Genomic DNA, 57,671 nt, shown 5'->3' with positions numbered 1-57,671 from the left:
GTGTCGAACTGCTCCGCCGACGGCACCTCGCCCGCGAGGTGGGCGTTGACCAGCCCGGTGACGTCGCTGACGAAGTTGAGCTGCGGGCCGATCTGCTGGTCGTCGCCGACGACCACGGCGCGTTCGGCGAGGGTCAGTACTGGCAGGGCGAAGAGATCGGCTTGTGATGCTTCGTCGACGATGACGACGTCGAACTTGGCGCCGCCAGTGAACTGCTCGATCGCCCGGTCCAACGGCATAACCCAGACTGGGACCGCGTCGATGGCGTCGGTCATCGCCTGTTGTGCGTACGCCTGCCATTTCGCGGCGTTCTTACCGGTGCCTTTGCCGTACTTGCGGAGCGCGGTGGCCCAGTCGGCGAGTGCGGCCCGGCGCCGGTCGTCGAGTGCCCGCGACACCTCCAGCCAGGCACGCCGCACGACTAGGTCGTTGGTGAGGCGGCGAATACGGTCGCGAGTCTGCGCGACGCGCCTGCCGAGGCCGTCGGTGTCGACGCTGCCGACGACGTTGTCGAACCACGTCTGGGCCTGCCGCCACTGCCAGCGCAGGACGCAGTCGGCGCCGCTGCCGCTCAGGGCCGGCGCACTGCCGTCGTCGATGGCCGCGGCCCACGCGGGTGCGGCTACCGCGATCGTGGTGTGGAGGCGTCGGTAGGTTTCGGCGTCCGGATACAGCGCGGCGAGTCGCCGAGCCTCGGCGAGGGTGCTGTCCCAGACGGTCAGGTTGGCCGACTGCCAGTCCAGGTCGAGCAACCGCCACAGCTCGCTGGCGTTTACCGTGGCCATGCCCTGCTGCAGGGCGGCCGAGACGGTCCGTGCCTGTTCGACCAGGCGGTCGTGCTCGAAGATGGCCTGGCATTGATCGAGCCGGGTGCAGATCGTGTCAAGGGCCTGGGCGTCGGCGTTCGATGCGGATCGGGGGAGCAGGACGCTGATCACCCGGTACAGCGCCGGCCAGTGCTGCCAGTCCCATTCCAGTGAGTTGTTGGCATCGGCGATGAAGCGCCCCGCCCAGAGCTCGGGCTCCGCTGGGCCGGTCGGCAGCTGGAAGCCGAGTCGTTGTGCCCATTCAGCCCAGCGGGCGCCGAGATCTTGCCGCAGCCGGATGCGGTTGACGAACGCGACGACGACGTCAACGTCCTCGGTGCTGCGCAAAGGCTCACCGTCGACGCGGCAGTCGGCGGAGAGTTTCGCGAGACTGCTGGCGAAGAGCTTGCTGACGCCCTTGCCGCTGTTGTACCGCTGACGTAGCTCCGCCAGTTCGGTGAGCAGTGCTCTCGGCTGGCCCATTTTGATGGCCGCGACCTCGACGCGGTGCCCACCGATGGTTCGCGACATCGCGGAGATCTGGCCGAGCAACTGCTCCGTGGCGGTGACGTGATCGCGCCAGGTCATGTTCAAATGTGGGTCCGCAATCAGGCGCCCGAGCCGGCCCGTCCAGGAACCTTCGCGGCCGTATAGATAGGTGACTGCTTCACGGAGCTTGCTCAACAGTTCGGCGAGTCGGTGCTCGCCGAGCTGGCGGACGGCGTGGACATCGACGGCGTTGCGGGCCAGGTCGTCGACTGCAGCGGCCGTCGCACTGGTCCGGCTTCGCATCTGCTGGATGGTTGCCGCAGTTGGCAGATCGGCGACCAGTGGGAGGTGCCGAAGCGCCTGCTGACGGTCTGCGCGTGAGATTCGGTGGGCCAGATCGAGCACGACACCGAACTCGTCTGCGGTCAGCGGCGCCTGGTCCCCATCGTGCAGCTCGTCCGGGATGTCGCCGTACCGATCCTCGCGGGCCAGCAGCCACGCTCCGACCTCAGCCGGCGACAGCGCAACGTTGTCGATTTTGAACGTCACGCTGTCACTTTCCGCAATTGTCCGCAGATTGCCGAGAGCGTGACCCAGATCTGCTTCGGCCTTCTCCAATTGGGCGGTGATCGAGTCGACGGTGCGTTGCTCCATACGATGGTCGAGCGTTGCGGCACGATCGGACAGCTCGCGGGCGGCGAGTTGGAGTTGGATGAGCTGATCCGTGGACCGGCCCAGGACGGCCAGGCACAAGGGCTGCACTTCGGCCGGCAGCCCGTCGCGCAGCACCCGCAGCGGGTCTTCTTTCTGAGCAACCACCAGCACCCGCTTGCCGTGCGCAATGAGGTGACAGATCAGGTTGCGGATGGTGTGTGTCTTGCCGGTGCCCGGCGGTCCCTGGACGGCGACGTTGCGATGCTGCGCGAGGCGACGCGCGATCGACTCTTGGGCTTCGTTGGTCGGCAGAGGCATGAGCAGCCGCTGGCCGACCTGACGCCACCGCTCGGGCTGGTCGCCTGGCATCTGCAGGTGGGTCGGCTCGTGAGCGAGGATCGCCGCGAGGGCACCGATTGAGGCCGTGTCACCGGCCTCCAGTCGACCGCGCAGCTCCTCCAGGAATCTGCGGATCATCCGTTGTTTCGGCCGGACGAACAACACACTGGTATCTTGGATGTTCGGCCCGTCTGGGGCAGGCGCGTGCGCCGCTCTGATCGCCGGCTCCATGCCGAGCCTGCGCATCGCCCGCTCAAACAGCTCGATGCGCTCATACTCTTCCCACACGTTGACCGCGACCTGACCGCCGTGCTGGCCGAGCTCGAGCAACTGACGCAGGTAGTGTTCGGGCAGGCCCGACAGCGCGTCGGTCTGCAGGCGGGCGCTACCCTGCGGAGCGACCGTGATCAGGGAACGATCTGGGTCGTAATCCACCATTACCGGTGTAGTGACGAGGGGGTACCGCACCGTTTCGCCGTCGATGGTCATCGCCACGATGCCGTGACCCCAGACCAGTTCGTTCGTGGCTGAGTTCATATCCAAGGTGTGCTTGAGCTCGAACAGTCGGTCGTGGAGCTGCCGCACCTGCTTGACGATGCGGACCTCAGCGGCCCACGGACGCCATGCTTCGTCCCGCCACTGCCGGAACCGAGCCTGCACAGCAGCGTCGGTGCCACTGCGCAGTGCGGGCTCCTGGTCCGCTGACAGTGCCTCCTGCAGCAGCGGGGCGAACTCGCGCGGCACCGAGACCGGTTTTGGCAGTGGAGGAAGGGCGACACGCAGCCAGGTTGCATCGTCGCCGGCGACGCCGACCTCGCACGCGGGGTGGATCGGCAACTGGTGCTGCCAGAACGCGTCGGATGTCGGTACCGTCCGGGACGGCTTCTCCATTCGCGCGCGGACCGCCATGAGGTAGTCGGCCAGCGCGAGCGCTCGGTCGCGGATGGTCCCCGGTGCGTCGTCGTTGCTCATGCCGCGCTCACTCGGTGTCGCTCCAGGTGGGACATGACTGCTTGGTTGGCTTCCCAGCCGTCGGGGAACTTGACGATCTCGTTCAGGTACATGCGGCCGGTGGAGGGGTGGGCGTCCAGGAGTTCGGAGATGCCGGACCGAGCGACCACGATGCAGGCGTGGCGGTGGCGGGAAGTTAGGACGCAGAGGCGGCCGGATTCGAGGTGGAAGGCGGTGGCGTCGCGGCGGCCGGAGAGCGGGTGCCAGACCACGGTCACGTCGTACTCACGTCCTTGCAGGCGGTTGGCGGTGTCCACGGTGATGCCGGAGTCCGAGGGAAGGAACTGACGGACCGCTGCGGCCTGGTCCCGGTGGGCGGTGCCGATGGCGATTCGGCCCGCCGTGACCTGGGCGCCGTCCAAAGACTTCTCCGACACGGCGACCGCGCCCCGTTCGAGCAGCCGCATGGCCGTGCCTGCGCAGGCCCGGGCGACCTCTTCGTCCGTGCGCATGCTGTGGCGGGCCGGCAGCTCATGCAGGGCCCAGCCCGTCGAGACCGCCATCGCCAGAGTCGAGTCCAGGGGAGACGACCCGAAGGCGTGCGTGGCGAAGGTCAGCGAGCGGTCGCCCGGCCCAGTGCCCGACGTGAAGCCCGTGAAAGGGTAGAACGCCTCGGAGACGACCGGGGCGGCGGTTGAGGGCAGGCGCCAGGAAACGGGCAGCCGGTGGACGTTGATGTCGTTGTGGCGTAGGAGGACGGCCACCGCGCTGAGCTGGGGGTCCCAGGACAGGCCGGCCCAGCGTTCGGTTTCCACCGTTGAGAAGGGGTCGAGTTGGCCGGGGTCGCCGACGAACAGGGTGCGGTCGAAGCGGCCCGCGATGCGGAGCAGGGCGTCGGAGCGCATCTGGTACGCCTCGTCGATGATTGCCCAGGGCCAGGAGCCGGACGTGAGGGTGGCCCACTTCGCGGCGGTGCCGACGACGACCTGGCAGCCGCCCAGGCCGGCGATGGCGTTGTCGACGGTGACGTTGCGGTGCGCGCCGATCCGGGCCGTCGCCACGTAGTTCTGCGCGGACAGGCGGCCGATCTGCACGGATGGTGCGGCGGTGGCGAGGTTGGCGATCAGGTCGTCGACCTGCTCGTTCGTCTGCGCGACGATCGCTAGGGGCTCGCCGGACTCGGCGATGTGCCGGGCCGCCCGGACGACGAGGGTCGACTTGCCGGCGCCGGGAGGGGAGTCGACCACGACGCCGGGGCCGGGGCCGAACTGCAGGTCCTCGATGACCGAAGGGAACACGTCTGTGGTCACGACCAGTCCTCCACGGCGTCTTCCTCGGTCGGGGCCGGCGGCGCCGGCGGGCCGCCGTGCGTCCACGGGGTCTCGTCGACGTCCGGCCACTGACCGGACGGCTGGAAAGCGTCCGACACCGTGCTGTAGGTGACCACCTCGTCGAGGGCCGGGATGCTCCCCGGCGGTGCGGTCAGCGACCGGCCCATGCCGCCGCTGAGCTCCAGCTCCACGTCCAGGAAACCGTCTTCGAGGCGTGTCAGGGCGAGGATCTGGCCGGTCTGCGAAGGGCGGGCCGGCGACGAGACCTCTCGACCGGCGTGAAGACGGAGCGGGTCGCGGGTGCGGACGGTGATGTGTGGGCGGAGCTTGCGGCGCGGGCCGCTGGCGTCGACCCGGTCCGGTGCGGCGGCCACGACGGTACCGGTGAAGGCCTCGCCGGCGAGACGGAACTCCGCCATGACGAGCGGGTCGTCCAGGGCCCGCTGCGCGTCATACGACGCCTGCGCGCGCTCCAGCCGGCTGAGCCGCCGTGCCGCGGCCACCGCACTGTCGCGCCGTGCCTGCGGTAGAGGGTTCTCGCCGTTGAGGTAGTTGACGTAGTTCGTGTACGCGTCGCGGTCGTCGGCCCACCGCTCCACGACGTGCTCTCCGGGAGTCAGACCAGCGAGGAGGTCCGCGCTTCGCCACATGAGGTCCCAGGTCGGCGCCAGTTGGCTGCGCAGGTTGTTCTCCAGCAGCGCGAGGGCACGCGGGTTGCCGGCGGAGCGTGCGTACCGCTCGATGGCGGGCGCCAGCCGCTCGGCGTCGAAGGTCGGGTCGGTGGTCGGACCGGCCGGCGGGAACAGCAACGGGTCCTCGGCGGCGAGCGCGGCCTCGAACGGCGATTGCCCCAAAGGTGGATCGATCCACGACAGCAGCGCTGCCAGGTTCGCGTCCTCGACAGTGCTCTGACCGGTCGCCCAGTGCGCCCCGAGCGCCGAGGTCATCGGCACCAGTAGCGACGACCCCGGGTGCTCGGCCCGCTCGGCGAAGAACGTCAGCCACCGTCCGAGCAGCGGCACGACGGGCGCGACCGCGTACTCGCCGTACGTGCGACGCAGCCGCGTCGAGCGACCGAAGAGCCGCATGAAGCCGACGCCGCCAGGATTCGGCACGAGGATCTGCGGCGCATCGCTGAAGCGGAACCGGGAAACCTTCCCCGACACCTCCTCTTGGTGCCGGGCGAACCTGTCGACGTAGGACAGCAGCAGCCGGCCGAGCGAGGCGCCGAAGGCGAACCGCTGGTCACGGTTGCGCGGCTGCGGCACGATCAGCAGCTGCGGCGAGGAACGGTCGTCGCCGAGCATCGCGGCGAGCGGCGCGTTGGCCTCGCCGGCGAGCGTCAGCGGGATGAAGACCAGCGGCCGGTCGCTGATGTGCGTGTGCCGGACCGTGGTGATCCGCTGCGCGGTCTCCTGCTGGACCGCGAGCGCCCTGGCGAGCGAGGTCAGCGACGTCATGCCGGGAGCCCGAAGCACTCGTTGCGCAGCCGCATCGCCGCCTGTAGCACGCCTGCGGCCTCGACCTGCTCCGGCGACGGCGTGAGCCTGCCGCTGGCCAGGCCGAGCGCCATGTGGATCGAGTCGACGCTGCCGAGCTCCTCGCTCACCGAGCGGCCCAGCGCGTACGTGGTGCCGCGCGCCTCGTTGCGGCAGAAGTAGGACAGCTCGCACATGGAGAGGCAGTCGGGGGAGTACCGCGCCGGGATGTGCTCCAGCGCGTCGCAGAGCTCGCCGACCGGACGGGTCGGCTTGCCGTCGCGGTCCGGCGCCAGGTCGAACGTCAACCCGGGGTCGAGCGGCTCCAGCAGCGAGTCGATGCGGGTCATCCGGGCGAGCTGGCGGTTGAGCACGGTGAGCTGGCGCCGCACGTCGATGAGGGTCGCGACCGCGTGGTTGGAGAAGTTCTCGGGGCAGACCAGCACCACCCGGTCCGAGACCGCCGCCGGGTCGTGGCCGAGCTCGGCGAGCAGTCGGCGCAGCGCCACGACGTACACCGCGGACTGCACCGCGGCGGCAGCCACCTTGCCGCCGTCGGCCTGGCCGTCGATGACCGCGAACGACTTGATCTCGATGACGTGGAAGGTGCCCTTGTACTGGAACGCGATGAGGTCGGGCTCCAGGAACACCTGCCGCCCGCCGACGGGAAGGCGCAGCAGCGGGTGGTCGAAGAGCGTGCCGCCGTCCTCAAGGCCCGCGGCCGCGGCTCCGAGCACCTGGCGGGCTACGGTGTGCCGGACCTCCTGGCTGACGTTGCCGGCCACCTCCTCGAGGTCCTGGTAGGCGACCTCGGGGATCGACAAGGAGAGCACCTCGCGCAGCATCCGCAGGAGTTCCGCGCAGCCGTTCGCCTTCACCTGCGCCTCGAACGACTGGGTCCGCGTGATGGCGAACGGGGACTGCCCGTACGGCGGCGGAAAACCGACGCGAGCGGCGACGGCGCGCTTGTCGACGCCGGCGGAGTCCATCACCGCGCGGCGCGCGCAGGCGGGGTTCGTCGTGAGCGCGGCGATGGTGCGTGCGTTGTGCGGGGTCGGCGGCACGGGTCCGCGGAGCTGATCGAGTCGCAGGTCGATGCTGTTCACTGACGTCTTCCTTCGCGGGGGAAGCGGCGGCTGGGAACGGCTTAGGAATCGGTGCCGGTGCGCACACTCCTGAGGTGGGTGCCGAAGAGCCGGTCGGCATCGTCGAGCTGGGTCCTGGCCCGGGCGGCGGCCGCTTCGCGGTGCGACCGGTCGACCGGCTGGTGCGTGTGCAGTTCCGCGCGCGCGGCGCGGATGACGGTGTCCGGCTTGGCGTTGCCGATGCCGTCGGCTGCGCCGGGGATGTTCTCGGCGAAGAGCCACAGCAGGCGGGCCGCGCCACGGTCGATCGTCGGCAGCCGGTCGAGGTGCTCGGCGATGCTGACGGCCGAGGTGAGGAAGTCGACCCGCGGGCTGAGCGCGCCGATGATGCGGCGGTCGAGCTGCCAGGTCGAGATGGCGAGCAGTCCCCGGACGGGTGCGAGCCGGTCGGCCGTCAGCGCGGCGCACAGGTAATACGGCCGGGCGAACGGTGCCGAGCGGAACGAGCGCTCCTCGTCGCGGCGGAGGCTGGTGAGCTTGGCGCTGTTGATGTCGCCGCCGAAGCAGGCGTTGTACACCTGGGCGATCAGCTTCGGCGCGGCCGGCACGGCGAGCAGCGTGAGGGCGCTGTGGACCTGCTCGCGCAGCGGCAGGATCGAGGCGCCGTCGCGGTGCACCGGTGTCTCGGGTGCTTCGGCGGGCTCCGGCGCCAGGGTCTCGAGCGCTTCGTCCCATGCGTCCTCCAGTGCGCGGAGTTCGGCCTTCAGAGCGCGGGCTCGCGGCCGGTCACCGGCGGACATCGCCTGACGGACAGCGGCGCGCAGCGACTCGATCTGCTGCTCAAGCTCCTCAACGCTGTCAGGCACGTCCGCGAGCCTACGCGCTCCAGTAAATTCCAGCAATACCCACTTCGGTCAACCATTTTGTACTGGTCAGCTTACCCATGGTAGCGAAAGCGGTCGGTCGATAGGTCGCCTGAACAGGTGGTATGCGACGCGTGGTGCTGAAGAGTGCTTGTGATCTTCCAGTAAGTTCCAGTAACTTCCAGTAATAGCCCAGTGCTCGTGCGTCCGTGCACCTCCCATCGAACCGGAGCTGTGATGACCACCGAAACCCCGCTGCTCGAGCTCATCTTCGACCGCCTCGCGACGGACCAGACCGACTCCCGGACCGCCGAACTCGTCCTCGCAGCCCTTGGAGCCGACGGCGAACTCGAGGCCACGCTCGGCGGTACCAACGCCACCTTGGCCATCGATCCGGCACCTCCGGAATCGGCCGGTCATCTCTTCCTCTCCGCCGTTACGGTGGCCGGGTTCCGCGGCGTCGGGCCCGCCAGAACGCTCCCGATCCGACCCGGACCGGGCCTCACGCTGGTCGTCGGCCGCAACGGGTCCGGCAAGTCGAGCTTCGCCGAAGCGATCGAGCTGCTGCTCACCGGCGACAGCGCCCGCTGGGCGGACCGCTCCAGCGTGTGGCGCACCGGCTGGCGCAACCTGCACCAGCCGGACCCCTGCGGCATCGAGGCGGAGCTCCACGTCGACGGCGACACCACGCCGATGCGGCTGCATCGGGACTGGGCGCCCGGCGCGGCGCTGACCGAGGCCACCGGCAGCGACCTCGCCGACCTGCGCCGGCCGATGGAGCTCTACCGGCCGTTCCTCACCGCCGCCGAGGTCGGGCGGCTTGTCACCGGCACCCCGTCCGCACTCTTCGACGCCATCGACGCCATCCTCGGCCTCGACGCGCTCAACACCGCGGACCAGCGGCTCCACGCCGCCATCAAGCCCCTCGACGCGGCGGCGAAGCAGGTCCGGACCGACCGCGCCCGGCTGAAGGAAACCCTCGCCGGCATCGACGACGACCGCGCCCGCCGTGCCGCCGCCGCGCTGGCGGACCCCGAAGCGGTGGCGGCGATCCTCGAAGAACCGCTGTCGGGGGAGCTGATCGACCACCACCGGCAGTGGGCCACGCTCTCCCTGCCGGACCTCGCCGACGTCGCCGCGCTGGCCGAGGAGCTCCGCGAGCTCTCCGCCCAGGCCCGCACCGCCGGCGACACCACCGCGACGGTCCGCCTCGCCGAGCTGCTCCGTCTCGCCGTCGACCACCACGACGCGACGGGCGCCAGCTCCTGTCCGGTCTGCCACGTCGGCACCCTCGACCAGGCGTGGCGCGCCTCCGCCGCCGCGACGCTCGACGAGCTGCGCGACACCGCGCTCGGCGCCCAGCGCGCCACGACCCGCCGCAACGACCTCGTCCGCAGGGCGCGTGCCGTCACCGCCGTGTCGCTGCCGCCCGACCCTTCGGTCGCTGCTGCGGTCGCCACCCTGCGCGCCGCGCCCTCGGCCGGCGAGGACCTGGCCGTCCACCTCCTCACGCACTATCCGGCGCTGGTTGCCGCCGCGGAGGTCGTACGAGCTGCTGCTGCCGCCTGGCTGGAGGAGCGCGACACCGGCTGGCAGCAGATCCTGCCCGACCTGCGCCGCTGGGTCTCCGCCGCGCGGGAGGTCCCGCAGCAGGCGGGCGAGCTCGCTTCCCTGAAGGCCGCGCGGAGCTGGCTCAAGGACGCCGCGATCGCGCTGCGCAACCAGCGGCTGGCGCCGTTCGCAGCGCACGCCCAGCGGATCTGGGAGGAGCTGCGCCAGGAGAGCAACGTGCAGCTCGGCACCATGAGCCTCGCCGGCACCGCCACCCGCCGCCGCATCGAGTTCCCGATCAGCGTCGACGGCGCCGACAGCGGCGCGGCGCTCGGCGTCATGAGCCAGGGCGAGATGCAGGCGCTCGGCCTGGCCATGTTCCTGCCCCGCGCCTGCGCCGACGAAAGCCCGTTCCGGTTCGTGGTCATCGACGACCCCGTCCAGAGCATGGACCCCTCCAAAGTGGACGGTCTCGCTCGCGTACTGGCAACGATCGCCACCGACCGGCAGGTCATCGTGTTCACGCACGACCCGCGCCTGCCGGAAGCGGTGCGCCGCTTGGAGATCGACGCCGTGACGCTGCAGGTGCTGCGCGGTGAGCGGTCCGTCGTCTCGGTCGAGCCGGCCTCCGACCCGGCGCTGCGCTACCTCGACGACGCCCGCGCCCTGGCCTGCTCGGCCGAGGTCGACGCCGACGTCCGGACTCCGGTCGTGGCGGAGTTGTGCCGGTCCGCTCTGGAGTACGCCTGTCAGCGGGTCGTCTGGCGGGTCCGGACCGCTCGGGGTGAGCGCCACGCCTCGATCGAGGAGACCCTGCAGCACGCCCAGAAGACGACCACCTTGTTCGCCCTGGCCCTGTTCGACGACCCGGACCGCGGCGGCGACGTCCTGCGCCACCTGCGCAACGCGTACGGCGGCTGGGCCGTCAACGCCTACGACCTGAGCCGCAAGGCTGTGCACGGCAACCACCCCGTCCCGGACCTGCCCGGCTTCGTCCGCGACACCCGCCGCCTCGCCGAGGCCCTCCGATGACCCCGGCCCGGTGCCTGTCCGCCGCCGACGGCCTGCTCCGCCGCGGCCCGTCAGGCGCGTGGTGGCCGAAGGCGTGCGCGTGCCTCATTCGGCTGGCGCTGGAGCTCGCCATCGAGCAGTACTGGCAGGAGACCAGCCCGGCGGTCGCCGCCTGCGGCGCCCAGCGGACCCGCCTGCTGATGCTCCGCCGGCGCTCGGGCAGGGAGCTGGCCCGCCGGGCCGCGTTCGCCTGGGCGACCCTGTCGCAGGCCACCCACCATCACTGCTACGACACCGCCCCGACCGCCGGCGAACTCCGCCGACTGCACACAGAAGTCGGCCTCCTGGTGGCCGGACTGACCGCTACGGCCAGCCCACGGCAGCCTGCCGTACCTCAACAGGCTGGGGCTGATGAGGTACGGCTCAGTGCTCGCAGTGACTCGTCGGCACCTCCGGGTTGACCGTTGCGGCCTCCCCCCAGCAAATGAGCGGACGGCCGCAACGGCCAATGCACCTCGGCCGAATACGCCCGTTCACGCCGCATCCATCAGGTCCGCCAACGCGAGCCGGGTGGCCTTGGCCGCCTCGTACGGCAGCAGCAACTCCCGTCCCGCACAGGGGTCGGTCAGGTGCCACGGCCGGCCGTCGGTCAGTGCAGATCGCGGCCGGCATCCTCAAGCCGGGCGACAAGCTTCCGAGCACCCAGCGACTCCGGGAGATCTACGATGTGAGCGCCACCGTGATCCAGTTCGCCATGGTGGAGCTCAAGGCCCAAGGCCTTGTATTGGGTCAACCCGGTCGAGGTGTCTTCGTGGTGGAACCGCCCGCGTGATTCGCGCGTTGTTCGACCCATCCAAGGTCGCAACTGTAATCGCGTAGTCATGCATTGACATGCTGTCCCGATGAGTGCCGAGCAGCCGGCCCAAGCGGGTGCGCTATTGCCCGAGTCGTTGGCTCTGGAGATCGAGCCAGTTCCAGGTGCGGACCAGCGGACGATCACCATCGGCGAACGGTACTGGGCCCTCGACGGTATCGACACCTCCGCAGAACCGCCGCGTCCAAGGTGGCGCGCGAAGAGCGCCGACATCAGCGATGAAGCGGGTGTCGGGTTCAGTCGGGCATACCTCGTCGCCGCAGAAGGCGTCCGTGCTGTCGTTGTCGGGACCAGTTGCCCGTCCTGTGACGGGCCTCTTTCCCTGCGCTCTCGCCAGCACCTGGTGAACATCCTCGCCCGCAACGACCTCGAGCACTGCGTCGACTGCGACGCCGGCATGCTGCTGGCCGTCGGGAAAGCGATCACTCCGAGCGCGGCAGAACGCCGACGGGCGGCGCAGGCCAAGGAACGCCGCCGAAGCGGAGCCGCCGGTGCCCGAGCCGCCTGGCACACTGCGCAGGTAGCGCACCTGTCGGATGCTTGCGCAGTCCAGCTCGACCCCATCCCTGACTGGGCGATGCCTACCGGATCGGTGCGGGCAGAGGTCGCCGCGCTCGCCGCCATTCGCAATGCCCCTGCGGTGACCCGGACCTGTTCGTCAAGCCCTTCCACGAGGACAGCGCGGTGCCGCCGTCGGCGATGACCCGGACGCTCTTCCTCAATCTCCTTGGCGCCGGGATGTTCGACACCACCTGTGCCGATGCCCAAGCGATCCTCGAGAAGCATGCTTCTGAGGTCGACCTGCAGGAGGATGACGACGAGGCGGAAGGTGGCGCCTTCACCGAGATAATGCGCGCGGTCCTGCGAACGGAGACCGAGGGCGACCCGCACGCCGTGTATGCAGTGATCGGCCGCGAGAGCGCGAATGTCGACCCGGTCATCGCGGCCGCCGCGTCGAAGCTCATCGAGGTCGTCGAGGATCTCAGGATCGCTGCCCGCGGTCTGCACATCGCGCTGGCGGCCGCGGTGAGCGCCTGCCGCCTGCTCACGGTCCGCGTCCAGGTGCCTGATCTCTGGTGGGGAGAACCGGAGTCGATCAAGGCGCCGGTAGGCGTGTATCTCGCCGAGCTCATGCGCCAGGCGGCAGTGCGAGGTGAACCGTAAGCGCGCCAGGCCCGAAGCCGCTCAATGCCTGCCACCGGTGTGGTGAACTGTCGGGATGAGTCCGAAGAGTCGTGGGCGCCCAGCTGGGCGGGGCAAGCCGAAGACCCGTCGGCAGGGTCCTGTCCGGCAGCTGCGGCTCTCGGACCGGCTGGTCCACGCGGCCCGGGACCTGCTCACCTATACCGATCGCCTTGAGGTCGAGCAGTGGGCGTCCGGGTGGCTCGGACAGGCGTGGCTGCACGCGCCGCTCGGTGACCGGGAGGCGGAGCACACCTTTATCCTCGAGGTGGTCGGCCGCTGCAGCTCCCACCCGTCCCCGCACGGCCTGGCCGCCGTGGTCGCGCTGCGGATGGTGGCTCAGCCGAGCGACCACAAGCTGCTCGACGGGACGATCGAAATTCTGCAAGAGTCTCAGCCGTCGCCATCCTGGCCCGATGCGGCATTTTCGCCGGTACGAGCGATGCGCGCCGTCGATCTATACGACAGCGAGCGGGTCCTGTTCCTCGAGTACGAGACGCACACCCTCCTCGCGCAGATCCTCACCAGTGGCGGGTTGGCCGTGGAGCAGCTCCAGCTGCTGCAGACCGGCGCGGCCGAGGCGTGGGAGGGCACGCGGGAGGACGACGAAGTGCCGATGCCGATCGAGGAGGTGCCAGTCGCCGACGCCCTCGCCGACCTCGCTGACGCGCTGCGGCACACCGACATGCTGTGGCCGCGGCACGACGACGAGGCCTTCGTCGACCTGCGGGCGCTCGCGTGGGCGCGGTGTCGCGAGCACCTGCCGGAGTGGCCCGAGTTCGTCGCGCTGGGTGGCACCGAGCGGCGCGAACTTGTCGAGGCATTCGTCGAGCGGTCGGTGGATTCCGAGGTGTACCGACGGCTGGCCGACCTCTTCCTCGACTACGGCGACGGCTACCTCAACAACCGCCCCCTCGGCTGGAGCCCCGGCGCGGTCGGCATGTTCCTCGCCGACTGGCTGCCACGCAAAGCCTTCCTCGACGATGACGAGCGAGCCGCCCTGCCCGACGCGCTGCGCAGCTGGGTGCGGTTCGCCCTGGAGCGCCGTAGCGTCGCCGACGAGTGGATCACGCCGGTCGTGGCCGACGTCGACATGTGGCTGCCCGAGTTCGAAGCCGCCGTCGACGACGAGACGTCCTGGGGCCCGGCGAAACAGATCGCGGCCGAGCTGCAGGCCCACGGCATCAACGTGACCGACAAGGACGCCGTCGAGGACGTGGTCCGCCAGCTCAACGCCGAGAACATCGCCAGGCGGGCGCGCGATCCACCGCTGTGACCGTGTGGTCAGTCAGGTCGAGCAACCACAGCCGCGATCAGCGTTGCGAGCCGGGCGGTCGGCACTTCGACGTCGGAGCGGCGTCGACTGCGCCGGGCAAGTTCGTGCAGGTGTGCTGCGGCATCGCGGCGCGAGCCTCGTAGCGGAGCCTCGTGCAGCCGCCAACCACCGATCTCGTCGGGTTGGTGGCTGTCGCGGATTTCAAGAAGGCGGTAGATGTCCTCGACGTCCCGGGGTTCCAGGCGGGAGCCGTACGCGAGCGCCTTGATGACGAGCGCGAGCTCCACTGCTGGCACTCGCACGGTGAATTCCAGCCTCGTGCCGTCGAGCATCCGCGCCCCGGCGTCGATCACGATGGGTTCGGCGGCCAGAGCGGGAGCGAGCCCAGGGGCCGAATCGAACGCGCGACCTCCGTGCTCCTGAGGTCGGAAGCGTCCGTCGAACGAAGGTATGAGCAGGTCGACGGCGAGCTCCGGGACGGGACCGCCCGCGACGGCGAGCTCCGGAACCGGTCGCATGTAGCTGTTGCCGCTCGTGGCGGCATACCCGTGGTCGACGAGACGCTGATGGATGACACCTGAGCCGGCGAGTTCGGTCGTGATCGCGGCATCCGCGTCGCGGGTGCGGCGTATGGCGACTCCAGCAACGGGGAAGGCGGTCAGGAGCAGCGAAGCCATCTGCCCGCCGATGATGCGCACGTTCTGGTCGACGGTGATCGCGCTGATTTCCGCGAGCGACCGGATGGACAGCTCGTCTGCGTATGAGGTGGCGACAAGCTCGACATGGCGCTTCAAGACCACAGTCGCTCCCGCAGTGCTCGCGTTCGAAGTTGCTCGACAGCCTCGTCAACGTCGCCGCCGGGGGACCTGCGCAGGTCCCATGCAGCGATCAGCGGGTCGGTGTAGCGGCGCTGGGTCCCACCTGTCATTGACGGCCATTCGCGGGACATGGTCAGGACGGTCGGGTCCCGGGGAGTCCACAGCTCGACCGTCGCGTCCGCGGGCCGTACGGTCGCGAAACCGTGCTCCTCCAGGGGAGGTTGATCGACGACATAGGCGATGATGCGGTCCGGACGTCGCCACGGTGCGTACAGATCGGCGGCGAGGTCGCCGGACACGGCCGGAGGGGCGTCGCCTCGGTCCCGTGCCACCTGTTCGATCCGTGCGAGCTGCGCCGCGACGTCTCCGGTCGCCGCCCAGTACGTGGTCAGACCGCGTGGCCCCGAATACTCCAGCATGAACCGGTCCCAGCATCCTGCCCGGTCGATCGCCTGCCATCCGCCGGGTGTGCGCACCACCAGCTCGCCGGGCATCGGAAGCTGCTTGCCGATCGCAACGTGCGACATCCCGAGCCGACGCGCTATTTCCGACTGCGACAACGGCTCCTCAGCGTTCAGCGCGAACAGCCGGAGCATCGCCAGCCGGGCCCAGCTGGAGCGCCCCGAGTGCACAGGAGGAGCCGGCCGTTGCTCACCGGACCGGTGTACCTCACCCTGGAAATGGACGATCGCGTCGTCAACCGCTGCGTATGCGATGCGGTGATCCCGCTCAGCGGCTTGCCTCAAAGCACGCCCCGCCCGCGCGACCACGAAGAGCAGGCCGTCCACGTGCGGCCGGAGCGCCGCCACGGCGCGGTCGATCTCCACCGGGCTCGGCGAGTGGCGCAGCAGCATCACCTGGTGACGTGACCACCGGCCGTCGCCGACGCCGATTTCGACCTCGGCGCTGCCCATGACCCGCCGATCCAACCCGGCATCCAGCAGCAGCTCGACGCCATCGCGACTGTCCACCTCCTCAATGTAACCTACATAGAAGATTTCTAGGTAGGTTACATTGAGCAGGTCAAGGCCTTGCGGCAGCTTGTGCTGGCAGGTCGCCTGCCTCTCCAGATCGAGCCGGTTTCGGAGGCCGAACCTTATCGAGCGATTTGCCGAGGCTGTTCGATGATCGACCTGACCGGCGCCCAGTGGCTCAAGAGCACTCGGAGTGGCGGCAACGGCGGCAACTGCGTCGAGGTGGCCGACAACCTGACCGGCATCGTGGCGGTGCGGGACAGCAAGGACCCGAACGGGCCGGCGCTCACCTTCGAGACCGCTGCCTTCGTGGCGTTCGTTGAGGGCCTGAAGGTCGACCGCATCTGACGTGAGCGGCGAGGTGATATAGCGAACCGGCTGGTGTCGGTTGACCACATGGTGTGATGGGTTCGCGGGTTTGACCGAAGGCTGGGCGGCATGTCCTACGGTTCTATGAGGCATGCGTCTTTCCCGCTCGCGTCGTGTCCTGGCAGGTGCCTTGGCGGGTGCCGTTGTCGTGGCGACGTTGTCGTTTTCCGAGACCGCTGCGCAGGCCGATCCAGGGGACCGGCCCATCGCGTTTACGAGTAGCAGCACGGGATATCCGGCCGACAGATGCAACACGGACCTCGGGCCGGCGCATCTCGTCATGGACAACATCAGTGCAGGTGCGGAAATGTCGGGCACGGCCACCATGGCGGGCCGGGGTTCCAACGACTTCTATTTTGAGCTGAAGTTCGTCGACAACTCGTACGGCGTCGTCGAGGACCTCGCGAACGTCGGGTATCAGCGTGTGCAGGGTGTGTACACGACGGTCGACTTCTCGTTCACGGCGCCTGTGGCCGGGAAGCTTGTCGGGTGCCGGTCGGCGGAGGTCGATGAGGCGGGGGTGTCCGGCCCGGCGGGGAAGGTCACCGGGACGGTCAAGGGTGACGGCGGCCCCAGCGCTACGCCGGCCATCACCGTGACGGGCACGTCGGTGGCGTTGAAGGCGGTCGACATCGCGCCGAACACGGGCCTCATCAGCTGGGACGTGTACGCGGAGGGCGCCGCCGAGCCGGTCGCCGAGCGGGACGGTGCCGAGGCGACCGTCGACGGGCTGGCGCCCGGCAGGTATGAGGTGAAGCTGAGCTTCTGCACGGTGACGCCGCCGCTGCACTGCGGCTTCGCGACCGGGACCTTCACCATCACGGCGCCGGTGGATTTCGAGGTCGTCGAGATTCCCGGAAGGGCGTTGTCGCGTCGGTTGGTGGTGTCGAGTCCGGCGGTCGACACCTCGTACACGTGGAGCGTCAACGGCACGCCGCTCGGCGAAAGCGGACCGAGCGTGGTGTGGAATGCGCCGCTGCCGGGGACCTATGAGATCGCGATGACCGCCACCAAGAACGGGACCGGGCGGACCGTGCGGCGGCAGGTCACCGTGGGGTATCGCATCGACGTGGTTGACACTCTGGCGAATGGGCTCATGAAGGGTCTGGTCGCGGATCCGAAAGCGCCGTGTGACGGGGACCGGACGGTGCTCACCGTGACGTCCGACATCGGGATCTGGGCGACGCTGCGCACTTCGGCGTCTCCGGCGTTGACGAATCCGCCTGTGCCGGGTGGCACCGCGGAACTTGGATTGCTGCCGCCGAACGGGGTCGCGACGTGGACCGGTGGGTGTTTCAACAAGGCCGGGCAAAGCTTCTGGGTGGACGCCGACATTGCCGACAGGCGGGCGCTCGCGGCGACGGCGCTGGCCGGGTTCCTGAGCTCCGTCTCGGGCGGCAGAATCGACGTGAACGCGATGGCGCGCGCCATGACGTACTGGGAAAGCGTCTCGGAATGGCCGCTGCCGAACACCCGCGCCGCGATCGATGAGATGGTCCGGATCGCCCAAGGGAAAGGCAGAATCGCCGTCGCGGGTGGGTACCTGTATGCGGCGCTGACGCTGGAGCCCGAAGCGACGAGGCTGCGGGAGTTCCTGTTCGCCACGGTCGGGGCGGTGCCCGGAATCGGTGACCTCGCGCAGCTCGCGGAGGAGGCGACGAAGGCCTGGCTCGGGCTCGGCGCCGACCCGTACAAACTCGGTGACCGCGCGACCGAGGAGCAGCTGAAACGCCGAAAGGCGAACCTCGAGGAACGCCTGCCGGACCAGGAGCAGAGCGTGCTCGACGCGACCACCAAGAAGGCCGAGAAGGACCTGCGGCTCAAGGAGATCGACGACGACATCAAGGCTGTCGGAAAGGACCTGGACGCGCGGAAGGCGGAGCGTGCCGCGCTCGTCTGCCCGCCGAAGGTGCAGCAGTGCCTGCTCAAGCAGCGGCAGCTCGACGGCGAGATCCAGCGGTTGACGTCGAAGCTGAAGAACCTCGTGGAGAAGGCCCGCCCGCCGGCGTTCGAACGGGCCACCAAGGCGGCCGCGAAACTGCTCGAAGAGGAGAAGGCCCTGGCCGCGATGACCAAGGCCATCAAGGTCCTCGGCACGGTCGTGCAGCTGCTCAACCAGCTCGCCATGAACGCGGAGCTGGCCATTCGCCTCATGCAGGGGCAGCGCAAGGGCACCATGGAGTTCCGTACGGGCATCTGAGACTGCTCAAGACTTGGTCAACCCATCGGCCGAAACGCCCAACGCTTCGACGGTTGTCCCTACCTTCATCGGTATCGGGGGCTGTACCCGCGGCACGCCAGCGCTGCTGTGCCGCGGCGGCCTCCACCCCATCCGCACAACGGGGGGAACCGATGAAACGCATGCTTGCGATGGCGGCTGTACTGTTCGCGCTGGCGGGCTGCTCGGAACAGCTCGGCGACCGCGGCGGCGACGAGGGCGCCGCACCCGACAAGATTTCCGACGTCGACTACATCGAGGTGTACCGCAACGCGGACAACTTCCCGAACGTGGCCCGCGTGTGCATTCGCGGGATCGCATTCGCGGCCACCTCGAGCGGCGCCCGCGGCGAGGACTCCTACGCCGCACCGGACCTCGTCCGCGTCCCCGAATGGGACCCGACCTGCCCGGCCGCGAAATGAAGCGCCTGGCGCTGGCGGCGGCATTGGTACTGGCGCTGGCCGGCTGCTCGGAACAACTCGGCGACCGCGGCGGCAAAGAAGGCGCCCCACCCGACAAGATTTCCGACGTCGACTACATCGAGGTCTTCCGCAACGCCGACAACTTCCCGAACGTGGCGATGGTCTGCGTGCGGGGAATCGCGTTCGCGGCGACGGCGAGCCGGGAGGGAATGAGCGCGCCGTCGCTGCTACGGGTGCCGGAATGGGACGCGCGCTGCAAGACGGTGTCGCCGGGTACGGTGCCGTCCACGACGCCTTCTTCAGCGAGCCCGTCCCCGTTCCCATCCTGAGCGAAGAGGTGCCTCACTGGTACCCGTACCCGGGTTGACCAACTGGGTACGGGTACGGCGCGCGGGGTTGGGCAACCGGGTACGGGAACGGCGGACGAGTTGACCAACCACGTGCGGGAACGGCGGACGGGTTGGGCAACGGGTACGGGAACGGCCGGTGGGTTGACCAGCCGGTTGGCAGTGGGAACGGGCCTGCCAGGTCGGTTGGACAACGAGTTTGCGCAACGCGTTGGGCAACTGCCGTCTGGAGCGGTACGGGCGGCAGGAACGGAACGAGTACGGAACGCCGTACGGTCCCGCCAGCCGCAAATCAGCGGTCATGCGCTCTCGTACCGGGGATGCGCCCGGCGTTCCCGCGTGCTGTACCGGTTCCGCGTACCGCGCCGCCCTGATGCACCCGTTCCCGGGTCTTGCCCAGTACCGCGTCGTACCCGGCCGGCTTGTGTTCCCGTTCCAGGTCGTACCCGCCGTCCGGTACGCCAGCTGACGGTACGGGATCGAGCGGCATCGGGAACGGCGTCGCGACGGCGACGGAGGGATCGACCGTACCCGCTACGCGGCGGCTGTACGGCTGCCTGCGGCCGGGAATCTGTCGACGGTGCTGAAGAGGTTGGGTCCCGTTGGCGCCGGAATCCAGGGTCTTGGCCCGCCTAGGGGTACGCCTACCCATCCGCCCGGGGCAACACCCGGGGTGGCGAAGATCCAACAGGCGGTTCGCCGGCCAAGAATCGGCCGGCGAACCGAATGCCTGCTACTGCCCGAGCGGGCGGCGGTCCAGGCGCAGGAGCGCGCTGTCGTCCGCGGGGTCGCCGAGCCGGCCGAGGTCGATCAGGCGGCGCGGCGGCTCCGGCGCACCCGCCGCGCCGGTCGGCAGCCAGACCGCGTCGGCGACGCCCGTGCCGTCCAGCAGGCGGTCCCGGGCGACCGTCGCGACCGGGACCGCTCGCGGCTGGCGGCCGAGGGCCTGGTGCAGGTGCTGCTCGCGGGTGTGGTCCGGTAGCGAGAACAGCACCGGCCAGGCGGGACCACCCTCGGTGACCAGCTGCTCGTACCGCTGCACCTTCTCCACCAGCGTCGGCACGGATTCGGTGGCGCGGTCGAGCTCGAGGAAGAACGCCACCCGCAGGTCGCCTTCCTGGTAGATGCCGTGGCCGTCGGCGCGGACCCGGTGCATGCTCACCGAGCCGAACCGCAGCGGGGCCGCGCACTGCCGCTCCGACCACCAGCGCAGCAGGGCGTCGCCGGGGCGGTGCCGGGCGTACGCGATGAGATCCACGAAGAACTGGTTGACGCCGAGCAGGTGCGGCAGGTTCGCGCTGGCGGCGATGCGCCGGCGCTGCGCGGTGATGTCCACGCGCCGCGGCACGGCGTCGCCGCGCAGCGCCGCGACCAGCTCGACGCCGGCCTGGTCGAGGACGTGGTGCCAGCCCGGCGAGGCCAGCCGCGCCGAGCGGAACCGCTCCAGCAGCCGCAGCCGGTACAGCCGCAGCAGACGCTCCTGGGCGGCGTCCTGCCGGTTGAACAGCGCCGCGGTGATCTGCGCCGCGCTCAGGACCTGGTGGTCATACAGCCAGTCGAGCAGGCGATGGTCCCGATCGGTGAGGAACGACTGTGCGTAGAGCACCGGGTCGTGGTGGGGCTGTGTCATCCATGCCTCCAAGGCAGCAGCGGTGCCGCGCGTGTGCGACCCCTCCTGCCGGACATGCCTCCAGTTGGGTGCCTTCGTGCGTCGCGAAGCCCCAACCGTGATCAACCGCCGCCAACAGCGTGCCAACCGGTTGGTGGCGGTTGGTTCCCCGATCGGATCGGGACGCACCAACCAGACCAACCGGAGGCCATGCATACGTAGGAGGCGAGTCGTAACGCCATAGCGGCATCGATGGAGCACACTGTTCGCCGTGAGGGCTTACGTGGGCGTGACCGACGGCCAGTGGTACCGGTTCCTCGCCGAGCGCCCGCACCTGCAGGAGGTCAACTTCTGGCGTCCCGCCAGTGACAAGGCGTTCCGGGCGCTGCAGGTCGGCGAGCCATTCTTCTTCAAGTCCCACCACCCGCACAACCGGGTCGTCGGCGGCGGGTTCTACAGCGGCTTCGCCCGGCTGCCGATCTCAGAAGCGTGGGAGCTGTTCGGCGAAGGCAACGGCACCGCCAGCCTCCAGCAGATGCGCGATGCCATCAGCCGGTACCGGCACCAGCCGATCTCGCCGCGCGACGACCCGATCATCGGCTGCCTCTTCGTCCGCGACACACGGTTCTTCGGGGCCGACGAGGACGCCGGGCCGCCGCCGGACTTCGCGTCGAACATCGTCCAGGGCAAGGGCTACGACCTGGCCGACGGCGCGTACGCCGGCTACTTCCGCGACGTGATCCACCGCCTCGCCGGCCCGGCCGTCGAACTGGACCTCAGCGAACCCTGGCACCGCGCCGGACCCGTCTACGGCGACCCGCGCCTTCAGCCGCAGCGACTCGGCCAGCAGGCGTTCAAGGGCGTCGTCCTCGACGCGTACCGCCACCGCTGCGCGATCACCGGCGCGAAGATCCGGCCCGTGCTGCAGGCGGCGCACATCCTGCCGCTGCCGAGCGGCGGCCAGCACCGGCTCGACAACGGCCTGCTGCTGCGGTCCGACGTACACATCATGTTCGACAGGGGGTACCTGAGCGTCGACCCGAAACACCGGCTGCTGGTCAGCCCGAGGCTGCGCGAGGACTTCGGCAACGGCGAGGAGTTCTACTCCCGGCACGGCCAGTCGATCGCCGTGCCGGAGCGCGCCGCCGACCGGCCGCACCGCGACTTCCTGGAATGGCACGTGGACACGGTCTTCCAGGCCGGATGACGACTGCTACAGCTGGCGGACGGCGAGCGAGTTGAGCCGGGCGCCGATCGTCCGCTCCACCAGCATCGTGATCAGATCGCCCTTCGGGGTCTTGCTCACGCCACCGATGCCGAGCTGCGCGGCAACGGCGCGGAGGTCGCCGACCAGCATGGGCTTGAGGTAGCGCTCACCCTCATCCCGGGTCTGCAGGCTGGCGAGATCATCCACCACTACCGACATGTCCTTGGCCGGCTTCGCGGCGGCGGTCCGCCGAGCAGGAGCCTTCTTGGCAGGCGCCGCCGGTGCGGCCGGCGTGGCGGCGCCGAACGGGTGGTAGGTCAGCGTGGCCCGGCCTTCGGCGATGTCGACGAGCTGGTCCTCGGGCAGGGTCGCCAGGAACTCGGAGATCCGCTGCAGGACGGTCATGGAAAGCTTCGCGACGTCGCTCACGCGGCTGCCCCTTCGGCATGGAGGGTGTTGAGGAATTCGGAGGCCAGGGTGCGTAGCTCGATGTTGATCTGCGAGGTGACCCGCTCGCGGAGCACCGCCGGCACGCCGCGCGGTACGGAGCTGGCGAACAGGGTGTTGTTCTCGCGCATGTACGTGCTGAACACCGGCACGCCGAGGGCGCGCACCGAGTCGATGTAGTACTGCAGCGCCGAGATCGGGCGGCCGCCGTGGAACTGGATCATGGTGAACACGACGCCGGCCATGTTCGGGTCGATGCGGCTGTGTCGGGTCCTCGCGTGCTTCAGTGAGTGCTCGTTGTGCCGCTGCACCAGTTCATCGACGTTGCCGTAGAGGTATTCGATGCCCAACGTGGACAGGTAGTCGGCCTTCGCTGGGATCAGGATATGGTCGCTGGCGACGATGGCCGCCTGGGTCACCACATTGAAGTTCGGCGGGCAGTCGATCAGCACCCAGTCGTATTCCGCAAACGACTGGTCGTGCAGCGCGCTCGCCAGTGCGCAGCGGACTCGATAGAGCGCTGGATCGAACTTCTGTTCGATTCCACCGATGCTGCGGGCGAGCTTGAAATCAGCATCGATGAGCTGCAGATGTGACGCGATCAGGTTGAGTCGTCCGCTGCCCTCGGGGAGTGCCGCGTTGACCGGGCGCGGCTGGACGGCCAGGTCAGCCAGGGCGACCTTGGGGATGCCGTCCTCGATGGAGTCGAACCATCGCTTGATCGTCAGTGCTTCGCGCAGCTCCGAACGCCATTCGTCGGGCTGGTAAAAGCAGAACGTCAGGCTGCTCTGCGGATCGAGGTCGATCAGTAGCACGTTTTGTCCGCGTCGGGCCAACTCGGCGCCCAGGTTCGCGGTCAGCGTCGTCTTGCCGACCCCACCCTTGTAGTTGATCACCGAAACTACTTGCACCGAGGTAACGGTAGAGATGCGAGTGGAACGTCACCACCGACCGTTAAGACGAGCTTTCATCGACGCGAGACCTATGACCGGTCGATGCGATTTCGGGTTAGCTCAGGACCATGCGGCTCGAAGACCTGGTGCCCGGATCCTCTGTTAGCGGTGTGGTGCCAGGTGGCCCGGTCGAGGTCATTGCCGTAGCGCCGATGGGTCCGGACTCCGTCCGGCTGGTGTACCGCACCGAGCAGGGCGTGCTTGGCGAGCAGATCCTGATGCGGGTCAACGAGCCGGCGCTGGAGATCGTCGAGGTCCACCGCACGACGTTCGACGCTGACACCACGGACTTCAAGCTGGCCGCCGAGGCGATGCGGATCCGTGCGGCCGCCCAGTCCGACCTCATGCTCGCCGTCACGACGAGCGACCTCGAGCCGCTGCCACACCAGATCGAGGCCGTCTACGGGCACCTGCTCGACAAGGTCCCGCTCCGCTTCCTGCTCGCGGACGACCCGGGCGCCGGCAAGACCATCATGGCCGGCCTGTACCTGAAGGAGCTGATGCTCCGCGGTGACCTGTCGCGCTGCCTGATCGTCGCGCCCGGCGGCCTGGTCAACCAGTGGCAGGACGAGTTGAGCGAGAAGTTCGGGCTCCGCTTCGCGATCCTGACCGCCGACCTGGTGGCCGCGACACCGCCGGGAGAGTCGATCTTCGACGAGCATCCGCGGCTGATCGCCCGGATGGACCATCTGTCGCGCAGTGACGCCCTGGTCGACCAGATCGGCCACTCGGCCTTCGATGTCGTCGTGGTCGATGAGGCGCATCGGATGTCGGCGCACTACTTCGGCAAGAAGCTGCAGAGCACCCGCAGGTACAAGCTCGGACAAGCGCTCGGCAAGGCGGCACAGCACCTCCTGCTGATGACCGCGACCCCGCACGCCGGCAAGGAAGAGGACTTCCAGCTCTTCCTGGCGTTGCTCGACCCCGACCGGTTCGAGGGCAGATACCGCAAGGACGAGCACAACCTCGGCGCTGACGGTCTCATGCTTCGGCGGGTCAAGGAGGAGCTGCTGACGTTCGCCGGCAAGCCGCTGTTCCCGCAGCGCAACGCGTACACCGTGCCGTATGAGCTGTCGGAGCTCGAGGTCGAGCTGTACGAGGCGGTGACGGAGTATGTCCGGCAGGAGTGGGACCGCGTCGACCAGCTGCGCAGTGCCGGTGAGACGGTCCGCGGAAACCGGGTCGGCTTCGCGCTCACCGTGCTGCAGCGCCGGTTGGCGTCCAGCCCCGAAGCCATCCTGCGTTCCCTGCAGCGCCGGCAGGCCCGCCTCGAACAGCGCCTCAACGAACTGCTCACCAAGCCGACGACGAGAGAGCGCCTGCCGGACATCGAACTGGCCGACATCCTTGACGACGACCTCGCCGACACGATGGAGGAGACCGAGGAGCAGCTCGTCGACGCGGCCACCGCGGCTCAATCCGCCGAAGAGCTGCGGTTCGAGATCTCGGTGCTGCAAGGACTGGTCGACCTGGCGGCGAAGGTCCGCGCGTCAGGCACCGACCGCAAGTGGACCGAGCTGAAGCTCCTGCTGGAGCGGCATGCGCCGCAGAAGCTCATCATCTTCAGCGAACACCGCGACACGCTGACCTACCTCGTCGACGGGATCAGCCAGGCGCTGCCCGGGAAGAACGCCGTCGTCTCCATCCACGGCGCCATGTCCCGCGACGCTCGACGTGCCGTCCAGGAGCGCTTCACGTCCGACGCTGATTGTCTGGTGCTGGTAGCGACCGACGCGGCAGGTGAGGGTCTCAACCTGCAACGCGCCCATCTCATGGTCAACTATGACCTGCCGTGGAACCCCAACCGGATCGAGCAGCGCTTCGGCCGCATCCACCGCATCGGCCAGCACGAGATGTGCCACCTGTGGAACCTCGTCGCCGTCAACACTCGCGAGGGCGCCGTCTTCGAGCGGCTGCTGTCCAAGATCGAAGAGCAGAACGCCGCGCTCGGCGGCAAGGTCTTCGACGTCCTGGGCGAGGCGTTCGAGGGCCAGCCGCTGCACGAGCTGCTGCTCGACGCGATCCGGCGCGGCGAGGACCCGCAGGTGAGGGCCCACCTCGACCGGGTCATCGACGAACGCGTCGGCGACACCGCCGTGAAGCTCGTCCAGGAACGCGCGCTGCACCACGACCTGCGCTCCGTGTCCGACGCCGACAACGCCCGCCGAGACCTGGAAGAAGCGCGGCTGCTGCGTCTCCAGCCGCACTACATCGAAGGGTTCTTCCGCGACGCGTTCGACCGCACGGGCGGCCGCATCCGGGGACGCGAGCCAGGCCGCTGGGAGATCCCCAGCGTGCCGCAGTCAGTCCGGGAGCTGCGAACACCCGCGGCACCGATCAACCTGCGGTATGAGCGGATCTGCTTCGACCGCTCGCACCTCCGCGTCGACGGCGCCCCTCCCGCGCAGCTCCTCGCACCTGGCCACCCGCTGCTCGACGCGCTCGTGCAGCGGATGATCGACCTGTACGGGGAAGCCCTCGAACGCGGCACGATCATGGTCGACCGGCTTGACCCGACCGAGGAGCCGCGCCTGCTAATCGCCTTGCACGAAGAGATCATCGACGGGTTGGAGCGCACCGTCGCCAAACGGTTCCAGTACGTCGAGCTGTGGAACGACGGGCGGAGTCAGCCAAGCGTCGCGCCGTTCCTGGACTACGACGCGCCCAGCGACTACGACCGCGAGCTCACCGTAGACCTTCTGAACGCCTCCTGGCTCAACGGTGCCCGGCGCACCGCAGAGCACTGGGCCGCCAGCACGGACCTGCCCGCCTGGTACGCGCACGTCGGCGCGGCCCGGCGGGAACAGGTCAGCCGCACGCGAGGCCTCGTACAGGAGCGGCTGACGCAGGAAATCCAGCATTGGCGCGACGAGGTAGCCCGCCTCACCAACATCGTCATGCAGGGCGGCAAACCCGCCATGCAGCCGACAACGGCTGAGCAGCGCGCCCAGGACCTCCGTCTCCGGCTCGCTCGCCGTATGACCGAGCTGGACCAGGAGGCACACACGCAGGTACGCCCACCCGCTATCGCGGCCGTGGCGCTTGTCGTGCCGCAGGGCCTGATCGACCGCCGCGCCGGACGCCGGGAGGAGCCGGTCGCCGAGTACATGGAGGATCTCGCCGCGATCGAGCGCCGCGCCATCCGAGCCGTCGTCGCGGCCGAGCAGCGCCTCGGCCGCGTGCCGCAGGTGATGGCGCACAACAACCCGGGCTATGACGTCCGGTCGGCGGGGGAGGACGAGCAGATCGTCCACATCGAGGTCAAGGGCCGGATGGCCGGCCACGACAGCTTCTTCGTCACCAACCGCGAGATCCGCGCCGGCCAGAACGCGGACAACTACCGGCTGGCACTCGTCGAGGTCGACGAACACGACCCCGCAGCCGATCGCGTGCACTACGTTCGCGACCCGTTCACGGACGTCCGGGTCTCCGCCCTGGTCAACGGTGTGCAGTTCAAGTGGCCCCAGATGTGGTCCCGCGGCACCGACCCTCACTGACTCGCGACTCAGGCGTTCGTCATTTCACGATCGGGACGATCCTGGCCGGGATGCCGTGGTCCTTGCAGATCGCGAGCAGTCCGCTGCCGTCGATGAGCTGCAACGGCTTGCCGTTGGCGAACTCATAGCTGCTCGGGCCGTACCCGCTCGTGGTGATCAGGATGCCGCTCTTGGCACCCTCGTGCTGCATCGTGCCGAAGAGGTCCCGTACTGCCGTCGGTGGCACGGTCTTGGTGTAGAGCTTGGCCTGGATGACGTACTTCCCGCCGCGGATCGGGGTGGGGTCGTAGGCGACGCAGTCCACACCGCCGTCACCGCTGGCGCTGAAGACTTTGGTGTCGAACCCCATCCGCGTGAACAGGTTGTGGATGAAGTGTTCGAACTCCTTGGCGGTGAGTTCGAGCAAGTTCGGGCGCTTGTCGATCTGGCTGATGACGTCCACCGGATCGATGATCCGAGGATCGGCCATCTTGAACTCCATGACCGGCTGGACCGGCTGCAGCTCCTCAGGGTGTTGTGAGACATCGGCGGCGAAGTACTTACGTACACACGCGACCGGGTCGACGTTCGCGAGGACGAGTTCCGTGAACTGCTCACGGTTGGCCCGCAGCGTGATCAGGCACGGCCTGATCGTCTGGCCCGTCGCAGGATCGATTGCCTCGACGATGCCGTTGAACACGACCGTGTTCACCAGGGAGAGGCGTCCGGCGGTGAAGACGGTGTGCACCGCACGCAACGCGATCTGCGCGACCAGGTTCTGGTAGGTCCGTCGGATCTCCGCCGCAGTACGCGCGGTACCGGAGATGTCGTCCCTCGTCTTCACCCATCTGAAAGCCCTTTGATCGGGAACGATCTGGACAGGCGGCAGCCGCCACTCAAGGGCGAGCAGGGTGGACTCGGGGACGTAGCCAGCCAGGCGGTGGGGAGGAAACCCGGCAGGATCCTGGACCTGGTCGATCACCATCTGGAAATACCGGCTCACCGCGTGCCGGTCGTGGTCGCGGACGCCCGCGGCGAACTGATCCACCGAGGCGTTGTGCGCGTCGATCTCGGCCTGTGCGGCTGCCAGCCGTTGCGCATGCATCCGGCGTGCCTCGGTCACCCGACGCTGCCGAGCGGCCTCCGCCGCCTGGTAGTCGCCGACTGCTGCGGCGAACCTGCGCTCTGCCTCACCTCGTTCCCGCGCGTGCCGGGCGTCGCCCCCGAGCAGGCGCCCCAGAGCGCCGGGTCTCGCCGGCTCGAAGTCCGCCCAGGTGGGTGCCGTCAGAGGCCGAGCGTCTTGCCCAAGGTCGATTGGCATTGCCGGCGGGTGCCTCCGCAGTGCGGCGAAGTCGATACCTGTCGGCGGGTGCGCGAGCGCTGTCGCCAGGACACCGTTCAGCGCAGCCATCCGCCGCTCGGCATCCGCCGTGAGCCGGGCGGCCTCGGCTGATCGGTGCTGCTCGTACTGCTTGACCTGCTCCTTGCGTTGCTGCTCGGCATCTCGTGCCTGTTGCCGCTTGGCGGCTTCGGCGGCTTTGCGTTGTGCCGCTACAGCACGCTGGAAGTCCGTTGATCGAGAACCCGACGCCATCGCCACCCTCCCCTGGCTGTATCGCAGAGTAGCCGAGCCGACACGAATTCGTATAGACGCAAGCCGTTGCGAAGCCGGTGGTGACCCGGTTCCAACCTGGCCTGTCGTTGGAGGCATGTACTCCAATGAGGCTGGTCCTGGGAGGAGCCGCGTGGAGGACGAAGAAGGATTCCGGGAGTTCGTGCGGGCGCGGTTGCCCCGCCTGTCCCGGGCTGCCTACCTGCTTGCCGGCGGGCACGCGCAGGCTGAGGACCTGATCCAGGCTGCCCTGATCAAGACGGCCACGCACTGGTCCAAGGTTTCCAGGGCCGGGGATCCCGAGGCGTACGTGCGGAAGATCCTCTATCACGAGCATGTCCGCTCCTGGCGGAGGCGGCGCTTCCTTGAGCACACGACGGCCAGCGTTCCTGAGAACGCGGCCGTCAGTGGTGATGAGACCGGCAGAGCGGAGCTGCGGGTCGTGCTGGAGCAGGCCCTGGCCAAGCTGACCAAGCGGCAGCGGGCCGTTGTGGTGCTGCGGTACTTCGAGGATCTGTCCGAGGTGGAGACGGCGCAGGTCATGGGGACGTCGGTGGGGACGGTGAAGAGCCAGACCAGTCATGCGCTGGGGCGGTTGCGGGTGCTGGCGCCGGAGTTGGAAGACGTGATGGAGGTGTGGTCGTGACGCGGCGGCTCGCGGAGGTGCTGGGGGACGTTGCCGAGCAGGCCAAGCTGTACGACCTCACCGACAACGCCATCAAGGTCGTGCGGCGGCGCCGGCGGGTGCGCAAGACCGCCGTGGCGATGGTGACGATGGTGGCGGTGCTCGTCGGGGTGGTCGCGTTCGTGCTGCCGTCCGGCGGGCCGGGAAGGCCGGAGGGCGGGCCCGGAAGGCTCGACGGGGAGCCGTCGAGCAAGGTGCTGCCGCTGCTCGACGCGCCGACGCGCGGATCCCTCAAGGATGACGCCGCGTTCCTCGACGCGTTGTTGGATCGGGTCGTCGATAATCCATCCGCCTTTGGATTGCCGGGCGATCGCGCGCGGTTGCGGGTGCTCTTCGCCGGGGATCTGCCCGGGAACCGGAGGGTGGCGCTCGTCGCCGGGGTCACCGCCGCGCCGCGGATGGTTCACCTCGCCGCGTCAGGGAAGGCGGCGGCGAAGAAGCTGGAGCTCACCGGCTGGTCCGATGTGGAGGATCCGGTCGTCCGCGACGATTGGCGCAACGACAAGAACCAGGGCTACGCGCTGCTCTTCGGGCCCGCGGACTACGAAGTCTCGGTTTCGGAGGCGCCGCGGTACATGGACGACGGAACAATCCAGCGGACGTGGGAGCCTGAGCCGGCGGGGTACATCGTCCGCGACACCAGCATGTTGCCGCGTGGGCTGCGGGTCCGCATGAGCAAGGGCGACGTCGTGTTCTACGAGGCGGCCGTCGCCCCGCCCGGCACCGCGCGGGCGGAGCGGATCGACCCGAGCCCGCTGTACGGCCGCGGCAAACCCGCTCCGAGGGCGGCGCAGGTGGCGGCGGACGCGCTCGCATACAGCACCGGACTCGTCGGACCGGGCATCCAGTACGTGGTGCTGTGGAGCGACGACTTCGCGGTGCCTGACGGCGTCGGCCAGATCGCCACCGTGATGGCGGTGACTGAGCAGGGCGGCGGGCCGTACATCACCATCGCGACCGACACGAGCCCGGAACCCAACGGTCGCAACCACCCGACCGGCGCCGGCGTTTCGGGCAACCCCGAGCACACCGTGATCGCCATGCGCATGCCCCACTTCGACGCCACGGCGCCGGACACCCTCCAGATCGTGGCGCCGCCGCAGGCCGTCCGGGTCGACCTGCTGAAGGGTGAGGAGGTTTTGGCGACTGTACCGCTGAGCAACGGCCTCGGCCGCGTCGAACTGCCCGGCCCGCTCCAGCTGACCGTCCGCGCCCTCGACGCGCAGGGCAAGGTCATCGCGCAGCGCGCGTTCGCCGACCTGACCGGCAACCAGCCCTCCGGCGGCTACGAGCCGGAGGTGCACGGCTGGTAGAACCTGACCATGACCGACATCATGGTCCGTGCCCGGAAGCTCGCGGAGTGGGTCGGTGCGGGCGGCCGCACCGTCACGGCCAAGGGCGTGCCGCGGCCGGCCGACATCCCGGCGGCCGCGGCGGTCGCCGGCGTCGAGGTGCCCGCGAAGGTCAGGTCCGCCGCCGACATGGAAGGCCTGCACCGGCCGTGGACCGCGGCGGTCGGGGCCGGGTACATCAGCATCGACGGCAACAGGGCGACGATGGTCGACGGCCCCGGCCGTGACCCGGCCGACGCGCGGTGGGACGCGCTGCTCGCCGTCCTGGCGGTGGAGTCCGACGACCCGCGGCACGAGGGCGCTCTCATCGCGTGCGCCGAGGTGCTGGCCGCCCTGGTCGACGGCGCCACGCTCGACGACCTCGACGACCGCGTCGACGAGCGGCTCGAGGACCGGTCGCCGCGGGAGTTCCAGGCGGTGTACCGGGCGTTCCGGCGCGGCGTGCTGCCAGTCGCGGGAGCCCTCACGCTGCTCGCCGAGTTCGGCGCGGTCGATCATCAAGGGCGCCTCACCGCGCTGGGCCGCGAGACGGCCGCGCGCCTCGCGGTGCCGCCGCCCGTGCGGCCCGACCTGCCGGTCACCGAACTGCTCGCCAGGCTGCGGGACATGTCCGACGCCGATGCCGGGCGCGCCACCTGGCGCTGGCTCGACGGCAGGGACCTCGCCGCGACCGCCGCCGAGCTGCTCGCCGCCGCCGGAGCCGGTGGTGCCGCCGACCGGCTGGACGCGTTCGGCGTCATCGCCGTGATCGGCGACCCCGCGCTGCCCTTCCTGCGGCCGATCCTGGAGCACCCGATGCTCGCGGTGCACGCCCGGACGACGCTGTCCGACGAGGAGCCGTCCGAGGCGGACCGGTGCTGGCTCACCGTCGAGGTCGCCCTCGCCGAGGACGACCCGGAGGAGCGCTACCACCTGGTCGAGGAGTGCGGCGGCACGGCAACGATCGAGGCCAGCGACCACCCCGACCGTGCCCACCTCCTCGATCTGCTGAAGGCGTCCGGCCGTCCGGAGATTCCGGTGTACGAGCTGAAGGTCGCCCTCAGCAGCACGGTGTGGCGCCGCCTGCGGCTGCCGGGCCCGACGACCCTGGAGGTCCTCCACGCGGCGATCCAGGTCGCGTTCGACTGGGACGACGAGCACGCCCACCTGTTCGAAGCCGCCGGCCAGCACTACAGCGACGTGTACCTCAACCTGGAGGATTCGGAGGACGAGTCAGCGGTCCGCCTGTCGAAGCTCCTGCCCGGCCGCGGCGCCAGGATGACGTACGTCTACGACCTCGGCGACTGGTGGGAGCACACCATCACCGTCGAGCGCATCACCGTTCCTGAAGATCCGGGTCCGATCGCGTGTACGGCCGGCGCCGGCGACGCCCCGGTCGAGGACTGGAACGAGGACGACGGCCCCGACACCACGCCGTTCGACCTCGATACCATCAACCAGCGCCTCGCCCAGTTGACGTCCTCATGAGGGTGACGGCGTCGCGCGGCCGGCGGTGAGACCCAGGCCGGTGCCGTCGGCGGCGGTCAGCGTCAACCGGCCGGCCTCGATCCGGAACTGCGCCGTGCCCCGCAGGACGTGCAGCACCTTGTCCTCGACCGTGCCGGCCTCGGCGCACGCCTTGCGGGTCGAGGCCACGGCGGTGAACGTGATCGTCTCGGTGTCGACCGTGTAGGTGCCGGTGAGGCTGTTGCAGCCGCCGGAGCCGGTGACCTTCCCGTCGATCGTGAAGGTCAGGTGCGCGCGCACACCGGCCGGCACCGAGCCGGAGGTCTGCCCGTCGACCAGCGTGTCGACGGTCCACTCGGGGCCGACGAGCTGCGCGTCCGGCTCGGCCACCGAGCCCTCGACGAAGCTGACCGTGGTGCCGCCGCCCTCCAGCACCAGATCCGCGCCCTCAAGACGTAACTGCGGCCCGGCCTCCAGGAACGTCGCGAACCAGGTGTCCTGCTCGGCGTGCTGCGGCTCGCACCCCATGGCCGTGCTCATGATCTCGCTGACGACCAGCCGCCCGCCGTCGATCCGCGCAGCGCCGCTGATGTAGTTGCAGCCCGCCCGGAAGCCGACCTTGCCGTCGTCGAACCGCAGCTCGATCCGGGTGCCGGGGACGAGCGGGCGGCTCGTCGACTGCGACAGGAACGTCCGCCCCCACGGCCCGCCGCCGCCCGCCGCATTCTCGCGGGCGCACCCGGCCAGCCCGAGGGCCGACAGGAGCACCACCGCCAGCACGGTCCCGAAACGCCTCATGCACCCTTGGACGCGAGACCGCTCCTCGCGGTTCCAATGGCGAACATCCGGACAGGATCGACCCCGCCACCGCTGGCAGCACGGACCTCGTCCCTTCGGTTGACCTTCACGGCACGAACATCTGATCGGGCTGGCCGGGAACGGGTCATCCCACTTAGCCTCTCCCTAATTCCGATCATCCGTCTGGCGTGAACCGTCGATGTCCGCCGGGGTGATCCTCGTGGGGAGGAAACAACCATCAGCACGAAGGGCATGGAAAGGGCTGCGTATGGACGGCTTGTAAGCCGGCCGCGGCGCTGGGCGATGGTGGGCGTCTCGACGCTCGCCGCCGCGGGCGTGGTGCTCGTCTCGGGCACGCCGGCCTCGGCGGAGGTGGTCAATCCTCCGCGGGGCGAGGTTCTCGGCGACGCGAACCAGAGCCTTGCCGGTAGCTACATCGTTCAGCTGAAGAGCACCGCCTTCGGCGGCATGAACACGGCGCAGGCGAAGACCAACGTCTCCGCGCTGGCCAAGAGTCTGTCGTCGCGGCACGGCGGCAAGGTCACCAGCGAGTACAGCGCCGCGCTGAAGGGCTTCGCGGTCAGCGGTCTCTCCGAGGACCAGGCCGCGCGTCTGGCGGCAGACCAGTCGGTGGCGTCCGTCTCGCGCGATGTCCTGCAGCGCAAGTCGGACACGCAGAGCAATCCGGTCTGGAACCTGGACCGGATCGACAGCCGCATCACGATGCCGAACTACCAGTACACCTACCCGAACACGGCGTCGTCGGTGACGGCGTACGTGATCGACACGGGCCTGTACAAGGAGCACAGCGAGTTCGGCGGCCGGGCTTCGTGGGGCAGGAACTTCGTCGACCGGGCGCTCCGCCCGTCCCCCGACCCGTACGGTTGGAACACGCCCGAACACAACCTGCCGGAGAACGTCTCCGACTGTGACGGGCACGGCACGCACGTGGCCGGCACGCTCGGCGGCGCCACGTACGGTGTGGCCAAGCAGGTGAAGATCGTCGGGGTCCGCGTCCTGGACTGCAACGGCGAGGGCTACCTCACTGAGGTCGTCGCCGGCATCGAATGGGTCACGGCGAACGCGGTCAAGCCGGCCGTGGTCAACATGAGCCTCGGTGCCAATGAGATCATCCCGGCGCAGGACGAGGCCGTCCGCAAGTCGATCGCGTCCGGGCTCACCTACTCGATCGCCGCCGGTAACGGCGACGGCGACCCGTACAACCCGCGGCCGCTCAATGCCTGCGACCAGTCACCGGCCCGGGTCCCCGAGGCGTTGACCGTCGGTGCTTCGGACCAATGGGCCTATGGCGGCTTGGAATTCCCGGCCGGCTGGTCGAACTACGGGCCGTGCGTGGACATCTTCGCCCCCGGCACCCACATCACGTCGGCAATGATCGGCTGGCCGTACGGCACCGCTGAGCTGGACGGCACGTCGATGGCGTCTCCGCACGTCGCCGGCGCGGCCGCGCTGATCCTGCAGGCGCACCCGACCTACAGCCCGTCGCAGGTGCGTCAGGCGCTCATCCAGAGCGCCACGAACGGTGTCCTGGACATGGGGGCGACGTACCAGCCGTACGCGGCGAACACCACCGCGAACCGGTTGCTGTACATCCGTCAGAACGACCCGCCGAGGATCGCGTCGAAGCCCGTTGGGATCAACAACCAGCGTTTCGGCACGACCGAGGTGTACGGGCGTACGACGGACAACCGGATCGTGTACGCGTACCGGGCCGGTACGGAGTGGTCGGACTGGTCTGACCTGGGTGGCGACACGCAGGGTGACCCGGCTGTGCTGTACAACCCGACGTACGGCACCACTGAGGTGTACGCGCGTCTGGCGAACAACCACCTTGCCTACCGTTACTACTCCAGCGGTTGGTCCGGGTGGAACGACCTCGGGGGCGAGCTGGCGGGTAACCCGTCCATCTTGTACAACCCGAAGTACGGCACGACGGAGATCTATGCCCGGTTCGCTGACGGGACGCTGAAGTACAAGTACTACGCCAACGGCTGGTCCGGGTGGTCCGACCTCGGCGGCTCGGTCGCCAGTGACCCGGCGCTGCTGTACAACCCGAAGTACGGCACGACTGAGGTGTACGTCCGTACCACGGACAACAAGGTGAAGTACAAGTACTACAACAACGGCTGGTCCGGCTGGGTCAGCCTCGAAGGGAACGTCTCCGGGAACCCGGGCGTCATCTACAACCCGACCTACGGCACCACCGAGGTCTACACCCGCACGTCGACCAACACGCTCGCCTACCGGTACTACTACAACGGCTGGGCGGACTGGATCGACCTCAAGGGCAGCCTCGCCAGCGACCCGGGCGTGATCTACAACCCGCGCTACGGAACCACCGAGGCGTACGCCGCGACCGCTGGCGGCCAGACCCAGTACGTGTACTACTACAAGGGCTGGTCCGGCTGGAACAACATCGGCGGCGCAGCTGTCTCCGCGCCTTCGGTGCTGTTCAACGTGTCGAACCGTTCGACACAGGTCTACACCCGCTCCGCGGACAACCACGCGAACTTCGCGGAGTACAACAACAGCTGGGCCTCGTTCATCGACATCTCGGCCTAGACCCCAAAACCGCCCGGCACCCCTTTCACAGGGTGCCGGGCGGTTTCCGTTCCCGGGGCGACTACAGCTGGGTGAGTTGGTGGACGACGTGGGCGAGGTGGTGGGACGTGCCCCAGGCGCGCCAGTTGGTGGCGTTGCCCGGGCCGGGCTGGCCGGCGGCGCGGGCGGCGATCTCGGCGTCGCCCCAGGAGAAGTCGGGGCCGGGCCAGGTGCCTGAGGAGATGACCGCGCGGCACAGGTGGTACATGTCGAGGTCAGGGGAGCGGTGGATCTGCCAGGTGGTGTCGCCGGTGTACCGGAGGTTCGGGCTCGGGCGCCAGCGCGGGTTGGTGGTCTGCGGGTGGGCGATGCCGTAGTCGCCGTACTGGACGTCGGGGTCCTCGATGCGGTGCCACAGGGCCAGGTCCCAGCGGGGGATCTCCGCCGGGGTGTGGCGGGGCAGGATTGCGGGCATGGCGCCGGCGGCGACGGTGATCGAGCGCCACGGTCTTCGGTGTGCCCAGGCGAGGTACTTCCGCACGAGGGGCTCGGTGCGGGTGAGGTCGCGGTCCGACAGTACCGACGCCATGTCGAGCAACAGGTCGCACTGCTCCGGCGGGAGGCCGGGCGCCAGGATCGGCCCCTCGGGTGGGTCGCCGGTGAGGCGGACGAGCGCGCGGCCGAGGTGGAGCCGGGCGGCGTGGGCGGCGACCGCCAACTGTGCGGGGGGATCCGTCAGGTGTACGACGGGCAGCATGGGGACGCCGAACGCCGCGAGATCGTGGGCGACGTAATCCAACGGGCTGTGGATTCCCGACAGCGGCACGGCGAGCCGGTGCGTGTCGACGGCGATCAGCAGGCCCTCGGGCACAGAGTCCGCGACCTTCAGGCTGAACGACCACAGGTCCTTGCCCGGGCCGTTCGCCGTGGGGACGACCTCGAATACCGGCATGACGAGCGGGGCGAGTGGGGCGGCCAGCTCCGCGATCGCCCTGAACTCGCCCTTGCGTGCCTTGAGGATCGGGACGTACATCACCATCAATGGTAGCGAGGGGTAGTCGATCGGCAACGTTCAGTTGGGTCGGGTTGTGCGGCGTCTATCCTGTGCTGGTGTCCGAGGACCTGGAGCGGCTTGAGGCGTACACGTACCTCACCGTGCCTGAGCGGGGCACATACCTGGCCGTGATGCGGCTGTTCAGCGCCTCGCTGATGACCGACCTGTCGGCGCAGCAGGTGGTCGAGGCGATCGACGGGCTGCCGCTGGACACGGCGGTCAGCCGGCTCAACCAGCTGGTCGCGTGGGGCAACCTGCTGCCCAGCTCGCACTCGGTGCGGGTGAAGAGCATCGAGGAGTATCAGCGGACCCGGTCGCGGTATCAGCTGTCGCCGCTGGGGGAGCGGGTGCAGCGGCAGGTCGACGAGGTCCTCGCCGGCGCCGAGACGGCGCGGGAGATCAGCCGGGAGCTGCTCGGCCTGGTGGCGACCGGGCTCGCGGCGCTGAGCGAGCTGCTCGAAGACCCCGGCGGCGCCGACATGGTCCGGGCGCGGGACACGGTCGCCGCGGTGTTCGCGCAGTTCTGGCAGTTCCGCGACTCGGTCCGCGACTTCTACGCCTACCTGGGGCAGGTGCTCGCGCGGTACGACCTGGACGGCAGCGAATACAGCGGGTTCAAGAACCTGCTGCTGGACTACGTCGAGTCGATCACCGAGGAGGTGGTGCTGCTGTCGCCCAGGATCCAGCATCACCTGCGGCGGATCTGGCCGCACCTGGACGGGCTGCTGGAGCGGCTCGACGAGGGCGGTCTGGCGGAGGCGGCCAAGGACCTCGGCGTCGTCGTGCAGCGCACCCGCGGGCACTCGCTGGACGACTGGCTGGCGCTGCGGGCCTGGTTCGAGGACACCGGCGGCCGGCGCAGCGAGGTCAACCAGCTGCGCGACGCGACCCTGCGGGCGCTGCAGTCGCTGCTCGCCAACGCCAAACGGATGATCCGCTCCTCGGGGCAGGCCACCTCGCGGCGCCGCGACCTGCTGCGGCTGGCGGCCTGGTTCGACGCCGCCGACGCGGGCACCGCCGCGGACCTGTTCACCGCGGCGTTCGGCCTGTACGGCAGCAGGCACCTCGGACTGGCCGCCGACGCGGAAGCGGTCGTGCCGGCCACCGACAGCTGGTGGTCGAGGCCGGCGGTCACGGTGCCCGTGGCGCTGCGCGAACGCGGCGAGCGGGCCGCGCGCGGCCGGCCCGGCGGGATCGTGGACCGCAGCGCGCAGCAGCGGCTGCTGGTCGAGCAGGCCGCCGCCGCGCAGGACGCACGGGTCCGGGCCGCGGCCGAGCTGCTGTCCGCGGCGGCGGACCTGTCCGCGGTGCGGCTCTCGGGGCCGGCGATGCAGCTGCTGCTGGAGCTCATGGCGCAGGCCCTCGGCGCCGGCGACCCCGCGGCGGGCACGGCGGTCACCGTGTCGATCGATCTGGGGCTGCGCTGCGAGCTCACCGCCAAGCCGGGCCACGCACTGACCCTGCGCTCCGCCGGCGGCGACTTCACCGCCGAGGACCTGGCCATCCTCATCGCCGGCCACGACACGGAGGTCGCCGGCCACGGCGACGAGATCGCCGGTCACGACACGGGAACCGTCGGCCAAGGCGCCGAGATCGCTGGTCGCGAGCCCGACGTCGCTGGTCGCGAGCCCGCGATCGTCGGCCGCGAGCCTGAGCAGACGGAGACCGAGCGGACCGGGAGCGGGCATGGCTGAGCAGCACGAGCACGACATCGCCCTTGCCGAGGAGCGGCGGCGGGCCGTCCGGGCGCTGCTCGGGCAGCCGCTGCTGCACCCCACGCACGACGAGTTCCCGCTGGTGCGGCGGCACGCGGACTGGCTCAAGAGCTGGTTCGGGCAGTTCCTCGGGTACCGGCTGGTCGTCGAGGCCGGCTTCGCCCGGCTGTTCAAGACGGGGCTGCCGGTGGGGCAGGGGCGGCCGCTGCTGCGGGCGACGGGGCCGTTCACCCAACGGTCCTACGCGTACCTGACGCTGACCGCGGCGGTCCTGCTCACCGGGCCGGAGCAGCTGCTGCTGTCGCAGCTCGTCGCCGACGTGCGCAGCGCCGCCGTCGAGGCCGGGATCGACCTCGGGGACGTGGACCGGCCGGTGGAGCGGCGGGCGCTGACGACGGCGCTGCGGCAGCTCGTGCGGTGGCGGGTGCTGGTGGAAGAGCAGGGGACCGTCGACGGTGACCAGGAGGAGGCGCTACTCACCGTGGACCGCGACCTGGTGACGCACCTGCTCGCCGCGCCGATCGGCCGGGCCGGCAGCGCGGAGGAGTTCATCGCGACCGCCGCCGAGGCAGGGCCCGGGGGCACCCGGCACGCCGTGCGCAGGCGGCTCGTCGAGTGCCCGGTCGTGTACGTGGACGACCTCACCGCGAAGGAGCGGGCCTGGCTGCGCAAGGAGCAGCGCCGCGACGAGCGTGCGTTCGCCGACTACACGGGCCTGCACGCCGAGCTGCGGGCCGAAGGGGCCGCGCTCCTCGATCCCGACGATGAACTGTCCGATGTGGATTTCCCCGGCACGGGCACCGTCGCGCAGGCCGCGTTGCTGACCGTCGAGGCGCTGGTCCGCGAGCTCGCGCCGGCCGTGTCGCGGGGTGGGCCGCTGGCGGTCGGCGTCCCGGTGCCCGAGGGACTCGTCGAGCGGATACTGGAAGGGCTGATCCAACGGCACTCGAGGCGGTGGGCAGGGTCGTACACCGGAAACCCCACCGCACTGAGCGACGCCGTCGTCGACCTGTTGACGCAGGTCGGGCTGCTGGGCCGCGCGGGAGCGACGGTCGCCGACTCGGAGGCCGACGAGGACGTCGCCGCCGAACGCGCGGTCGACGCCCGCAACGCCCGCGGCGACGCATCCGATGGGACATTGGTGTTGCTGGCGGCCGCCGCCCGGTATGCGGTGCTCGAGAGCGAGGGGCAGAGGTGACGCGGTTCCAGTTGCATCGGGCCGGCATCTGCAACGTCTGGCAGTACGGCGAGCAGATCTTCCAGTTCGAGGACGGCCGGCTGCTGCTGCGCGGCAAGAACGGCGCGGGCAAGTCGAAGGCGCTGGAGATGCTGCTGCCGTTCCTGCTCGACGGGGACGTGAAACGGCTCGACGCGACCGGCGCCGGCAAGACCACGTTCCGGTGGCTGATGGGCGAGGGCGCCACCGGCGTCAACCGGCAGGGGTTCCTGTGGCTGGAGCTGCGGCGCCAGGCGGAGGACGGCAGCGAGCGGCACCTGACGCTCGGCGCGGTCGTGCGCTGGTCCTCCGCGACGGGCGAGGCGCGGCTGCAGTACTTCATCACGCCGCTGCGCGTCGGGGTCGATGTCGCGCTCGTCGTCGACGGGCAGCCGCTGCCGCTGGAGCGGTTGCGGGAGCGGCTCGGCGACGGCGCCGTCATCGCCGGCGCGCGCGACTACCGGGCCCGCGTCGGGCGGGAACTGTTCGGCGTCAACGACGCCGGCCGCTACCAGAATCTCGTGCACCTGCTGTACCGGCTGCGCAGGCCGACGATCGGAGACCGGATCGAGGCCGGCCAGCTCGCGACCGAGCTCGGCGAGGCGCTGCCGCCGCTGGACGACGACGTGCTCGACTCGGTCGCGCACAACCTCGACGACCTGGAGACCGTCCGCGAGGACCTCGGCCGGCTCGAACGCACCCACGGCGCGCTCGCCGACCTCATGACCGGCTACCGCGGCTACCTGCAGGGCGAGCTGCGCGCCCGCGTCGGCGCCGTCCAGCAGGCACTGCAGGAGCTGCGCGACCGGCGGCGGCAGGCCGGCCAGCAGGAGCGGCAGGTGTCCGCCGCCGTCGACGAGGAGCGGGTCGCCGCCGCCGCGGCCGACGCGCTGGAGCTGGCTGGGCGGGAGGCGCGGGCGGAGCTCACCGCCGTGCGGGACAGCGCCGCGTACCGGGCGGTGCGCGACCTGGCCCAACGCCGCCAGGCGGTGCAGGCGCTGCAGTCCGCGGCCCGGGCCACCGCCAGCCAGGCGGCCGCCGAGGAGCGCAACCTCGGCAACCTCGTCGCCCGGTTCGACGACGAGTCCGACCGCATCGCGGCGGCGTCCACGCGTCTGCGGGAGGACCACGGCCGGCTCCGCGACGTCGCCGGCGAGGCCGGGCTGGACGTCGGCCACCTCGGTGTGGCACCGGCGCTGCGGCACACGGCCGTCGCCGGTCTCCAGGTCCGCGCCGTCGACGTGCGGGAGGCCTCGCGGGACCTCGGGGCGTACCGCGACCAGAGCAGGCAGGCCGAGGCGGCGGTGGCGGCCCGCCGGCGCGCGGTCGCCGACCTGCAGGACCTGATCCGCCGCGCGACCCGCGCCGCCGAGCAGGCCACCCGCGCCGCCGGCGACGCCGAACTGCTCGACGGCCAGCTCGGCACCGCCCGCGAGCGTCTGGACGAGCTCGCCGCCCTGCTGCAGGCGGCGGCCGACGCCTACTCGACCGCCGTGCAGCGCTGGACCGAGGACCCGCTCGTGGCCGCGGCCGGGATCGATGCGGCGCCGGTGCTCCTCGCTGAGTCCCCGGCGTCGGTACGGGAGGCGGCCGAAGCCTGCCTGGCCCCGGTCCGTGCCGCCCTGGAGCGTCGCCGCGACACGCTGCTGCACGGACGCACCCGGGCGGCGGACCGGCTCGCGGCCGTCCGCGCCGAGCATCAGGAGTGGGCGGCGAAGACGGATCCGTCACCGCCCAGGTCCCGGTTCGCTCACGCTGCCGCCGACCGGCCGCTGTACCGGCTGGTCGACTTCGCAGACGGACTCGACGCCACGCGACGGGCCTTGATCGAGGCGGCGCTGGAGGCCAGCGGCCTGCTCGACGGGGAGGTCACCGCCGCCGGCACCCTCGTCGCGCCCGGCACCGGCGAGGTGCTGCTGCGCCCCGGTCCGCCCGTCAAGGACCCGCTGCTCGGCACGGCGCTCGTGCCGGTCCCCGGCGCCGACGAGGTGACCGCTCTCCTGGCCGCCATCGGCTTCCGCGCGTCCGCCGCGTCCATGGAGGAGGCTGGCGCCACTGTCGGTTTCCGCGCGTCCGCCGCGTCCATGGACGAGGCAGGCGCCGCCGTCGGTTTCCGTGCGGCTGCCGCGCCCGTGGAGGAGGCCGGCGCGTCCGCCGCGCCCGTGGACCAGGCCGGCGCGTCCGCCGCGCCCGTGGACCAGGTTGGCGCGTCCGCCGCGCCCGTGGACCAGGTTGGCGCCGGCGGCGCTAATCCCGGGGGCGGGGTGGACGGCGTTCCCGCGAATGGGGCAGGTGCCAGCGGTGTTGCTGTGGGCGCTGTCGCTGGGGCTGACAGCATTCCCGCTGATGGAGCGGGCGCTGCCACCGGCGTTCCCGCGGCCGCCGGCTGCGGGGCTGGAGCGGCCGGCACTTCCGCGGGCGTCGCCGTGGCCGGCGCAGGCGCCCCGGCCACGACCGGCGCCGCCGATGACGCCGGCAGCTGGATCGGGGCGGACGGGAGCTGGCGGCTCGGGGTGGCGCACGGGGCGTGGCGGAAGCCGGCGGCCGAGTACGTCGGAGCGGCGAACCGTGCCGCCCTGCGCGCCCGGCGGCTCGCCGAGCTGCAGGCGCAGATCGACGAAGGTGTCGCCGCACTCGACGGGATCGACCGGGAGCTCGCCGAGGTCGCGACCCTGCGCCGCGAGCTCGACCGGCTCCTCGCCGCGCTTCCCGACGCGGAGCCGCTGCGCACCGCACAGGCCAGGCGCGACGAGGGGCAGGCCGCCGTCACCGCGCTGACCGCGCAGGTCGCCGACGCGCGGCGGCGGGCCCGCGACCTCGCCACCGAGGCGACCGCGCAGCGCCGCAAGGTCGCCGCCGCCGCCGACGCGCACCTCCTGCCGGGCGACCCGGATGACCTGACCCGCGTCGACGGCCGGCTGCGGCGGCTCGCCGACGAGCTGCCCCGGCACCGCCGCGACACGGATGGCCTCCTGGAACTGCTGCACCGCTCCACGGCGCACCTCGACGGCATCACCGCGGCCCGGCAGCGGGTCGACGAGGCGGCCGAAGCGGCGACGGCCGCGGCCACCGAGCACGCCGAGGCGGCCGCCGAGCTGGCCGTGTTGCAGGAGTCGCTGCACGCCGACGCGGCCGAGGTCATGGCCCGGGAGGCCGCCGCCGAGTCGAGGCTGCGCGACGCGGAGCAGCGCCTGCCGACGCTGCGGAGCCAGTACCAGAGCAGCCGCGACCGGCGGATCACCGCGGAGCACGCCCGTGACGAGGCGCGAGACCGGCTCGCCGACCAGGAGCGCGTCGCGCTGCAGGCCGGCACCGCACTGCCACGGATCATGACGCTGCCGGGCGTCGCCGCCGCGCTGGACCTCGGTGAGGACATCGCGGTGCCGCCGGACGTCGCCGAGACACCCCGCGAACGCATCGCCCGGCTCGACGGGCTCGCCGCGAAGCTCGCCGACGCGCTCGGCCCGCGGCGGACCGACGTCGGCGAGAACGCGCTGCACCTCAAGTACATCGACGTGCGCGGTCGGCTCGCCGGCGGGTACGACCTGATCTGGGAGAACCGCGACGGCGTCAAGGTCGTCGAGATCGCCGACGACATCGGCCAGCACCCGGTCGCGCACGCCACCGCCCGCCTCGGCGCCGAGCTCGAACAGAAGCGGACGGCGGTCGCGGACCGGGAGCGGCAGGCGTTCGAGCGGTTCCTGCTCGGCGAGCTCGGCGACGCGCTCACCCGGCAGATCCTCGCCGCCGAGACGCTCGTCAACGGCATGAACGCCACTCTCGCCCAGGTCCGCACCTCGCACGGCCTCGGCGCCCGGCTCGTGTGGTCGCTGCGCGCCGACGCGGACGCCGACACCCGCGCGGCCGTCGGGCTGCTCAGGACGCCGCTCGCGCTGCGGACCCGGGAGCAGAACGACCGGCTCCGCGAGGTCCTCGCCCGCCGGGTCGACGACGCCCGCCGCGGCGACCCGTCCGCGGGTTACGCCGTGCACCTGCGGGCCGCGCTGGACTACCGGCAGTGGTTCACGTTCACCGTCAAGGTCACCGACCAGGCGAACCCGGACCGGGAGCGGACCCTGTCGGCGCGCACCGCCATGTCGCAGGGCGAGCAGCGGGTCGTGTCCTACCTGGTGCTGTTCGCCGCCGCCGCGGCCCACTTCTCCTCCGTCGGCGACGCCCACCCGCCGGCGCCGCGGCTCATCCTGCTCGACGACGCGTTCGCCAAGGTCGACGAGCCCACGCACGGCCGCCTGCTGGGCCTGCTCGTCGCCCTCGACCTCGACGCCGTCCTCACCAGCGAACGGCTGTGGGGCTGCTTCCCGGAGGTGCCGTCACTCGGCATCTACGAGTGCCTCCGCGACCCTGCTCAGCCCGGCGTCGCCACCCTGCACTTCCGCTGGGACGGCAGCCGCCGCACGGTCCTGCCCGCATGATCCCGCCGACCACGCTGCAGTGGCTGCGCTCGCCGTCGCTGGCTCCACTGTGGACCTCGCTGCGCGGGCGGCTGCAGCGCAACGGCCGCCGGGCCGAGGGGCGGCTGACCGTCCACTGTGGCTCCCCGCAGGACCGCGACGCCATCGGGCAGCTGCTGGGCCGGGCCGTCGGCGCCTCGGTCACCGTCGACCTCGCCGCCCTCGACCGCCTGCTGCGCTCCAGCGCCGCCGGCACGGGTCTCGTCGAGGTCGTCGAGGCGGTGACCGGCCCGATCCCCGACCGCCGCGCCGCCGCGGCCGCCGAACGGGACCGGCGAGCCTCGTTACGTGGACAGGTCCTCGCCACCGCGTCCGAGGCCGGCCTCGACGGCCAGGAGTGGGTGACCGACTGGCTCGACGGCGTCTGGCGCAGCGGCATCATCGGCCGCCTGCCGTCACCCTCGGCGCTGACCCAGGCCGTGACGGTGCTGGGCCTGGTCCTCGGGGACACGTCGCGGCTGTGGTCCCGGGGTGAGCTCGCCGAGCAGGTCACCGGCACCGCCCACGGCCTCGACGACGACACGCTGCTCAACCGCCTCGTGCTCCGGGGGATCACCCTGGCGACCGCCTCCGCGCCGCCCTCCTCCGCAGTCGAGCGCCGGTCGCTGTGGGAGTCCGTCGGCGTGGCCGGCGACACCGTGGCGACCACCGTCCTCACGTACGGCCTGTGCCCGCTCGGCGACGGCTTCCCGGCCGGCCACCTGCGCGACCGGGCCTCCCATCACGCCGAAGCGCACCTCACCCTGCGCGACCTGCGCCGGCTGCTGCCACTGGCCCTGGAACCGCAGACCGTGTACGTGTGCGAGAACCCGCGCATCCTGGAAGCCGCCGCACAACTCGCGCTGCCCGCCGCGATGGTCTGCACCCTCGGCAACCCGACCGTGGTCACCCTCGCCCTCCTCGACGCCCTCGCCGCGCTCGACGGCGTCCAGCTGCGGTACCACGGCGACTTCGACTGGCCGGGCGTCGCCATCGCAGGCCGCGTCATGCGCCGCACCGGCGCGTTCCCGTGGCGCTTCGGCGCCGCCGACTACCAGGCCGCGGTGCTTGCCACCCGCGACCCGCAGACCCCACCCCACCGCCTGACCGGCACGCCCGCCGCCACCTGGTGGGACCCGGGCCTCGCGACAGCCATGCACCAGGAAGACGCCGCCGTCCACGAGGAACGCCTCACCGACACCCTGCTCGCGGATCTCGGGTAAACCGGCACGCGCCCATGGGCGTCTTTGTTCCCGTGAAGAACCGAGTGATGGCTCTCGTCCTGATCGCGCTCCTCGCCGGCTGCAGCGACGCGATCGAGCAGCCCGGCGCCACCCCCTGGAGCCCGCCCGCGACCCAGGCGCCCGGCGCGCCATGGCCGGACCGGGTCACCGCCGACGCGGGAGGTGTACTGGCGGCGCCGGGCTTCAACGCCCACATCGACGCCACCGCGCCGGCCTGGGCGGAGGCGGCGGACAGCACCGTGGCGGAACTGCTCAACCTGAACCGCGGCTTCGACGGCCCGGTCGCCATCTACCTGCACCGCGACAAGACCGACGACGACCCGGTCCTGACCGTCACGCTCACCAAACTCGGCGACGATTCCATCCAGGCGATGCGTTACCGCGTCGTCCTGCACCGCGAGACCGACGGCCGCTTCCGCTTCGTCTCGGGCGAACGCACCCAGCGCTGCCAGTCAGGCCGCGGCCACCAGACCTTCGAGGCCGCCCGCTGCTCGTAGGGGTGTAGTTATCCCCACCCCCGTCAGGTAGGCAGGGGCAATCCGCCGGAGTTGATCCATCCGTACCGTCGACGGCATGGAAACGGCGTTGGATATTCGGGGGCTGGTCAAGCGGTTCGGGGACAAGGTCGCCGTGGCTGGGGTTGACCTGGCGGTGCCGCGGGGGTCGTTCTACGGGCTGGTGGGGCAGAACGGGGCCGGGAAGACCACGACCCTGTCGATGGCGGTCGGGTTGCTGCGGCCCGATGGTGGCACCGCCAGCATCTTCGGGGCGGACGTCTGGTCGGCGCCGGCGCAGGCCAAGGCGCTGGTCGGCGTCCTTCCCGACGGGCTCGCCATGCCGGAGCGGCTGACGGGGCGGGAGGTGCTCACGTACATCGGGCTCCTGCGCGGCATGCCTCGGGCGACCGTCGCCGAGCGGGCCGATGAGCTCCTTGCCGTGCTTGAGCTTGATGCCGCCGAGAAGGCGCTGGTCATCGAGTATTCGACGGGCATGCGGAAGAAGATCGGGCTGGCCACGGCGTTGCTGCACGCGCCGCGGTTGCTGGTGCTGGACGAGCCGTTCGAGGCGGTCGATCCCGTGTCGGCGGCGACCATCAAATCCATCCTGCGTGGGTTTGTGGCGGGCGGCGGGTCGATCGTGCTGTCGAGTCACGTGATGGCGCTGGTCGAGCAGCTCTGCGATCACGTGGCCGTCGTCGACGCGGGCCGCGTCGTCGCCGCCGGGCCGCTGGACGAGGTGCGGGGTGGGCGGTCGCTGGAGGACACGTTCGTCGGGCTGGTGGGCACCGAGCAGACCAAGAAGGAGCTGTCGTGGCTGTCGAAGTGACCATGGCGCAGATGAAGTTCGCCATCCTGCGGCACGCCTTCCGAGGGCCGCGCGCGCAGACGGCCGGCACGGGTGCGCTGCTCGGGGCGGTGCTGGCGGCCGGGACGATCTACCTGGCGTTCGTCGACGCCGACCTCCTCGCCGCCGGGTACGCGGTCTGGATGCTCGGCTGGATGCTCGGCCCGGTCTTCATGGGCGGCGGCGACGAGACGGTCCGGCCGGAGTACTTCGCGCTGCTCGGGCTGCCCCGGCGGCGCCTGGCGATGGGCCTGCTGACGGCGGCGTTCGTCGGCGTCGCGCCGCTCGTGTCGTTCACCGCGCTGCTCGGTCTGCTCGTTGTTGGAATCCGCTCCGGTTCGGTGTTGCTGGCAGTGCCGGCGACGCTGCTGCAACTCGCGGTCTTCGTGCTGCTGTCGAAGGTGTGCGTGGCGGTCGTCGGCCTGGCGCTGCGGTCGCGGGTCGGGGCGGTCGGCTCCGGCCTCGTCAACGGGGCGATCCTGGCGGCGCTCGGGCAGGTCTGGGTGTTCTTCGCCGCGTTCGGCGAGACCGGAATTCCATCGTTCGTTGGATATCTCCCGTCGTCGTGGGGTGTGCAGGCCGCCCGCGGGCACTGGTGGGCTCTGGCAGCGTTGGCGGCGTCGGTACTGGTGCTGCTCGCGCTCTGGGCGGCGCTGCTCGGCCGGCGTTCCCGCCCTTCGTCGGGCCGCGGCGCGTGGTCTGTGCGGCCCACGTCCCCCACGGGTGCCGTGGTGGCGAAGGAGCTGCTCACCTGGTCGCGTGACCTGGTCCGCAACCACCAGCTGGCGTTCGCGCTCTCCTACGGCGTCTGCTTCGCCGCCAGCCCGCTGCTCATCGGCTGGAACGGCATGCTCCCCTACGCCGGCCCCATCTTCGTCGTCATGGCCGCCGCGATGTCCTCCAACCTGTACGGCACCGACGGCACCGCCCTCTGGCTCACCCTGCTCGCCAACGCCTCCGACGTCCGCGGCCGTCAGCTCGCGTTCCTCTCCGTCCAGGCCCCGCTGGCAATCCTCGTCACGTTGGTTTTCACCGCGATCACGGGTGGCCCGTGGCCGCTGGTCCTCGCCCTGCTGCCCGCCCTACTGGGCGGCGCCGCCGGCCTGATCCCGCTCGTCTCGGTGTACGCCCTGATCCCCGGCACCGACCCGCACCGCCGCGCCGGCAACCCCCTGCGCACCAGCGAGAACGACGGCGGCCTGACGGGCCTGGCGTACCTGATGATCGCCCTCGTCCTGCTGGCGGCCGCGCCGGCTCTTCTCACCGCGATCTGGTTCGGCTGGGCGGGCGTGGCGGTCGGCCTGCTGACCGGCGCGGCCTGCTTCTGGTTCCTCGGTTCGCTGGCCGAGCGCCGCCTCGCGTCCCACGGCCCCGAACTGCTGGACACGATGCGCACCGGCCGCAAACCGGTCACGCAGAAGACCCTGCGCTTCGACCACCTGAGCAACACCCAGAAGGCGGTGGCCGGCTGGTGCTTCGGCCTCGGCGCCATCCCCCTGTTCCCGCAGGGCATCGTCGCCGCGATCTTCGTCGCCAACGACAAGCTCCACCACAGCTGGTTCCTGGCCACCTACATGCCGACCGGCCTTCAGTACGCGGTAGCGGGCGCGTTCATCGCCCTCGGCCTCACGATGTACGGCACGGGCCTCTGGCTCGCCCGCCCGCGCGGCAAGGAACGCCAAGGAATCGCAGCCGCTGCGGTCGGGCTGCCTGATTAGCGTTGCTGGCCAAGAGGCGACTGGCCGGTTGGGGCCGGGCAAGCTCGGAAGCTTTGCCCGGCACCATCCGCAACGCATCCCCTGGGACCACCTATCCCGGCGGCATCTCGTCGGCAGTGCACGCTGAAGCGAACCATTGCAACGCATCCCGAACCGGTTCCCGTGCCTCCGGATTCGCCAGTACGTCGAGCGGGAACCACGGCTGGAAGTCCACCTTGGCAGCCGGCACGACGATGCCCGGGATGACCTCGCACCGTTTACGGAACTCTTCGCGGACTGCCGGATCGTCGAAAGGTGGGACGAGTCTCAAGGCGTCGAAGGCCATCTCGACGTAGTCATTCTCCGGGCTGACGATCCACGGAACAGCTGACCTGTCAGTACCGACGGCGAAATAGCCACTGATCTCTTCATGGTATCCGACTGAAAACTCGCCGCCTGCCTGCCGCCATGCCTCTACGGCAGCACGCAGACCAGCGATCGTTGCTGCGTCAGCCTCCGCATCGAAGACGCCCCAGAACTCTGCTTCAGAGTCGGGGTCGGGCGGCGGGGCACTGACGGCTTCTGGTGAAGTGAGACCGATCAGTTGAGCCAGTTCAGTCGGCCACATGCGGTGATACTGGCTCGCGACGCCTTCGATGAGGTCGACACCTTCGGCGGTCAACCGTGCGAGGGGATCCTCCCTCTCCGCACCGTCAGGCCAGCGGAGATCAGGCAGGACGCTGCCTCCCTGATCCAAGACGCGCCAGATGTTCGGGAACGCATTGCTCCGCAGGTGCCGGGTGACAACTCCCTGATAGCTGCTGACGAGTTCAGCCAGGTCCGCTGGGGAGGTCCAGGTGCCCGCCGGAAGTGCGGTGAGAGCCTGGCGTAGGGTGCGCCACTTCGGCTTCTCGGCAGGTGGCTCCGCAGGACGGGGATTCGGTCCCGGCCAAAGCGCGATGGCACGGCCGGCCAGCTCATCGGCACGGTCAAGGATCTGCTCCGGTCCCCAATTGCGGGACGCTGCGACGGCGTGGTTCATGGCGAGACCACTGTCGCGAAGGAGAATCCGCTTATCTGCGAAGGGCTTGTTGCTCAGCTGGCCGTTGTAGCCGCTGAGCGTGAGGTTGCCCAAGGTGTGTACCAGTGCGGCGTGAGCGTCCCTGACCGTCTGGCCGGCTGGGGCAAGTGGCTCGAGATCGCGGCGCCAGGCCGCGTTCAACGTTTGCGGCATCACGTGTTCGACGGTCAGCGATGCGCGGGTCCAGTCGACTGGCTCCTTGTGCTCGAAGCTCTCTTCGAACCGACGTAGGACGAACTGCCGCTGCTGTGAGCGGCCAGACCAGTAGAAGTTTCGGTCGCGGATGGCGTCGCGCAGCGCTGCGTCGTCCGCCCAGTAGTGACGTTCCCGGGACAAGTACTCACGGATCTTCTCGACGATCGGACCATCCACCAGCTCAGCCGGTGCGCTGTTGAGGATGCGGTTCAAGTTGTTCGTCGGTGTACCGCACAGCATCCGCCGGACGAGGAAGGACTCCAAACAGGTGAGCGCGTCAGCGACTTCCTCGCTTGTCGCGGTGGTCTTGTCGCGACGATCAAGGATTGCCATAGCAGCGGGATAGATCGTGACCGCATCCCAGGCGGTCAGCCGACGTAGCGCGCGCCTGACGTTCTGATGCGCCTCCCGGTCAGGGTCCAGCAGCAGACTCAGGAGACGCCCGCGCCGGGTCAGCTCGGCGACCTCGGCTTCGACGGCCACTTCGTCCAGCTGCTTCTCAAGGTGCGCCAGCCGGTGTCGCTGATTGCGGTAAACATCGTCCCGCCGCACCTTCTGCTGCCCGCGTAGGACGAGGTCCAGCCACGCAAGGAGCTCAAGACCTTCCGTCCCAAGCAGCTCATGAGTCGGTTGCCAGAGGTCGCGATAGACGGCCTCACCGCGTTGAGGAAGCAGCATGAACAGGTAGTTGCGGAGCAGGTCTGCTTGAGTCAGTTTGAGCCCGGTGTTGTTCAGCGATTCGAAGATGCGGTAGACGTTGTCGTCCTTGTCCGCAGCGATCCAGACGATCTCCAAGCGCCTTGCGATTGCGCGCTCGAGCCTCCGGAGGTCGCCGGGGTCGTCGGGATCATCGAACTCCGCCAGCATCCGTTGGAAGTACCGGTACGCCTCACCGATCGCGCCAGCGGCACCGGCGTCGACGGCGCCGGCGACGCAGGCCTGGAAGGCGGCCCGGTCTGCCTGTGTCGGGAGCAGTCGCAGCGCGTCGTCGCCGACTTCCCACCTGTTGGTGAGGTAGTCCTCATGAATTTTGTCGGCAAGCTTTGCATCTTCCAGTCGTGCTCGGTCGCGCAGCGCGCAGAGCAACAATGAAAGCGTCGTCAGGCGCTGCTGGCCATCGACCACGATCCAGCGTTGGGGACCGCTTGGCAATGTCGGTCCCGGTGCCAGCACCACCGGACCGAGGAAGTGTGCCGGCCCGGGATCGCTGTCGGTGAGTGCCTCCGCCTGCTCGCGGATGGCACTCCACAGCTGCGCCCATTGTTTTTCCTGCCAGCTGTACGTCCGTTGATAAAGCGGGACCCGGAACTGGCGGTTGCCGTTGACAAGCTCCTCAATCGTTGTTTCTTGGGCTTTCACCGGCCTGGCTCCCTTGCCATCGATGCAGAACGTTGCGATGCGGCGTATCTCGCCGGCAAGCCTGCCAGTCTGAACGCAGCCACCACATCGGCGGAACAGTCTCCATACCTCGCCGGTTCACCCCGTCGTGTGTCGAGGTCGCGACATCGGGGCTGGTGAACGGGGGCGGCGCGCTGGCCGTGCTCTGGGGTACCGACGGCGAATCCGCCGCTGTGTAGCCCGAGTGGGAGGTCGGAGTCATGGGAGTGGTCAAGGGTCTTGCGTTGCTGACGGTCGGGGCGGTCGCGGGGGCGGCGGCGTTCGTCGGCTACGGGGCGATGTACGGGGACGTCGAGCTGGACAAGGTCGGGAACTACACGTCGACCGGCGGGAAGAAGGCTGAGGTCGTCAAGTTCAAGCTGGCGCCCAGTTCGGAGCAGCTGGCGAAGTGCATGCCGAAGGTCAAGGTCGACGTGAGCGTCGCGCTGGAGACCGATGTGAAGGGGTTCGACGTCTTCGACGTCAGGGTCAGCGGTGGGCCGGCGAACACGGCGTTCACGGTGTTCCTGCTCGAAGTGCCGGCGGCGCCGTTCGGGGCGGCCGAGTACGTGGGTGACGTGTTCACCGACAAGTACGGCAAGGGGCGGACCGAGCTGCGGATGATCGCGGAGGAGGCGTTCTCCTCGACGCTGGTCGGCAAGGAGCGGGTGCGCAAGGAGCTGGGGCACGTGGGCATGTGGTTCGCGGACCCGGCCGGGGACGACTTCTGCCTCGGGGCGGGGCAGGGGCCGGTGACGCCGTTCGACGGGGACAACGAGGCCGGGGTGCAGGTGTTCAACTCCGCGCCGTCCCTGCCGAAGGCACCCCTCCCGTAAACAGCAGTGGGGCGGCACCCGGATGGCCGGGTGCCGCCGTTGCTGTGCCGGAGGTTACTCAGTGGTGCGGACGTTGCCGGTAGCGGCCCGCGAGCGGATGCCGCCGTCCTGGACCGCGTAGACGCTGGCCAGGTAGTACGTGTTCTCGGGGAACCCGTCGACGAAGTGCGACATCGGCCCGGTGCCGGGGTTGGCCGGCAGGAACCAGGTGTTGCTCCTCTGCACCCGGCTCGGCTGGCCCTTGTCGTTCCAGACGGTCTGGTCCCAGCTGATCGACAGGTAGAAGCCGGTCTCCGTGGTCGCGTTGTCGGTCCAGTTGAACCAGAGCGAGTGAACGCCGGCCGACAGCTGCAGGTCGGTCGGCCCCGGCAGCGCCACGCTCACGTCGGTGAAGCCCAGGACGCGGTTCAACGCGACCGGTGTGGTCCCGTCCGGCCAGTTGGCCACCGACACCACGACGTGGTGGTCGCCCGGCATCGTGGGCAGGGCGACGGTGACGTCGTACCCGTTGTTCTTGGTGCCGTTGGGCAGGTTGGCCGTGGTGCCGCCGACGATCGTGCCGTCGATGGCCACCCGCACCTGCAGCGGCCCGCCGTCGGGGTCGAGCGCCCAGCCGGTGGCCCGCACCGCGGTGCCCAGGTTGGTGAACGTCACCGTGCCGACGGGGGAGTCGTCGGTGCTCTCCGGCGGCTCGCCGACGCACGACGGCGGCGGCACCGGGTCGTTGCAGCGGCTGGCCGCGTGGGCTGCCGACGCCGGCACGAGCGCGGCGGCGCTCAGCACGGCGGTCGCCAGCGCTGCCTGTATCTGTCTGCGCATCACATCACGTCCTCATCAATTCGGACACGGGGGCAGGAACCCCCCGCATGCGGTCGCACGTTAGCCAGCCCACGCAAGCGGTCGGATTTTGAACTCCGGCCGCCTGACCTGCGCAGACGTCAAGCAGTGACAACCGTGATGTGTCGGAACGCCGACTGTGAACAGCAAAGCGGGGACCCGCGAAGGGTCCCCGCCAGGCAGTGCGGACGGATCAGTCGGTGCCGGCCTCCATGGCCGCGGCGTCGAGGAGCTCGTCGCCGGTGGCGGCCTTGCCGCGGGAGGCGATCTCCTCCGCGCCGCCCTCGGGCATGGTGCCGATCAGGCGGGTCGACTGCTCGGTCGCGGAGACGAGCTGGCGGTGCTGGCCGCTGCCGACGATGCCGATGCGGGCGTACTGCTCGAGCTTGGCGCGGGAGTCGGCGATGTCGAGGTTGCGCATGGTGAGCTGGCCGATGCGGTCCAGCGGGCCGAAGGCGGAGTCCTCGGTGCGCTCCATGGACAGCTTGTCGGGGTGGTAGCTCAGCGCGGGGCCCGTGGTGTTGAGGACCGAGTAGTCCTCACCGCGGCGCAGGCGGATGGTGACCTCGCCGGTGATGGCGGAGCCAACCCAACGCTGGAGGGATTCGCGGAGCATGAGGGCCTGCGGGTCCAGCCAGCGGCCCTCGTACAGCAGGCGACCCAGCCGGCGGCCCTCGTTGTGGTACGCGGCGACGGTGTCCTCGTTGTGGATCGCGTTGACCAGGCGCTCGTAGGCGGTGTAGAGCAGGGCCATGCCCGGGGCCTCGTAGATGCCGCGGCTCTTCGCCTCGATGATGCGGTTCTCGATCTGGTCGGACATGCCCAGGCCGTGGCGGCCGCCGATGGCGTTGGTCTCCAGGACGAGGTCGACGGCGGAGCCGAACTCCTTGCCGTTGATCGTGACGGGGCGGCCCTGCTCGAAGCCGATCGTGACGTCCTCGGCGGCGATCTCGACCGCGGGGTCCCAGAAACGCACGCCCATGATGGGTTCCACGATCTCGATGCCCGTGTCGAGGCGTTCGAGCGTCTTCGCCTCATGGGTGGCGCCCCAGATGTTGGCGTCGGTGGAATACGCCTTCTCGGTGCTGTCCCGGTAGGGCAGGCCGTGCGCGAGCAGCCACTCGGACATCTCCTTGCGGCCACCGAGCTCGGTGACGAAGGCGGCGTCCAGCCACGGCTTGTAGATGCGCAGCGCGGGGTTGGCCAGCAGCCCGTACCGGTAGAAGCGCTCGATGTCGTTGCCCTTGAACGTGGAGCCGTCGCCCCACACCTGGACGCCGTCCTCGAGCATCGCGTTGACCAGCAGGGTGCCGGTGACGGCGCGGCCCAGCGGGGTGGTGTTGAAGTAGGTGCGGCCGCTGGAGCGGATGTGGAACGCGCCGCAGGCGAGCGCGGCAAGGCCCTCCTCGACCAGGGCGGCGCGGCAGTCGACCAGGCGGGCGATCTCGGCGCCATACGCGCCGGCGCGGCCGGGGACCGAGGCGATGTCGGGCTCGTCGTACTGCCCGATGTCCGCGGTGTAGGTGCAGGGCACCGCGCCCTTCTCGCGCATCCACGCGACAGCTACGGACGTGTCCAGGCCGCCGGAGAAGGCGATTCCGACACGTTCACCGACGGGCAGGGAGGTGAGCACCTTGGACATGCCGTAAGTATATGCATCACACTGCATGGTGATGCAACTCGTTCAGCAGAGTGATGTGACGGATGACACGCGCATGTCACGTTCGGCGCCGTGGCATCCGTCCCGCGGTCATGACTACGTCAATCACCATCGCCGCAGCACTCTGGGTCGGGTTCTCCGCCGTGTCGGTCTTCATGCGCGCCAAGTGGGTCGTCGAGCCGCTCGCGGCCTACGGCGTCCCGGCCACGTGGTGGCCATGGCTCGGCGTCGCGAAGGCGGCGGGTGTACTGGGTCTGCTGGCCGGACTGTTCGTCCCGGCCGTCGGCGTGGCGGCCGGCATCGGCCTCGTCCTGTACTTCACCGGGGCGGTCATCACCGTCCTGCGGGCGAGGTCCTACTCACACGCGATGTTTCCGCTGATGTACATGGCTCCGGTCGTCGGCGTCCTGGTGCTGTACTGATCATGATGACCGACGAGTTCGAAATCCATCGCCGACTGCTTTTCTCCGTGGCGTACCGCATCCTCGGCAGCGCGTCCGACGCCGAGGACGCGGTCCAGGACGCGTGGCTCAAGTGGTCCTCCGTGGACCGGGCGCAGGTGGGCGAGGCCAAGCCGTACATGGTCCGCATCGTCACGAACGTGGCCATGGACCGGCTCCGGTCGGCGCGGTCCCGGCGGGAGGTCTACGTCGGGCCGTGGCTGCCGGAGCCGATCCCGACCGGCAATTCTGACGGCACCGACGACGGCGGCGAGTCGCTGTCGATGGCGCTGCTCGTGGTGCTGGAGACGCTGAGCCCGCTGGAGCGCGCCGTGTTCGTGCTCAAGGAGGCGTTCGGGTTCACGTACGCGGAGATCGCCGCCGCCGTCGAGCGCTCCGAGGACGCCGTCCGGCAGGTCGGGCACCGCGCCCGCGAGCACGTGCACGCGCGCCGCCCCCGGTTCCACGCCGGGCAGGCCACCCAGCGGCGGGTCACCGAACGGTTCTTCGCCGCGGCGACCGGCGGCGACATCAACACGCTCATGCAAATGCTCGCGCCGGACGTCACCCTGTGGACCGACGGCGGCGGCAAGGTGCGCCAGGCGACCCGCCCGGTCACCGGCGCCGAGCGGGTCGCGGCGTGGTTCGCGACGCTCGGTCAGCAGCCGTACCAGGGGGTGGAGCTCGCCGACATGCGCGTCGACCTCGTGGAATTCAACGGCGGACCGGGCATCGTGTTCCGCGGCGCCGGCCGGGTCATCGGCACCATGACGCTCGACCTCGACGACCAGGGCCGCATCGCCGGCATCTACAACGTCGCCAACCCCGACAAGCTGCAGGCGCTATGACGCGGGTGCCGCGAAGGCACGGCACCCGCGTCAGCTGGGTGATCAATACCCGTAACGGCTCTTCAGATGGCGCCACCAGTCGCGCAGCATCCAGGCGTCGAACTCGGTGATCGACGAGGCCGAGCCGGCCTTCATGAGGAAGCCGCCGACGCCGGTGGGCGTCCAGTCGTAGAAGTCGTCGAGGCCGAAGCTATGGCCTATCTCGTGCAGCAGGATGTGGATGTTGTCGTTGTTGAGGGCGCCGACGAAGTACTCGCTGCCGACGCGCTGGCCCCAGTCGCCGCCGGCGCCGCCGTTCATGCCGGCCGTCAGCCACAGTGACATGTCGTAGTGGTGCGAGGCGCCGCCCGGGCAGTTCGGGTAGTTGCCGCTCTGGTTGAAGAACCGGCCGCACGGCTCCGAGCACTGCGGCGCGTTCTCCCGGATGTTGTTGACGTAGACGTCGACCGAGTTGTCGGACCACTGCAGCGTGGCCCGGTCGCGGACCGCCCAGCCGACGACCTTCAGCGGCACGTTCTGGTACGGCCAGCCGTTGTGCCCGGCCATCACGTCCATCCACTTCTTGAACTGCCGCGCCAGCGACGCGTGGATCTGGTCGCGCAGCGCGGCGCTCACCGGGGCGCTGGAATCCCAACGGACGCAGTAATTGATGCTGCCCCGGTTCGCGAACACCTGGTCCCAGCCGTAGTTGCGGAACCCGTACGGGTTGGAGTACGTCGACTCGACGTGCTGCCAGACCTGGTTGAGCGGGGTGACGAGGTTCGCCGGCGGGTTCCAGCCGCTGGTCGGCGGCGGCGTGGTGCCGATCGCGGTGCTGTACGCCCGGAACTCCAGCACGCCGACCGACGCGGCGCCGCTCTGCAGGACGAGGCGCAGGCGGCTGGTGCTGACCGGGGTGAAGTTCACGGCGTTGTACTGGTTCACGGCCGTGGGATAGCCCGAAGCGCCGGCCACGTCCACATAGGACGAACCGTTCCACGACTGCAGGCGCCAGCTGCCGGGCGTACGGACGCCGCCGCCGTCGTCGAAGAAGTAGATGTCCGACGATCGGATGGATTGCGTCGACGCCCACGTGAGCAGGACCCACTGTTCGCCGGTGTTCGGCCACGTGCCCCAGCGCCGGTTGACGGTGTCGTTGGAATTCGCGGGGTCGATGCCGTCGTTGACCGCGGCGATGCTCTCCCACGGCGAGGTGTACGAGGCGCTGGCGGTGGCCGATCGGGCCAGGTTGTCGCTCTGTCCGGGGGCGGCCTGCGCGGCGGTCTCCGCCACCGTGAGGCCGCCGGCGAGTATCGCGAGGGTGGCGAGGGGCAGGACGAGTCTTCGCAGCATGAGCGCTGTTCCTTCCGTTGCCGGTTGCCGAAATCCTTTTCGGAACCGTGCCAACGTTGCTCATGCGTGTCAATGCGTTGTGTGGGCTACCCGTGCCCGAAACGCTTGTCGAAACCGTTTCGGCGTGAAAGTTACCAGCGGGACGTGATCAGGTCCTCGAGGGTGTCCAGCGGCAGCGGCCCGTGCGCGAGGACCTCGTGGTGGAACGCGCGGATGTCGAACGCCGGCCCGAGCGCCGCCCGCTCCCGCTCCCTCAGCTGCTGGATTCGCAGCCGGCCCAGCATGTACGCGAGGGCCTGCCCCGGCATCGCGATGTACCGGTCGACCTCGTTGGCGATGTTGGTCTCCGACAGGGCGGTGTTGTCGCGCATGTACGCGATCGCCCGGTCCCGCGACCAGCCGAGATGGTGCATGCCGGTGTCCACGACGAGCCGGCAGGCCCGCCACGCGTCGAACGACACCATGCCGAGCCGGTTCAGCTCCGACGTGTACAGGCCCATCTCGTCGGTGAGGCGCTCCGTGTACAGGCCCCAGCCCTCGCCGTGCGCGTCGAAGTAGGTGAACCGCCGGAACCGCGGCAGGTCCGCCCGCGACTGCGCGACCGCGATCTGCAGGTGGTGCCCCGGGACGCTCTCGTGGAACGCGAGCACCTCGTACTCGAACCGGGCCCGCGACTCCGGCCGGTACGTGTTGACGACGTGCGCCCCGGGCCGCGAACCGTCCGCGGCGGGCGCGACGTAGTAGCCGAGCACCGAGTTCTCCGCCTCGGCGGCGTCCATCTCCCGAACCACGCACGGCGCCGTGTCGTACTTCCTGAACCAGTCCGGCACCGCCTCCTCGGCGTTGCGCAGCGCGGTCGTGACGGCGTCGACGATCTGCCCGGCGTTGTCGAACCGCAGCTCCCGGTCGTCCCTGAGCCGCGTGATGACGTCGTCCGTGCTCCTGGCGTTCAGCGCCCGCCCACCCCGGTCGGCGAACTCCTCCCGCAGCCCCGCCACCAGGTCGAGGCCGATCTGGTGGATCTCCTCCGGCCCGAGCTCGGTCGTGGTGTACGCCGCGATCAGGGTGCGATACCCGTCGGCGCCGCCCGGCACGTGACACAACCCGACCTGGTCCCCTGAGCGGGCCACCGGCAGCAGCTGCTCGTCCAGTACGGTCC

The 57,671-nt window shown here is 70.0% G+C and carries 45 protein-coding genes (2 of these 45 only partly in view); 25 read left to right on the top strand and 20 right to left on the bottom strand.

Features of this window, described 5'->3' with window-relative positions:
• The 5 genes in view from ACQEVZ_RS24545 to ACQEVZ_RS24525 are tightly spaced (at most 41 nt apart) and all read right to left on the bottom strand, a layout consistent with a single transcriptional unit that may run on beyond the window.
• Nucleotides 1-3,260, bottom strand: partial view of an AAA domain-containing protein gene (locus ACQEVZ_RS24545; RefSeq protein WP_433370374.1) — the 5' portion only. The gene continues 2,119 nt to the left of window position 1, outside the view; only the first 3,260 of its 5,379 coding nucleotides appear in the window; its start codon is at nucleotides 3,258-3,260; its stop codon lies beyond the left edge, outside the window.
• Nucleotides 3,257-4,549 carry an AAA family ATPase gene (locus tag ACQEVZ_RS24540; RefSeq protein WP_433370371.1) on the bottom strand — a complete coding sequence of 431 codons (1,293 nt, stop codon included), beginning with the start codon at nucleotides 4,547-4,549 and terminating at the stop codon, nucleotides 3,257-3,259. Before ACQEVZ_RS24540 ends, ACQEVZ_RS24545 begins: the two co-directional genes overlap by 4 nt.
• A complete protein-coding gene (locus ACQEVZ_RS24535) occupies nucleotides 4,546-6,030 on the bottom strand; it encodes a hypothetical protein (RefSeq protein WP_433370368.1) in 1,485 nt (494 codons plus the stop codon). The genes ACQEVZ_RS24540 and ACQEVZ_RS24535 overlap by 4 nt, the downstream gene beginning before the upstream one ends.
• Entirely contained in the window at nucleotides 6,027-7,154 is a 1,128-nt protein-coding gene (locus tag ACQEVZ_RS24530; RefSeq protein ID WP_433370365.1) for a hypothetical protein, read from the bottom strand. The genes ACQEVZ_RS24535 and ACQEVZ_RS24530 overlap by 4 nt, the downstream gene beginning before the upstream one ends.
• A gap of 41 nt (nucleotides 7,155-7,195) precedes the next feature.
• Nucleotides 7,196-7,999, bottom strand: coding sequence for a hypothetical protein (locus ACQEVZ_RS24525; protein WP_433370362.1), 804 nt, complete (start codon nucleotides 7,997-7,999; stop codon nucleotides 7,196-7,198).
• Between the two features lie 234 nt (nucleotides 8,000-8,233).
• Between ACQEVZ_RS24525 and ACQEVZ_RS24520 the strand changes: the two genes are divergently transcribed.
• From ACQEVZ_RS24520 to ACQEVZ_RS24510, 3 genes are all read left to right on the top strand, one after another.
• Nucleotides 8,234-10,579 (top strand): AAA family ATPase, encoded by a 2,346-nt coding sequence (locus ACQEVZ_RS24520; RefSeq protein ID WP_433370359.1) that lies wholly within the window; start codon nucleotides 8,234-8,236, stop codon nucleotides 10,577-10,579.
• A complete protein-coding gene (locus ACQEVZ_RS24515; protein ID WP_433370356.1) occupies nucleotides 10,576-11,019 on the top strand; it encodes a hypothetical protein in 444 nt (147 codons plus the stop codon). The genes ACQEVZ_RS24520 and ACQEVZ_RS24515 overlap by 4 nt, the downstream gene beginning before the upstream one ends.
• A 191-nt stretch (nucleotides 11,020-11,210) precedes the next feature.
• On the top strand, nucleotides 11,211-11,390 hold the full coding sequence (locus ACQEVZ_RS24510) for a winged helix-turn-helix domain-containing protein (RefSeq protein WP_433370353.1): 180 nt from the start codon (nucleotides 11,211-11,213) through the stop codon (nucleotides 11,388-11,390).
• Nucleotides 11,391-11,493: 103 nt separating this feature from the next.
• Here ACQEVZ_RS24510 and ACQEVZ_RS24505 read toward each other — a convergent pair whose 3' ends face one another.
• Complete coding sequence (locus ACQEVZ_RS24505) at nucleotides 11,494-11,961, bottom strand: hypothetical protein (RefSeq protein WP_433370350.1); 468 nt, start codon at nucleotides 11,959-11,961, stop codon at nucleotides 11,494-11,496.
• A 155-nt stretch (nucleotides 11,962-12,116) separates the two neighbouring features.
• Here ACQEVZ_RS24505 and ACQEVZ_RS24500 point away from each other — a divergent pair, with 155 nt between their 5' ends.
• Both ACQEVZ_RS24500 and ACQEVZ_RS24495 read left to right on the top strand, forming a co-directional pair.
• Nucleotides 12,117-12,596 (top strand): hypothetical protein, encoded by a 480-nt coding sequence (locus tag ACQEVZ_RS24500; RefSeq protein WP_433370347.1) that lies wholly within the window; start codon nucleotides 12,117-12,119, stop codon nucleotides 12,594-12,596.
• A 55-nt stretch (nucleotides 12,597-12,651) separates the two neighbouring features.
• The gene (locus tag ACQEVZ_RS24495) at nucleotides 12,652-13,890 is read left to right on the top strand and encodes a hypothetical protein (protein WP_433370344.1); all 1,239 of its coding nucleotides are present in this window, start codon (nucleotides 12,652-12,654) and stop codon (nucleotides 13,888-13,890) included.
• 8 nt (nucleotides 13,891-13,898) lie between these two features.
• On the opposite strand, the gene ACQEVZ_RS24490 is transcribed toward ACQEVZ_RS24495, so the two are convergent.
• The gene (locus ACQEVZ_RS24490; protein ID WP_433370341.1) at nucleotides 13,899-14,684 is read right to left on the bottom strand and encodes a hypothetical protein; all 786 of its coding nucleotides are present in this window, start codon (nucleotides 14,682-14,684) and stop codon (nucleotides 13,899-13,901) included.
• Nucleotides 14,681-15,622: a hypothetical protein gene (locus tag ACQEVZ_RS24485; RefSeq protein ID WP_433370338.1), complete on the bottom strand. Its 942-nt coding sequence runs from the start codon at nucleotides 15,620-15,622 to the stop codon at nucleotides 14,681-14,683. The genes ACQEVZ_RS24490 and ACQEVZ_RS24485 overlap by 4 nt, the downstream gene beginning before the upstream one ends.
• Before the next feature lie 213 nt (nucleotides 15,623-15,835).
• On the opposite strand from ACQEVZ_RS24485, the gene ACQEVZ_RS24480 reads away from it, so the two are divergent.
• Entirely contained in the window at nucleotides 15,836-16,030 is a 195-nt protein-coding gene (locus ACQEVZ_RS24480; RefSeq protein ID WP_433376960.1) for a DUF397 domain-containing protein, read from the top strand.
• Nucleotides 16,031-16,468: 438 nt separating this feature from the next.
• On the opposite strand, the gene ACQEVZ_RS24475 is transcribed toward ACQEVZ_RS24480, so the two are convergent.
• Nucleotides 16,469-16,870, bottom strand: coding sequence for a hypothetical protein (locus ACQEVZ_RS24475; RefSeq protein ID WP_433370335.1), 402 nt, complete (start codon nucleotides 16,868-16,870; stop codon nucleotides 16,469-16,471).
• Between ACQEVZ_RS24475 and ACQEVZ_RS24470 the strand changes: the two genes are divergently transcribed.
• The 3 genes from ACQEVZ_RS24470 (at nucleotide 16,824) to ACQEVZ_RS24460 (ending at nucleotide 19,020) form a co-directional block, all read left to right on the top strand.
• A complete protein-coding gene (locus tag ACQEVZ_RS24470; protein ID WP_433370332.1) occupies nucleotides 16,824-18,251 on the top strand; it encodes a hypothetical protein in 1,428 nt (475 codons plus the stop codon). The two genes, ACQEVZ_RS24475 and ACQEVZ_RS24470, sit on opposite strands and share 47 nt — an antisense overlap.
• A gap of 152 nt (nucleotides 18,252-18,403) precedes the next feature.
• Complete coding sequence (locus ACQEVZ_RS24465) at nucleotides 18,404-18,691, top strand: hypothetical protein (protein ID WP_433370329.1); 288 nt, start codon at nucleotides 18,404-18,406, stop codon at nucleotides 18,689-18,691.
• Nucleotides 18,661-19,020, top strand: coding sequence for a hypothetical protein (locus ACQEVZ_RS24460; RefSeq protein WP_354889315.1), 360 nt, complete (start codon nucleotides 18,661-18,663; stop codon nucleotides 19,018-19,020). Before ACQEVZ_RS24465 ends, ACQEVZ_RS24460 begins: the two co-directional genes overlap by 31 nt.
• A 751-nt stretch (nucleotides 19,021-19,771) precedes the next feature.
• On the opposite strand, the gene ACQEVZ_RS24455 is transcribed toward ACQEVZ_RS24460, so the two are convergent.
• Entirely contained in the window at nucleotides 19,772-20,668 is an 897-nt protein-coding gene (locus tag ACQEVZ_RS24455) for a replication-relaxation family protein (protein WP_433370325.1), read from the bottom strand.
• A gap of 250 nt (nucleotides 20,669-20,918) precedes the next feature.
• Here ACQEVZ_RS24455 and ACQEVZ_RS24450 point away from each other — a divergent pair, with 250 nt between their 5' ends.
• A complete protein-coding gene (locus ACQEVZ_RS24450) occupies nucleotides 20,919-21,854 on the top strand; it encodes an HNH endonuclease (RefSeq protein ID WP_433370322.1) in 936 nt (311 codons plus the stop codon).
• Nucleotides 21,855-21,860: 6 nt separating this feature from the next.
• Here the strand turns inward: ACQEVZ_RS24450 and ACQEVZ_RS24445 are convergent, their stop codons facing one another.
• On the bottom strand, nucleotides 21,861-22,283 hold the full coding sequence (locus tag ACQEVZ_RS24445; protein WP_433370319.1) for a hypothetical protein: 423 nt from the start codon (nucleotides 22,281-22,283) through the stop codon (nucleotides 21,861-21,863).
• The gene (locus tag ACQEVZ_RS24440) at nucleotides 22,280-23,197 is read right to left on the bottom strand and encodes a ParA family protein (protein ID WP_433370316.1); all 918 of its coding nucleotides are present in this window, start codon (nucleotides 23,195-23,197) and stop codon (nucleotides 22,280-22,282) included. The genes ACQEVZ_RS24445 and ACQEVZ_RS24440 overlap by 4 nt, the downstream gene beginning before the upstream one ends.
• 209 nt (nucleotides 23,198-23,406) lie before the next feature.
• Here ACQEVZ_RS24440 and ACQEVZ_RS24435 point away from each other — a divergent pair, with 209 nt between their 5' ends.
• Nucleotides 23,407-26,751, top strand: coding sequence for a helicase-related protein (locus tag ACQEVZ_RS24435; RefSeq protein WP_433370313.1), 3,345 nt, complete (start codon nucleotides 23,407-23,409; stop codon nucleotides 26,749-26,751).
• A gap of 19 nt (nucleotides 26,752-26,770) precedes the next feature.
• Here the strand turns inward: ACQEVZ_RS24435 and ACQEVZ_RS24430 are convergent, their stop codons facing one another.
• Nucleotides 26,771-28,324 (bottom strand): restriction endonuclease, encoded by a 1,554-nt coding sequence (locus ACQEVZ_RS24430; protein WP_433370310.1) that lies wholly within the window; start codon nucleotides 28,322-28,324, stop codon nucleotides 26,771-26,773.
• 151 nt (nucleotides 28,325-28,475) lie between these two features.
• On the opposite strand from ACQEVZ_RS24430, the gene ACQEVZ_RS24425 reads away from it, so the two are divergent.
• The 3 genes from ACQEVZ_RS24425 to ACQEVZ_RS24415 are packed head-to-tail and all read left to right on the top strand — an operon-like array spanning nucleotide 28,476 to nucleotide 31,846.
• A complete protein-coding gene (locus ACQEVZ_RS24425) occupies nucleotides 28,476-28,988 on the top strand; it encodes a SigE family RNA polymerase sigma factor (protein WP_354889300.1) in 513 nt (170 codons plus the stop codon).
• Nucleotides 28,985-30,340, top strand: coding sequence for a hypothetical protein (locus ACQEVZ_RS24420; RefSeq protein WP_433370306.1), 1,356 nt, complete (start codon nucleotides 28,985-28,987; stop codon nucleotides 30,338-30,340). Before ACQEVZ_RS24425 ends, ACQEVZ_RS24420 begins: the two co-directional genes overlap by 4 nt.
• Nucleotides 30,341-30,349: 9 nt before the next feature.
• Nucleotides 30,350-31,846: an IS1096 element passenger TnpR family protein gene (locus ACQEVZ_RS24415; RefSeq protein WP_433370303.1), complete on the top strand. Its 1,497-nt coding sequence runs from the start codon at nucleotides 30,350-30,352 to the stop codon at nucleotides 31,844-31,846.
• Here the strand turns inward: ACQEVZ_RS24415 and ACQEVZ_RS24410 are convergent.
• A complete protein-coding gene (locus tag ACQEVZ_RS24410) occupies nucleotides 31,841-32,623 on the bottom strand; it encodes an META domain-containing protein (protein WP_433370300.1) in 783 nt (260 codons plus the stop codon). The genes ACQEVZ_RS24415 and ACQEVZ_RS24410 overlap by 6 nt on opposite strands.
• A 303-nt stretch (nucleotides 32,624-32,926) precedes the next feature.
• Between ACQEVZ_RS24410 and ACQEVZ_RS24405 the strand changes: the two genes are divergently transcribed.
• Nucleotides 32,927-35,206 carry a S8 family serine peptidase gene (locus ACQEVZ_RS24405; RefSeq protein ID WP_433370297.1) on the top strand — a complete coding sequence of 760 codons (2,280 nt, stop codon included), beginning with the start codon at nucleotides 32,927-32,929 and terminating at the stop codon, nucleotides 35,204-35,206.
• A gap of 61 nt (nucleotides 35,207-35,267) precedes the next feature.
• Here the strand turns inward: ACQEVZ_RS24405 and ACQEVZ_RS24400 are convergent, their stop codons facing one another.
• A complete protein-coding gene (locus ACQEVZ_RS24400; protein WP_433370294.1) occupies nucleotides 35,268-36,218 on the bottom strand; it encodes a beta family protein in 951 nt (316 codons plus the stop codon).
• A 77-nt stretch (nucleotides 36,219-36,295) separates the two neighbouring features.
• On the opposite strand from ACQEVZ_RS24400, the gene ACQEVZ_RS24395 reads away from it, so the two are divergent.
• The 7 genes from ACQEVZ_RS24395 (at nucleotide 36,296) to ACQEVZ_RS24365 (ending at nucleotide 47,927) form a co-directional block, all read left to right on the top strand.
• Entirely contained in the window at nucleotides 36,296-37,933 is a 1,638-nt protein-coding gene (locus ACQEVZ_RS24395; protein ID WP_433370291.1) for a TIGR02677 family protein, read from the top strand.
• On the top strand, nucleotides 37,926-39,152 hold the full coding sequence (locus ACQEVZ_RS24390) for a TIGR02678 family protein (protein ID WP_433370288.1): 1,227 nt from the start codon (nucleotides 37,926-37,928) through the stop codon (nucleotides 39,150-39,152). The genes ACQEVZ_RS24395 and ACQEVZ_RS24390 overlap by 8 nt, the downstream gene beginning before the upstream one ends.
• The gene (locus ACQEVZ_RS24385) at nucleotides 39,149-43,603 is read left to right on the top strand and encodes a TIGR02680 family protein (protein WP_433370285.1); all 4,455 of its coding nucleotides are present in this window, start codon (nucleotides 39,149-39,151) and stop codon (nucleotides 43,601-43,603) included. Before ACQEVZ_RS24390 ends, ACQEVZ_RS24385 begins: the two co-directional genes overlap by 4 nt.
• Entirely contained in the window at nucleotides 43,600-44,844 is a 1,245-nt protein-coding gene (locus ACQEVZ_RS24380; protein WP_433370282.1) for a TIGR02679 family protein, read from the top strand. Before ACQEVZ_RS24385 ends, ACQEVZ_RS24380 begins: the two co-directional genes overlap by 4 nt.
• Before the next feature lie 47 nt (nucleotides 44,845-44,891).
• Entirely contained in the window at nucleotides 44,892-45,362 is a 471-nt protein-coding gene (locus ACQEVZ_RS24375) for a hypothetical protein (protein ID WP_433370279.1), read from the top strand.
• A 76-nt stretch (nucleotides 45,363-45,438) separates the two neighbouring features.
• On the top strand, nucleotides 45,439-46,191 hold the full coding sequence (locus ACQEVZ_RS24370) for an ABC transporter ATP-binding protein (protein ID WP_344514908.1): 753 nt from the start codon (nucleotides 45,439-45,441) through the stop codon (nucleotides 46,189-46,191).
• A complete protein-coding gene (locus ACQEVZ_RS24365; RefSeq protein WP_433370275.1) occupies nucleotides 46,176-47,927 on the top strand; it encodes a hypothetical protein in 1,752 nt (583 codons plus the stop codon). Before ACQEVZ_RS24370 ends, ACQEVZ_RS24365 begins: the two co-directional genes overlap by 16 nt.
• 91 nt (nucleotides 47,928-48,018) lie before the next feature.
• On the opposite strand, the gene ACQEVZ_RS24360 is transcribed toward ACQEVZ_RS24365, so the two are convergent.
• A complete protein-coding gene (locus ACQEVZ_RS24360) occupies nucleotides 48,019-50,541 on the bottom strand; it encodes a DUF262 domain-containing protein (RefSeq protein WP_433370272.1) in 2,523 nt (840 codons plus the stop codon).
• Between the two features lie 239 nt (nucleotides 50,542-50,780).
• On the opposite strand from ACQEVZ_RS24360, the gene ACQEVZ_RS24355 reads away from it, so the two are divergent.
• Nucleotides 50,781-51,395, top strand: coding sequence for a hypothetical protein (locus ACQEVZ_RS24355; protein WP_344514900.1), 615 nt, complete (start codon nucleotides 50,781-50,783; stop codon nucleotides 51,393-51,395).
• 54 nt (nucleotides 51,396-51,449) lie between these two features.
• Here the strand turns inward: ACQEVZ_RS24355 and ACQEVZ_RS24350 are convergent, their stop codons facing one another.
• Nucleotides 51,450-52,214, bottom strand: coding sequence for a hypothetical protein (locus ACQEVZ_RS24350; RefSeq protein ID WP_433370268.1), 765 nt, complete (start codon nucleotides 52,212-52,214; stop codon nucleotides 51,450-51,452).
• Nucleotides 52,215-52,425: 211 nt separating this feature from the next.
• Nucleotides 52,426-53,874: an argininosuccinate synthase gene (gene argG, locus ACQEVZ_RS24345; RefSeq protein WP_433370265.1), complete on the bottom strand. Its 1,449-nt coding sequence runs from the start codon at nucleotides 53,872-53,874 to the stop codon at nucleotides 52,426-52,428.
• 110 nt (nucleotides 53,875-53,984) lie between these two features.
• Between argG and ACQEVZ_RS24340 the strand changes: the two genes are divergently transcribed.
• Both ACQEVZ_RS24340 and ACQEVZ_RS24335 read left to right on the top strand, forming a co-directional pair.
• The gene (locus tag ACQEVZ_RS24340) at nucleotides 53,985-54,314 is read left to right on the top strand and encodes a DoxX family protein (RefSeq protein WP_433370262.1); all 330 of its coding nucleotides are present in this window, start codon (nucleotides 53,985-53,987) and stop codon (nucleotides 54,312-54,314) included.
• Nucleotides 54,315-54,316: 2 nt separating this feature from the next.
• Nucleotides 54,317-55,180 (top strand): RNA polymerase sigma-70 factor, encoded by an 864-nt coding sequence (locus ACQEVZ_RS24335; RefSeq protein ID WP_433370259.1) that lies wholly within the window; start codon nucleotides 54,317-54,319, stop codon nucleotides 55,178-55,180.
• A 42-nt stretch (nucleotides 55,181-55,222) separates the two neighbouring features.
• On the opposite strand, the gene ACQEVZ_RS24330 is transcribed toward ACQEVZ_RS24335, so the two are convergent.
• Nucleotides 55,223-56,512, bottom strand: a complete 1,290-nt coding sequence (locus ACQEVZ_RS24330; RefSeq protein WP_344514890.1) for a cellulose-binding protein — start codon at nucleotides 56,510-56,512, stop codon at nucleotides 55,223-55,225.
• Nucleotides 56,513-56,643: 131 nt separating this feature from the next.
• Nucleotides 56,644-57,671, bottom strand: partial view of a DUF885 domain-containing protein gene (locus ACQEVZ_RS24325; protein WP_433370256.1) — the 3' portion only. It continues 595 nt past the right edge of the window; only the last 1,028 of its 1,623 coding nucleotides appear in the window; its start codon lies off the right edge, out of view — the gene reads right to left on this strand; its stop codon occupies nucleotides 56,644-56,646.

The organism is Dactylosporangium sp. CA-152071, from assembly GCF_050936335.1.
GTDB lineage: Bacteria > Actinomycetota > Actinomycetes > Mycobacteriales > Micromonosporaceae > Dactylosporangium > Dactylosporangium maewongense.
The sequence above is the reverse complement of the archived record's forward strand: the minus strand, read 5'-3'. Positions and strand labels throughout refer to the sequence as shown.

Bases quoted from the DNA above. Each gene is read 5' to 3' on its own strand.
- ACQEVZ_RS24435 (WP_433370313.1), top strand. From the start codon at position 23,407: ATGGGTCCGGACTCCGTCCGGCTGGTGTACCGCACCGAGCAGGGCGTG.
- ACQEVZ_RS24415 (WP_433370303.1), top strand. From the start codon at position 30,350: ATGACCGACATCATGGTCCGTGCCCGGAAGCTCGCGGAGTGGGTCGGT.
- ACQEVZ_RS24515 (WP_433370356.1), top strand. From the start codon at position 10,576: ATGACCCCGGCCCGGTGCCTGTCCGCCGCCGACGGCCTGCTCCGCCGC.
- ACQEVZ_RS24410 (WP_433370300.1), bottom strand. From the start codon at position 32,623: ATGAGGCGTTTCGGGACCGTGCTGGCGGTGGTGCTCCTGTCGGCCCTC.
- ACQEVZ_RS24355 (WP_344514900.1), top strand. From the start codon at position 50,781: ATGGGAGTGGTCAAGGGTCTTGCGTTGCTGACGGTCGGGGCGGTCGCG.
- ACQEVZ_RS24400 (WP_433370294.1), bottom strand. From the start codon at position 36,218: ATGTACGTCCCGATCCTCAAGGCACGCAAGGGCGAGTTCAGGGCGATC.
- argG (WP_433370265.1), bottom strand. From the start codon at position 53,874: ATGTCCAAGGTGCTCACCTCCCTGCCCGTCGGTGAACGTGTCGGAATC.
- ACQEVZ_RS24330 (WP_344514890.1), bottom strand. From the start codon at position 56,512: ATGCTGCGAAGACTCGTCCTGCCCCTCGCCACCCTCGCGATACTCGCC.
- ACQEVZ_RS24350 (WP_433370268.1), bottom strand. From the start codon at position 52,214: ATGCGCAGACAGATACAGGCAGCGCTGGCGACCGCCGTGCTGAGCGCC.
- ACQEVZ_RS24460 (WP_354889315.1), top strand. From the start codon at position 18,661: ATGGGACCCGACCTGCCCGGCCGCGAAATGAAGCGCCTGGCGCTGGCG.
- ACQEVZ_RS24335 (WP_433370259.1), top strand. From the start codon at position 54,317: ATGATGACCGACGAGTTCGAAATCCATCGCCGACTGCTTTTCTCCGTG.
- ACQEVZ_RS24380 (WP_433370282.1), top strand. From the start codon at position 43,600: ATGATCCCGCCGACCACGCTGCAGTGGCTGCGCTCGCCGTCGCTGGCT.
- ACQEVZ_RS24520 (WP_433370359.1), top strand. From the start codon at position 8,234: ATGACCACCGAAACCCCGCTGCTCGAGCTCATCTTCGACCGCCTCGCG.
- ACQEVZ_RS24535 (WP_433370368.1), bottom strand. From the start codon at position 6,030: ATGACGTCGCTGACCTCGCTCGCCAGGGCGCTCGCGGTCCAGCAGGAG.
- ACQEVZ_RS24455 (WP_433370325.1), bottom strand. From the start codon at position 20,668: ATGACACAGCCCCACCACGACCCGGTGCTCTACGCACAGTCGTTCCTC.
- ACQEVZ_RS24495 (WP_433370344.1), top strand. From the start codon at position 12,652: ATGAGTCCGAAGAGTCGTGGGCGCCCAGCTGGGCGGGGCAAGCCGAAG.
- ACQEVZ_RS24485 (WP_433370338.1), bottom strand. From the start codon at position 15,622: ATGGGCAGCGCCGAGGTCGAAATCGGCGTCGGCGACGGCCGGTGGTCA.
- ACQEVZ_RS24475 (WP_433370335.1), bottom strand. From the start codon at position 16,870: ATGGTGAAGGTCCCGGTCGCGAAGCCGCAGTGCAGCGGCGGCGTCACC.
- ACQEVZ_RS24465 (WP_433370329.1), top strand. From the start codon at position 18,404: ATGAAACGCATGCTTGCGATGGCGGCTGTACTGTTCGCGCTGGCGGGC.
- ACQEVZ_RS24370 (WP_344514908.1), top strand. From the start codon at position 45,439: ATGGAAACGGCGTTGGATATTCGGGGGCTGGTCAAGCGGTTCGGGGAC.
- ACQEVZ_RS24430 (WP_433370310.1), bottom strand. From the start codon at position 28,324: ATGGCGTCGGGTTCTCGATCAACGGACTTCCAGCGTGCTGTAGCGGCA.
- ACQEVZ_RS24405 (WP_433370297.1), top strand. From the start codon at position 32,927: ATGGTGGGCGTCTCGACGCTCGCCGCCGCGGGCGTGGTGCTCGTCTCG.
- ACQEVZ_RS24375 (WP_433370279.1), top strand. From the start codon at position 44,892: ATGGCTCTCGTCCTGATCGCGCTCCTCGCCGGCTGCAGCGACGCGATC.
- ACQEVZ_RS24390 (WP_433370288.1), top strand. From the start codon at position 37,926: ATGGCTGAGCAGCACGAGCACGACATCGCCCTTGCCGAGGAGCGGCGG.
- ACQEVZ_RS24340 (WP_433370262.1), top strand. From the start codon at position 53,985: ATGACTACGTCAATCACCATCGCCGCAGCACTCTGGGTCGGGTTCTCC.